Consider the following 56,344-nt stretch of genomic DNA (forward strand, 5'->3'; position numbering starts at 1 on the left):
GTAAAAGACTTACAAGAAGCTGGCGTATTAGTAGAAATCGAGCCACATATGCATTCAGTAGGTCATAGTGAGCGTAGCGGTGCGGTTGTTGAGCCTTATTTATCAACACAGTGGTTCGTAAAAATGGCTCCACTTGCTGAAAAAGCAGTAGCGCTTCAACAAAAAGAAGAAGAAAAAGTAACGTTCGTACCAGAGCGTTTTGAAAACACATATTTACGTTGGATGGAAAATATTCATGACTGGTGTATTTCTCGTCAATTATGGTGGGGACACCGTATTCCAGCTTGGTACCATAAAGAAACTGGTGAAGTATACGTAGGTACAGAAGCACCAGCAGATATTGAAAACTGGAATCAAGATAACGATGTACTTGATACATGGTTCAGTTCAGCATTATGGCCATTCTCCACACTTGGTTGGCCAAATGAAGATTCAGCAGACTTCAAACGTTACTATTCAACAGATGCACTAGTAACGGGTTATGATATCATCTTCTTCTGGGTATCTCGTATGATTTTCCAAGGTTTAGAGTTTACAGGCGAGCGTCCATTTAAAGATGTATTAATTCACGGTTTAGTTCGTGACGAGCAAGGTCGTAAAATGAGTAAATCTCTTGGTAACGGTATTGATCCAATGGATGTTATCGAGAAGTACGGTGCAGATGCAATGCGTTTCTTCTTATCAACAGGAAGTGCACCAGGTCAAGATTTACGTTTCAGCATGGAAAAAGTAGAATCTACTTGGAACTTCATTAATAAAATTTGGAACGCATCACGTTTCGTATTAATGAACATGGATGATATGAAGTATGAAGAAATCGATTTAACTGGTGAAAAATCAGTTGCGGATAAGTGGATCTTAACTCGCTTAAACGAAACAATCGAAAGCGTAACACGTAACATGGATAAATATGAGTTCGGTGAAGCTGGTCGTTCATTATACAACTTCATTTGGGACGATTTCTGTGATTGGTATATTGAAATGGCGAAACTTCCACTATACGGTGAAGATGAAGCAGCTAAGAAAACAACTCGTTCTATTTTAGCTTACGTATTAGATCAAACAATGCGTCTATTACACCCATTCATGCCATTCGTAACAGAGAAAATTTGGCAACATTTACCGCATGAAGGCGAGTCTATTACAGTAGCTGCGTGGCCAACAGTTCGCGAAGATTTACAAGATACGGAGGCTGCGGCAGAAATGCACCTTCTAGTTGATATCATTCGCTCTGTTCGTAACATCCGTGCAGAAGTAAATACGCCAATGAGCAAAAAAGTTCAAATGCAAATTAAAGCAAAAGATGAGGCTGTACTTGCTCAACTTACGAAAAATAGCTCTTACATTGAGCGTTTCTGTAACCCAAGCGAATTAACAATTCAAACGGACTTACAAGCGCCAGAAAAAGCAATGACTGCAATCGTATCAGGTGCAGAGTTATTCTTACCGTTAGCTGATCTTATCAATCTTGATGAAGAGAGAGCTCGTCTTGAGAAAGAACTTGAGAAGTTCGATAAAGAAGTAGAACGTGTACAGAAGAAACTTTCTAACCAAGGTTTCGTAGCGAAAGCTCCTGCAGCGGTTATTGAAGGAGAGCGTGCGAAAGAGCAAGATTACCTAGAAAAACGCGAAGCAGTTCGTCAACGTCTAGCAGATCTTGAAAAGTAAAAATATTTTTAGAGACTCACTATATTGGTGAGTCTCTTTTCTTTGCGTATAATAGAACTATGAAAGTTGTCTTTTGAAAGGGGAAAAGCATACGTGATACATACATACGAAGAAGCGATAGGGTGGATTCATAGCCGATTGAAATTTGGTATTAAACCAGGATTAGAAAGAATGAATTGGATGCTAGAAGAGCTCGGAAATCCAGAGCGTCATATAAAATGTGTTCATCTTGCTGGTACAAATGGAAAAGGTTCAACGTTAACATATATGCGTTACATGTTAGAAGGCGCGAAATATAAGGTAGGAACGTTTACCTCTCCTTACATCGAATCATTTAATGAACGCATTAGTGTGAATGGAACACCAATTGCAGACGAAGAGATTACTGAACTTGTAAAGCTGGTAAAACCAGTCGTGGAAAAACTAGATGAAACGGATTTAGGGGAAGCGACAGAGTTTGAAATTATTACTGTTATGGCGATTTGCTATTTCGGCAAATTCAATTTCTGTGATGTTGTTTTATTTGAAACAGGGCTTGGTGGACGTTTTGATTCTACCAATGTTATACACCCTGTTCTCACGATTATTACGAATATCGGTCACGATCATATGCATATTTTAGGAAATACACTAGGAGAAATTGCATATGAAAAGGCGGGGATTATTAAGTCTGGCGTGCCGGTAATTACTGGTGTACAAGATGAAGAAGCTTTGCAAGTCATTCAAAATGTTTCAAAGGAAAATCATGCAAACTTATACGAGATGGGCAACCATTTTACAGCATTACATAAACAGTCTAGTGAAGATGGAGAACAGTTCGATTTCACTTGTCCTTTCGCCTCTTTTGAAGATGTGCGAATCACAATGAAAGGCAGCCACCAAGTAGGAAACGCAGCACTTGCGCTTATGGCAGTCATGTATGTAAAAACATACTTATCATTTTTAATTGAGGAAGAAGAAATAAGAACTGGATTACAGGAAGCGTATTGGGTGGGGCGCTTTGAAAAACTGCAAAGTAATCCAGATATTATTATAGATGGTGCTCATAATCCAGAAGGTATCGAAAGCCTTGTGAAAACAGTAGAAGCGCATTACAAAGATAAAAATGTAATAGTGTTATTTACTGCCCTTGGTGATAAACAATTACATAACATGGTAGGCCAATTAGAAACCATTGCAGATGAAATTATTTTTACAACATTCGCCTTTGATCGTGCTATTTCTGCTGATAAGCTTGCATCATATTCACAGAAAGAATCAAAATTAGTTTTTGAAAATTGGAAAGAGGCAATTGATACAAAAGTTGAAATGATAGCAGAAAATGATGTTTTTATCATAACAGGTTCTCTTTATTTCATTTCTGAAGTACGAAAATATATTTGCGAGAAAAACTAGATAGTCTTTGCTATCTAGTTTTTTTGTTCTACAAATGAAGTCAAATGCATACATATAAGATAAATATATAGGGTTATTTGGCGAATTCCTCTGACAAATATCTCGTTTTTTTATGAAATGAATATGATATGATGCGGACAACGATAAGAGGTGAGGTGTGAGTGTATGGACAAGCAATCACGAACGATCTCAGTGAAAGTGAATGGAACAGAAGCGAAGTATGAGGAAAAAAAGAAAGATGAATTTGAATGGATGGTAGTAGAAAGTGAACGACCGAAAAATGTTGTTCCGTTTCAAAAAGCGAAATCAATGTCTGTGGAAAAATACCGAAAGAAGTGGAGTAATACATTAATTGTAATCGTTGCAACTGCAATCATTATCGGTACGGCGTTTGGAATGGGGATGCTTCATTTACTTACTGGACAAGGAACGACAGGAGGAAGTGAAGTGACAGCTTCAAGGCCGACTGGAAATGGAGAATCAAAGGTGGGTGGAACGGCAGAACAAACACCAGCACCGAAAGAAGAAAAACAAAAAGCACAAGCAGGAACTTCATTGGATCCAATGAAATTATTTTTTGTTCAAGGGGGGCTTTATTCTTCTGAAGAAAAGGGACAGGCAGCTCTTGAAGAATGGAAAGGCAATGGGGGCATTGGTGCTTTGAGACCGAGCGGTGATAAGTATGCAATAGTTGTTGGTATTGCTAGCGATGAACAGTCTATAAATCAATTAATGACTAAGTATAAAAATGATGGTGTCTCCGTTTTAAAAAAGAACTGGGATATAACAGATAAAGCATTGCTGAAAGATGATAAAGAAGTAGGAACATTTTTAACAAAAGTGCAGCCATTATACACTCATTTAGCAAAATATGCTTCTAGCGTACAAGTTGGTGGAAAAAGCAGCGCAAAAGATATAGAAGTAATTGAAAAAGAATGGAAAAAGGTTGAAAAAGAAGGGAAAAGTATGAAACAAGAAGAAGCAAAGAAACTGTATATGTATACGTCGGTAGCTGTACAAACAGTAAAAGATGGGAAGATGGATAAGGAATCTTTGGCGAAATTAAATCAAGTTATTATTGATGGTTTACTCTCGTATGAAAAAATTGTTTCGTAGAAAGTGAAATGATAGGATAATAAAATGAGTAAGAAAGAAGTACATGTACTTCTTTCTTTTCTTTTGAATTTAGAGCAAAGTGCTTTCTCTATGACAGGAATATAATCGTATGCAATAAAGAAGTGTTATTTTAGTTAGAGAAATTAATATTTCTTTCATTTGTGGGCAAACTATTCCTTTGATACGATTAATATAAATTGTTCTGCTTCATGTGAGAAAGGAAGGAGAAAATATGAGAAAAATAATTTTAGCTTCAGGGTCACCTCGGAGGAAGGAATTGCTTGAGTTAGCTAGTGTGCCATTTGAAATCGTTGTAAGTGAAGTAGAGGAAACAATTGGTGCATATTCATCGCCTTCTGATATTGTAATGTCGCTTGCCTTGCAAAAAGCATCAGCGGTGGCAGAAAATAATAGTGATCACATTGTGTTAGGTGCAGATACAATTGTTACATATGAGTCGCGTATTCTTGGTAAGCCTTCTAATGAGGATGAGGCGAAAGAGATGTTGCAATTACTATCAGGGAAAACACATGAAGTGTATACAGGTGTTGCAATTATAGCAAAAGAAAAAACGGTTACTTTTTATGAGCGTACAGAAGTTACATTTTGGGAGTTAACAGAAGAGGAAATTGATACATACGTCGCGTCGAAAGAACCTTTTGATAAAGCCGGTAGTTATGGGATTCAAGGTAAAGGATCTATTTTCGTTCAAAATATTCAAGGGGACTACTATAGTGTAGTTGGCTTACCAATTGCACGTCTCGTTCGGGAATTAAAACAATTTGATATTGATGTAACCCATGCGTAAAATTGCATGGGGTTTTCTTTGAGAGAACAAATAAAGGGGTGGAGAGATGAACGGTATTCGTGATGTTGTAAGAGAAGAACAGCCACGGGAGCGTTTATTGTTAGAAGGTGCTGGAAGTTTATCAAATCGAGAGCTTCTCGCAGTGTTACTCAGAACAGGTTCTAAAGAAGAAACAGTTTTAAAGTTGTCAGATAAAATTTTACATCAATTTGATGGCTTACGTATGTTGAAAGATGCAACATTAGAAGAGCTAATTAGTATACATGGTATTGGGATTTCAAAGGCATCGCAACTTATGGCAGCCTTTGAACTAGGCAGAAGAATGGTACGTTTAGAATATCAAAATAGATATAGTATTCGAAGTCCAGAAGATTGTGCGAAATACATGATGGAAGAAATGCGTTTTTTACAACAAGAGCATTTTGTTTGTTTATATTTAAATACAAAAAATCAAGTTATACATAGGCAAACGATCTTTATTGGAAGTTTAAACACGTCAATTGTACACCCGAGAGAAGTTTTTAAAGAAGCCTTCCGTCGTGCAGCAGCCTCTATCATATGTCTTCATAACCATCCCTCAGGAGATCCCACGCCGAGCCGTGAAGATATTGCAGTAACAAAACGCTTAGTAGAATGCGGCCAGATTATCGGAATTGAAGTGCTTGATCATATTATAATAGGTGACCATAAATTCGTGAGTTTAAAGGAAAAAGGTCATATTTAAGACTATGCTTTTTACTTATTTTGTTTTATAATGTGATTTATGAGTTTTTTGTAGAAATTTATCTACAAAAAGGATAAAGATATAAAAAACGTACTGTTTTTATAATATAAAGTAAGAAAAAATGAGTCCGTGAAAACAAGAAAGGAAGATAAATAATATGTTTGGATTTGGTGGATTTACTCGCGATCTTGGAATAGACTTAGGAACTGCGAACACGCTTGTATATGTAAAAGGAAAAGGTGTAGTTTTACGTGAACCTTCAGTAGTTGCGTTACAAACTGATACGAAACAAATCGTTGCTGTAGGTAGCGATGCAAAACAAATGATTGGTCGTACACCAGGGAACGTTGTGGCACTTCGCCCGATGAAAGACGGTGTAATTGCTGATTATGAAACAACTGCAACAATGATGAAATATTACATTCAACAAGCTCAAAAATCAAACGGTTTCTTCTCACGTAAGCCGTATGTAATGGTATGTGTACCATCTGGTATTACAGCTGTAGAAAGACGTGCAGTAATCGATGCGACTCGTCAAGCGGGTGCTCGTGATGCTTATCCTATCGAAGAGCCATTTGCAGCAGCAATTGGTGCAAACTTACCTGTTTGGGAACCAACTGGTAGTATGGTTGTTGATATCGGTGGCGGTACAACAGAAGTTGCAATTATTTCTCTAGGTGGTATTGTAACAAGCCAGTCAGTCCGTGTTGCTGGTGATGATATGGACGATTCAATCATTCAGTACATTAAGAAAAGCTATAACTTAATGATCGGTGAAAGAACAGCTGAAGCATTAAAATTAGAAATTGGTTCTGCAGGCGAGCCAGAAGGTATCGAGCCTATGGAAATTCGCGGTCGTGATTTAGTAAGTGGTTTACCAAAAACAGTACTAATTCAGCCAGAAGAAATTGCAGATGCATTAAAAGATACAGTAGATGCGATTGTAGAATCAGTTAAAAATACGTTAGAAAAAACTCCACCTGAATTAGCGGCTGATATTATGGACCGCGGTATCGTATTAACAGGTGGCGGGGCATTACTACGTAATTTAGATAAAGTAATTAGTGAAGAAACGAAAATGCCAGTTCTTGTTGCAGAAGATCCATTAGATTGCGTAGCAATTGGAACAGGTAAAGCATTAGACAATATCGATCTTTTCAAAACTGCTGCTCGATAATATTGCAAAATAAAAATCAGTGAAATTAAGAGGGTGTGAACGTGCCACAGTTTTTCTTAAACAAAAGATTAATTGTTTTGTTGGTTAGTATTATTCTTCTCGTGGCATTGATTGGAATCTCATTGAAAGAACGGAACAGTTTAACATGGCCAGAGCAGTTTGTTAAAGATACTGTCGGTGTTGTAGAACGTGTATTCCAAAAGCCAGCGAAATACGTAGCTGGATTCTTCGAAAATGTAGAGGATGTAAAGCGCACGTATGAAGAGAATAAAGAATTAAAAGCAAAATTAGATAATTATGCAGGTCTATCAGGGAAAGTAAAACAATTAGAAGATGATAACAAGAAGTTACAAGAGCTAACTGGTAAAAAAGAGTTAAATAGCGGGTATACTGAAATTCCAGCTACTGTTGTTTCTCGTAATCCAGATAAATGGTACGATTTAATTGGAATTGATAAAGGGGCACAGCAAGGAATTAAAAAAGATATGGCTGTAGTAACTTCACAAGGGTTAGTTGGAAGAGTGAAAAGTGTATCTCAGTTTACATCATCAGTAGAATTACTAAGTTCTATGAGCCGAACAAATCGCGTTTCTGCTATTGTACAAGGGCAAGAGAAAATCTTTGGATTGATTGAAGGTTATGACAAAGAAAAGCAATTACTTCTTTTCACAAAGATTGGCTCTGATGCACCGGTAGAGAAAGATCAACTAGTTGTAACATCTGGACTGGGTGATATTTTCCCGAAAGGTCTTGTAATTGGAAAAATCGTTGAAGTTCAGCCGGATGCATATGGCTTAACAAAAACAGCTTATGTAAAACCTGCCGCTGATTTAAATGACGTAGAGCATATTACGGTTGCTAAACGTGCAACACCTTCAGCGCCATTAGAATAGGAGGAGAAGAAGAGATGATGAAGATATTAAAAAGAGCAGCTCTTCCTCTTTTGCTCCTTTTTGTGTTTCTATTTGAAAATATGTTTGCTACTGTTGTTCCAACGGATGTATTTTGGAAAGACAGCATAGCAGCACCGCATTTCTTTATAATCGTCTTATGTTTTATTACAGTGTATTATAGTCCGGTCCAAGGGATTTATTACGGACTATTATTTGGCTTCTTATTTGATACCGTATACACAGAACTTGTCGGGATATATATTTTTGCTTATCCGATTTTAGCTTATTTAGTATATAGTGTGATGAAAGTACTACAATTGAATTTATTTATTGTTGTTTCTATCATATTAGCTAGCGTTGTAGCACTAGAGTATTATGTGTATGGATTCTTAACTTTATTAGGACGTACTCATATGCCAGCGTATGTCTTTTTCACAGATCGTCTCCTTTCTACTTTATTGTTAAATGCTATTTTCTTATTGATAGTTTGTTTCCCACTGAGACGATATATAGTGCGTCTTTCAAAAGCGATGGAAGAAAAAGAAAAAAGGATTTTCTAATTTTATGTCGAATTGAATCGGTGGGGTGAACTTTAGTGGAAGAAAAAAAGCAACAAAATGTAACGATAAAAGGGACAAAAGATGGGATAACGCTTCATTTAGATGATTGTTGTTCATTCTCAGAATTATTGATGGAATTAGACGAAAAACTTTCTACACATTACTACGATGGTGATGGGCGCTCTTTAATTGAAGTGCATGTGAAAGTAGGAAATCGTTATTTAACAGAAGTCCAACAAGAAGAGATTCGTACGTTAATTCGTAATAAAAAGAATCTTGTTGTGGATTCAATTGAAAGTGATGTTATCACTAAAGCAGAAGCAATAGCTTGGAAAGAAGAAACAGAAATTGTCCCTATTTCCAAAATTGTTCGCTCTGGACAAGTTTTACATGTAAAAGGAAATTTGTTGTTAATTGGAGATGTTAATCCAGGCGGAACGGTTATCGCTGGGGGGAATATTTTTGTCGTAGGATCATTAAGAGGAATTGCACATGCTGGGTATTATGGGGATTCGGATGCTGTAATCGCTGCATCTGTTATGAACCCGATGCAACTTCGAATTAGTGATGTGGCAATGCGGGCTCCGGAAGAGAAAGAAGACGGAGCGGAGGCGGCAGAATGTGCGTATATTAATGAGAACAATCACATTGTTGTCGATCGCCTGCAACTTCTCACTCATCTTAGACCTAATTTAACAAAGTTAGAAAGGGGAATTGTATAGCTGTGGGAGAGGCAATAGTAATTACATCTGGAAAAGGCGGAGTAGGTAAAACTACTACATCTGCGAACATTGGTACGGCCCTAGCGTTATCTGGAAAGAAAGTGTGCTTAATTGACACAGATATCGGTCTTCGAAATTTAGACGTAGTAATGGGGCTGGAAAATCGTATTGTATTTGATCTTGTTGATGTCGTTGAAGGGCGTTGCCGTTTACCTCAGGCTCTTATTAAAGACAAACGTTTTGATGATCTTTATTTATTACCTGCAGCACAAACGAGTGATAAATCAGCGGTAACACCTGAACAAATGGATGAATTAATACAAGTATTACGTCAAGATTATGATTACATATTAATCGATTGTCCTGCGGGGATTGAGCAGGGATTTAAAAATGCGGTAGCTGGTGCGGATAAAGCAATCGTTGTTACGACTCCAGAAGTATCCTCAATGCGTGATGCGGATCGTATTATTGGGCTTTTAGAAAAAGAGGATATTGAACCACCCAAACTTGTTATTAACCGTGTACGTAGTCATATGCTTCATGAACAGGATATGTTAGATGTTGATGAAATTGTACGTACATTGTCAATCGAGCTTCTTGGTGTTGTCGAAGATGACGATGAAGTTATTCGAGCTACAAATACAGGTGAACCTGTGGCGTTGCAACCAAGCGGAAAAGCAGCGTTGGCTTATCGTAATATTGCAAGACGCTTGTTAGGTGAGAATGTACCATTACAAGCATTTGAACAAGAAAAGGTATCGGTATTTGCAAAGGTGAAAAACTTCTTTGGAATCCGTTAAGAGCACTTCGCACATATGCGAGGTGCTTTCTTTTTTCTTCACACGAATATCTTTCTTTCTTAGCTCATACATATGTACAAACTGTATACAACTGTTTCTAATGAAATTAGCTTAACGAAAGAAAGGAGACAGTATGAAGAATAGACGCGTAGAAGAAATTAAAAAGCGGATTGCAAAAAGGAAGGCCGAGCAAGAAAGGATGGAGGAAGAGCAGTATTTTAACGGAGGGAATTTTGATAGTGAAGCAGTATTTATTGAAGATGGAGAAAAGGAAATGCATCCTTTATTTCGAAAGGAAGTCTTTTTCTTCAAAGTTTTATTATCAGCAATATTAGTTCTTTCGGTTGCTATTTTATATAAGAATGCTCCTTCTTCATTCAATGGAGCTAAAGCTGTTACAGAAAAAGTGATGAAAGAGGAATTTCAGTTTGCTACTGTAGCGAAATGGTACGAAAAGCAATTTGGAAAACCGCTTGTATTCTATTCGCCGAACGAGAAAAAAGAAGGAAGTATTCAGCAAAAAGATTATGCAATTCCTGCTTCTGGAAAGGTAATGCAAGGGTTTCAAAAAAATGGCCAAGGTGTATTTGTCCAAACAGCTACAAATGCAAAAGTGGAGTCAGTAAATGAAGGGTTAGTTGTTTTTGCAGGCAAGAAAGAGGAACTTGGAAATACAGTTCAAATTCAACATGCAGATGGTACGGAGTCATGGTATGCAAACTTAAACGATATGTCAGTGAAATTATATGATTACGTTTCAAAGAAACAAAAAATTGGAACGGTGAGTAATGATACAAATGATAAAAATGGAAAGTTTTATTTCGCGATAAAAAAGAATGAGAAATTTATTGATCCGATCCAGGTGATATCATTTGATTAAATATAGGGACGTTTTAACGAAAATTTCCGTGCATCCATTATTTTGGGTTATTATTGTCATTGGTATTTTTACTGCGCGTTTTAAAGAGTTACTACTGTTATTTTGTATTGTTCTTATTCATGAACTTGGGCATGCTTTTGCAGCAGCACACTATAATTGGCGTATAAAAAGAATTCAGCTTTTGCCGTTTGGTGGCGTTGCCGAGCTTGAGGAACATGGTAATAAGTCATTGAAAGAGGAACTTGTTGTCGTAATTGCAGGACCGATTCAACATGTTTGGATGATGCTGGTAGGTTATATGTTGTTCAAAGCTGGTTGGCTGAATGCAGATTTATATTATTTCTTCATGTGGAATAATATAATTATTTTAGCATTCAATTTACTTCCTATTTGGCCGTTAGATGGCGGGAAAGTATTGTTTAATGTATTATCATATCGTTTCCCTTATTTACAAGCACATGAAAAGATGATGCAATTGTCATGTGTTTTTTTTAGTGTAATATTAGGATGGCAGTTACTTTGGAATAGTAACAATATTATGATGTGGGTACTACTCATATTTTTAGCAGTGTCATTATATCAAGAGTGGAAACAAAGACGGTATGCATTTATGCGTTTTTTATTAGAACGTTATTATGGAAACAAAAGAGGAATCGAAAAGATTGCACCTATTGAAGTGCAAACGGAAGATCGTTTATATACGATTTTCACAAAATTTCGTAGAGGATATAAGCATTCTATTATCGTCCGTGGAAAATATAAAGAGCATTACACATTGGATGAAAATGAATTGCTCTATGCATATTTTACTGAAAAACGAACAACTTCATCAGTTGAAGAATTAATCGGTTAGTGTTGACGATAGCACTAACCTTTTATTATTGTAAAAGCAAAGAAGATTATAAAGTGAGGAAATAATTTTGAAAACGTTATATGTGAATTACGCTGGTTCGGAAAAGCGCGTTGCAATTGAAGAGAAGAAAAAGATTGTTGAGTTTTTATGGAAACGTAATGAAGAGCAAGAGATTGTTGGGCATATTTATGTTGGACGTGTCGTAAGAACAATTGCTGGAATGAATGCAGCTTTTGTAAACATCGGTTTAGAAAAACATGCTTACCTTTCATACGATGATGTACCATCTTCTTATCGTATACATGAAGGGCAAGCGATACTCGTACAAGTTGTGAAAGAGGCAATTGATACGAAAGGGCCTAAATTGACAGCGAATATAGAATTTACCGGGAAATATGTCGTTTATATGCCGTTTGATGAGATGCGCGCTGTTTCTCGAAAAATAAAAAATAATAAAAGAAGACAACAGTTACTCCAAATTGAAATAGAGGGAACGGGGGGGTACATTTTCCGTTCTGCTTCTGAAAAAGGAGCAATTGAAGAAATACAAGCTGAAATGCAAGGATTACAACAGTTGTATGAAGAGTTAAAAAGAAAAGAGGGTCAAGGAAAGGTGCCGTTATTACTTCATCGACCGGCGACCTTTTTAGATCGTGTATTTCAAGAGAACCCAATTGAAACAATTGAAAAAGTAGTTGTAGATACAAGAAGTATAGTAAAGGAATTAGAAGACAAAGTTGGAAAAGAAAAAGTATCTTTTTATAATGAAAAGTCTTCGATGTTTAACCATTTTGGAATAGAGCGTGAGATTGAGAAAGCACTCCAAAAAATTGTTTGGCTTCCAAATGGTGCTTATTTAATTGTAGAACAAATGGAGACGATGACTGTAATTGATGTGAATACGGGCAAGTTTACGGGAAAACAAAATTTACAAGATACAGTACTTCGCACAAATGAGCTAGCCGCTGAAGAAATTGCACGCCAATTAAGACTTCGTGATATTGGTGGTATGATATTAATTGATTTTATTAATATGAAAAAAAGAGAAGATAAAGAAAAGGTAAGAGAATGTCTCATAGCTGCTATGCAAGATGACCGAACATATACAAGGGTGCTCGGCTTTACGGAGCTAGGGATTTTGGAAATGACACGTAAACGTAAAAAGCATTCTTTACGGGACGTATTATTAAAAGAGTGTGTACCTTGCAAAGCGACGGGTTATGTGATGTCGCATGAAACAATTGCGTATGAGTTAGAGAGAGAACTAATCACATATGGCAATATAGAAGATGAAGCAGTATTAATCGCTGCGCCTAAAGAACTGCAAAAACAGTTTTTGCAAAAAGGATTACAAAAAAATATTCCATTTGAAATTTATTTCAAAGATGATATTATCGAAAAGTATGCTATCGTTCGTTTTGGAAGTAAAAAAGAAATTGTAGAACGGAAAAAATAGTTAGCAGAACATTTATTGACAACCGTCTATGATTCATGATAACATCTTTATGTTATAGTTTATAGCACCTAAACGGCTATATGCTACAACCGCACAAGACAGGTTCCCTAAAGGCATTTATGTCTACCTCGTTTTTGGCGAGTCTTAGTAATTAAGAGGAGGTGCAAGTATGTACGCAATTATCGAAACAGGTGGAAAACAAATTAAAGTTGAAGCTGGTCAAGCAATCTACATTGAAAAATTAGATGTTGAAGCTGGTGAAACTGTTACTTTTGACAAAGTTCTTTTCGTTGGTGGCGAAAACGTTAAAGTTGGTAGCCCAGTTGTAGAAGGTGCAACAGTTACTGCGAAAGTTGAAAAACAAGGTCGCGCTAAGAAAATCATCGTTTTCAAATACAAAGCGAAAAAGAACAATCGTAAGAAACAAGGTCATCGTCAACCTTACACTAAGCTAGTTGTTGAAGCTATCAACGCTTAATTCTGGTTAACATGATTAAAATTACGATAAGTCGCACGAAATTAGGAAGTATCCAATCATTTAAAATGACTGGACATGCCGATTATGCGCCACATGGACAAGACCTTGTCTGTGCTGGAACTACAGCGGTTGTGTTTGGTTCTATAAATGCAGTGGAAGAACTTTGTAATGTGCAAGCAACTATTGAACTCGGAAGTGATGGCGGATTCTTAACGTATGAATTGCCTAATGATTTAGACGTTCATGCAGCAGAAAAAGCACAAACGCTTTTAGAAGGATTAGTTGTTTCGCTTAAGACGATCGAACTTGATTACGGAAAGTATATCCGTTTAATAGAAAAAGTGCAGGAGGTGTAACGTATGTTAAGATTAGATCTTCAGTTTTTCGCATCTAAGAAAGGTGTAGGTAGTACAAAGAACGGTCGTGACTCTCAGTCAAAACGTCTTGGTGCTAAACGCGCAGATGGTCAAACGGTTACAGGTGGTTCAATTCTTTACCGTCAACGCGGTACAAAAATTTATCCAGGTGTTAACGTTGGTCGTGGTGGCGATGACACTTTATACGCGAAAGTTGACGGCGTAGTACGCTTTGAGCGTCTTGGTCGTGACCGCAAACAAGTGAGCGTATATCCTGTTGCTCAAGAAGCATAAGAACTCACGGAAAACTCTAACCTGAGTGCAGGTTAGAGTTTTTCTATATTAAGGGGTATCTAAATGAATGAAAAATGGACAATTATAGATGCATTGCGCCATTCAAGACATGATTGGCTCAATCGTATGCAGATGGTGAAAGGAAACCTTTCCCTTGGAAAAGTGGAAGAAATTCATAGTCTCATCGATCGTTTTGTCCAAGAAGCGAGACAAGAATCCAATCTGATGGGGCTATCAATGCCTTTATTTTCAGAGTGGATTTTAACATATAATTGGAAACAGCAGCCGTGCTTATTGGAGTACGAAGTATTAGGGAAATTACATAACTTATCTCACTTAGATGAGACTGTATGTACATGGACGAATCAATTTTTCTCGATGCTTCAGCATAGTTTAGACGTATATGTTGAAAATTATGTTTGTATCACAATTGAATGTGACGCGGATAATGCTCGTTTCTTTTTTGATTTTCGTGGTAAGCTAACGAGTGTAGAAGAACTACAGAATTGGCTTGCGACCCAAAACAATAAATGGTATTCCATTTCTTATACAGTGCGAGACGAAGAAGTCTCAGTTATATTACAACCAATTGAAAAAAGTGTGGTGAAATAATGTTTGTAGATCAGGTCAAGATATATGTAAAAGGCGGCGACGGTGGTAATGGTATGGTTGCGTATCGTCGTGAGAAGTATGTACCAAAAGGTGGCCCAGCAGGTGGCGACGGAGGTAAAGGTGCAGATGTTGTTTTCGTAGTTGAGGAAGGCTTACGTACATTAATGGACTTCCGCTACCAACGTCATTTCAAAGCTGATCGCGGTCAGCACGGAATGAGTAAAGGTCAGCACGGACGTAAATCTGAAGATTTACTTGTAAAGGTTCCGCCAGGAACAGTAGTAAAAGATGAAAAAACTGGTCAAATTCTTGCCGATTTAGTAACGCATGGACAAACTGCTGTAATTGCAAAAGGTGGCCGTGGTGGCCGTGGTAACTCACGTTTCGCAACAGCTACGAACCCAGCGCCAGAAATCGCTGAGAACGGGGAACCAGGTCAAGAGCGTGATGTTATTCTAGAACTTAAAGTACTAGCAGACGTTGGACTTGTTGGATTCCCAAGTGTAGGTAAATCTACATTATTATCTGTTGTATCATCAGCGCGTCCGAAAATTGCAGAGTATCACTTCACAACAATCGTTCCGAATCTTGGTGTTGTTGAAACTGGTGATAACCGCAGCTTCGTTATGGCTGACCTTCCAGGACTAATTGAAGGCGCACATGCTGGCGTCGGACTTGGACACCAATTCTTACGTCATATTGAGCGTACACGTGTAATCGTGCATGTTATTGATATGTCTGGTTTAGAAGGCCGTGATCCATATGAAGATTACGTAACGATTAATAATGAATTGAAAGAATACAATCTTCGCTTAACTGAGCGTCCGCAAGTTGTTGTTGCAAACAAAATGGATATGCCAGATGCAGAAGAAAACTTACAAGCATTTAAAGAGAAAGTGGGAGACGAAGTAAAAATCTTCCCAATCTCAGCTGTAACAAGACAAGGTGTTCGTGACTTACTGTTTGAAGTAGCGAACTTAATAGAAACAACACCAGAATTCCCAATACATGAAGTTGCGGATGAGTCTGATACAAGTGTAATGTACAAATTTGATACTGAAGGTGTTAAATTTGAAATTACACGTGAAAGTAATGGCACGTTTGTTATCTCTGGTTACGATATCGAGAAAACATTCAAGATGACAGACTTCTCACGTGATGAATCTGTACGTCGTTTCGCTCGTCAAATGCGCGGAATGGGTATTGATGAAGCGCTTCGTGCACGTGGTGCAAAAGACGGAGATATTGTAAAAATTCTTGAATATGAATTTGAATTTATCGATTAAGACTGCCGAAATACGGCAGTCTTTTTTTATATCGTAAAAATCGGATTTATATAGGAAAAAATCCCCACTAATTAAATTTTCAATTTATAATAAAAAGGGAGTGGTTTTTAGAAGAATTTTTTATGGGGAGAAAACGAACATGTATAAAATATTAATTGTAGAAGATGATGAGAAAATCGCGGGAATATTAGAAGAGCATTTAGAAAGATATGGCTATCAATCATTTAGAGCAAGTGATTTACGTCAAATAAAAGATGAGTTTGTAAAAGTGAATCCTCATCTCGTGTTACTTGATATTAATTTACCGTACTTTGACGGTTTTTATTGGTGTCGTCAAATTCGTACTGTATCGAATGCGCCAATTATTTTTGTTTCTGCAAGAACAGGAGAAATGGACCAAGTAATGGCGATTGAAAATGGCGGCGATGATTATATTACGAAGCCATTCCATTTAGATATCGTAATGGCAAAGGTGAAGAGTGCGCTTCGCCGTGGTTATGGAGAGTATGCTTCTGCTGCTGAGAGTGATTGTTTAGGTGTAAATGGACTGTTGTTATTCCCGTCTCAGCATATTGTTGAGTGGCAAGGACAACAAACTGAACTGACAAAAAATGAGTTTTACTTATTAGAGTGTTTAATGAAACAGGTGAATCAATATGTAACGCGCGAAGAACTGTTAGAAGCTCTATGGGATGAAGTAGCATTTGTGGATGATAATACATTAACCGTAAATGTAAAACGTGTAAGGAAGAAACTAGAGGAGTTAGGCATTAAAAATGCAATTGTAACGAAACGTGGATATGGTTATGCGCTTCTTACGGAGTGGGGCGAAGGGCATGAAGGTTAAAATTTACCTCATGGACCGCTTTTCTTTAATTCTTTCTTATATTGTTAGCCTTTGTTTATTTGGGCTCGTTTTACAGTTGCAAAGTCTTTTAGAAAAGCGATCCATTGATTGGAGTACATGGTTATATGGACTTTTATTAGGAACAGTTGTGTTTACTGTATACCTCATTTACGATTACCGAAAACGGAGTGTGTTTTTAAAGAGGATCGAAAAGTATGTTACTGGTGGAAATACATTACATGACTCTTTACTTATTGATGAATCTTATACATCAGAGCAAGAAATGGTCGTTGAATCTTTTACGTTATTAAGACAGCAATATATGAATGAAGTTCATAAACAGCATGCGAAAGAGCAACAGCAAATGATATTTATGAACCAATGGATTCACCAAATGAAAACACCAGTATCTGTTATTGAATTATTGCTGCAAAAGTTTGGCAAAGAGCATCGTGAGGCAAGAGCAACAGTTGAAAGTATTCGTGAAGAAAATAACCGTATACTAAATGGTTTAGATTTAGCGTTACATATGGCAAGACTAGAGCAGTTTGCGAAAGATTATAAGGTAGAAGTAGTAAATGTTATAGATGTCGTGCGAGGTATTATTAATGAAAATCGGAAATCCTTCATTCAATCGTCTGTATTTCCGAAAGTGATGTTTGAAGAAGATACTTGTATGGTTGCCTCTGATAGAAAATGGCTAAGTATTGCTATAGGTCAAATTGTTGTAAACGCAATTAAGTATACAAAAATTTCAGCGGCAGAGAAAAAAGAAATTCAATTTCAAATTGAAGAGAAAGACCAAAAGGTGTTATTACATATTAAGGACAATGGAATCGGTATTCCAGAGCAAGATGTAAAGCGTATATTTGATCCATTCTTTACGGGGGTAAATGGCCGTAAAACGAGAGAAGCGACTGGAATGGGTTTATATATTACGAAGGAAATTTGCGATAATTTACATCATGGAATGTATGTTCAATCGGCTGAAGGAGAAGGGACAACATTCACGTTCCAATTTGCAAAAGATGAAGAATATCATACATTGATGAGAAAAATGACAAAACTGTAAGATAACAAAACGTTTTGTAAGGGAAATCACTCGTTTCTTTTTCTTATTTTTCTTATAGTAAATGTAAGAAGAAAACACGTAGGGGGATTAGAAATGAGTGTTCTTGAAGTAAAAGGATTAACGAAGGTGTACCAATCAAAAGGTTCAGTAGCGACGACTGCTTTAAACGATATAAATTTTAAAATAGAAGAAGGCGAATTTGTAGGGATTATGGGTCCTTCAGGAAGCGGGAAAACGACGCTTTTAAATTTATTAGCAACAATTGATAAGCAAACTTCAGGTCATGTGCTTGTAAATGGTGAAGAAATTAATCAAATGCGTGCTGCAAAATTAGCGGAGTTTCGCCGTACACATTTAGGGTTCATCTTTCAAGATTTTAATTTACTTGATACGCTATCGATTAAAGAAAATATTATTTTACCTCTTGTAATGGCGAAGAAATCTGTAAATGAAATCGATGCGAAAGTACTGGAAATTGCGAAGTTTTTAAACATCGAAGAAATTTTAAATAAAAAAGTATACGAAGTATCTGGGGGACAACAACAACGTGCAGCAGCAGCGAGAGCAATCATTCATGAACCGACGTTAATTTTAGCAGATGAGCCAACTGGAAACTTAGACTCGAAGTCAGCGAAATCGCTAATGGGCGCTCTGCAAGATTTACACGAGCAAAAGAAAGTAACGATTGCAATGGTTACGCACGATCCAGTAGCGGCTAGTTATTGTGAACGTATCCTTTTCATACGCGATGGGGAATTTTTCTCGGAAATACATAAAGGAAGAACGAAACAAGCCTTTTTCCAAGAAATTCTGGACGTACTTGCGATGCTAGGAGGAGAATATCATGAACTTTCGCCAGCTCGCGCTTAATAACGTAAAAGGAAATTGGCGTAACTATAAAGCGTTTCTTATAAGTAGTTGTTTATCGATTGTCGTATTTTTCATGTATGCTTCTTTTATTTATCATCCAGATGTCGTAAGCGGTAATATTAGTATGAGAAAGATGATCACAAAAGGATTAGAATCGATGAATTATATTGTGGTCATCTTCTCGGCACTCTTTATTTTATATGCAAATTCAACGTTTTTACGAGCAAGAAAAAAAGAGTTTGGTCTACTAACATTAATAGGCGGAACGAAATCGCAGCTCGGCCGAATGATTATATTAGAGCAACTGATGTTAGGTAGTATTGCAATTGTAATTGGTATTGGGGTTGGAATGCTTTGTTCAAAATTATTTTTCCAAGCGTTAAGCGTATTATTGAAAATAGATAAGACACTTCCACTTGTTTGGAATAGTAAAGCAGTTCTTATTACAGCTGGCGTATACTTTATCCTATTTTTAATCCTATCATTGTTTAGCGTTTGGACGGTAGGACGCTTGCAAATTATTGACTTATTAAGAGAAGCTAGAAAGCAAAAAGTAGAGCCGTTTGCATTTACATGGTTATGTGTAGTTGGTATAGGATGTATTATTGTTGCATATGTACTTAGCTTCCAAGTAACGTTTCTGAATTTCCTCATCCTCTTTTTACCGGTGGTAGGACTGACAATTGGCGGAACGTATTTATTATTTACACAAGGTAGTACAGTTGTATTAAAAGCATTACAAAAAAGAAAGCAATCTTTCTATACGTATCCAAATATGTTTGTTCTTAGCAATCTTATTTATAAAATGAAAGATAATGCTCGTTTTCTATTTGTAATTTCTATTATTACGGCGGTAGTATCTTCAGCAGTAGGTACACTGTACGTATATTTTGAAAATATGAGTGCGAAAACGGTAGAACTTACACCACATGCTATTTCATATGAGGAAAAGGGGTTAAATACGCATAATCTTATTAATGAAGAAAAGGTACAGGAGCTTGTGAAGAGACACGGGTTTGAAGATGCGCGAAAAGTAACCTACGTTAAACTACCGGCAACACAGAAAATAACGTTGTTTAATAGTGAACATGAAGTACCGATGACGATTATTTCAGAAAAAGAATATAATGCAGAAGTGCGCAAACAAAAGAGAGAGCAACCTACAGAAGTTCATAATGCACCAGGTAGTGCAACGATGGTTATGGTTGATATGTCAAATGAACTGATGAAGATAGATCGTACGAAACCGTATGAATTTACAATTAACGGGCAAAAGCAGTCTGTTCAATTAAATAATCCAACGCAGTATTCTGTTTTTAATGATAGTGAATATCTTATTGTAAATGATCAAGATTTTGAGAAATATGCAAAACTCGTACCAGATGAAGAAAAGACGAAATATTACGGTTATTATATCGAGGATTGGAAAAATACAGAAAATCTTGTATTAGATTTGAAAAATGAAATTGCACCAGAAAAGCAAGGAGAATTGAGAAATTCAGTGTTTGCGTATAAGGATATAAGAGAAGGTGGAGCAATTACAATGTTCATCGGTTTCTTCGTAGCGGTACTGTTCTTCTTCTTCGCTTGTAGTATGACATACTTTAAATGGTTTAACGATAAAGAACAAGATCGTATTCAATTTAAATCGTTAAAGAGAATCGGTATGACAGATAAAGAAATTCGCAAAATTGCGATTCGACAAATGGGAGTTATCTTCTTTATCCCAATTTTAATCGGTTCCATTCATAGTGGAGTTGCTCTTCATACGTTAGGGAAAATGCTTTATATTGATTTATGGAAATCAGGTGCGCTTGTAATTGGAGCATACATTTTAGCTTCTGCCATTTACTTTATGATCGCGCAAAGAGGATATTTAAAACACGTAAAAAGCTAGGGGAACCTCTAGCTTTTTGCCTATGTAGTAAGTTACAGGAGGACGATAGATGAACATTTGGCAACTAGCGCTGCAAAATATAAAAGGAAATTGGCGTAATTATAAAGTGTTTTTCTTAAGTAGTTGTTTTGCAATATTTGCTTCTTACGCATATATGTCTGTCATTGTGCATCCGTATATGCAAGAGACGATGTGGTATCAAAACGTACGTTGGGGACTTATCATATGTAATGTTATAATCATTTCTTTTTTCGTCATATTTATTTTGTACTCTACTTCTATTTTCATAGAAGCACGCAAGAAAGAATTAGGGTTATATATGTTAATGGGAGCAACGAAATCTAACGTAATAGGAATGATTATGACCGAACAAATTTTAATCGGGGTCTTCGCGAATATTTTCGGTATTGTGCTCGGTATGATATTTTTAAAACTCTTTTTTATGGTATTTAGTATGTTACTGGGGCTTCCGAAAGAACTCCCTGTGATATTTGACGTAAGGGCGATTGGTGTAACATTTATTACATATATGGTCGTTTTTATTTTGTTATCTTTTATAAGTGCTTTACGTATATGGAATATAAAAATCATTCGGTTATTGAAAGAATTTCGAACAGATAAAAAAGAGAAGAAAACATCAAAGTGGCTTTGTTTATTCGGTTTTGCTTGTTTAGTGGGCGGGTATGCGTTGGCGCTACAAGTGACGATGACTACGATAGCAATATACTTTTTCCCTGTGTCTATACTTGTCTTTTTTGGAACGTACTTTTCTTTTACACATGGAGCTACCCAAGTGTTAGAAATGATAAAGCGAAATAAAAAGATTATGTATACATATCCGTATTTATTTATAGTGAATCAATTGTCACATCGAATGAAGGAAAATAGTCGCTTTTTCTTTCTGATGTCTATGGCAACGACGTTTGTAGTTACAGCAACAGGTACGGTGTTCTTATATTTTTCTAGCATGCAAGATATGTGGCGAACTGGAGGGGTACACTCGTTTTCGTACATAGAAAAAGGTATTTCTACTCATGAAGTCTTTGAGGAAGGTGCGGTTGAAAAATTACTGCATCACTATGAGTATGATGATTTTCAATATATGAGTTTTGTTGGAGTTTATGCATCCTTTCAGTCTAATAAGGGAGAAACAACAATAGTACCGCTTATAAAAGAAAGTGAATATAACCAAGAAGCAAGGAAACAAAGACAGAAAACGTATCGTCCTAAAAAAGGTACAGTGACACTCGTTTATTATAATAAATACAATAATTCGAATGTATATAATCAAAAAGAGATTCAATTGCAAGTAATGAATCAACCATATCAATTCGTATTTAACGGTCAGAAAGAAGGGGTTCAATTTAACCATCACCCTTCGTACATTAATGGTCTGTTCTTCGTTATGAATGATGAAGATTTTGACAGTATAGCAAATCAGGTTCCTGATTCTGAAAAAATGATATATAGAGGCTACACATTATCAAATATCGAAAAGACGAAGAAATTAAATGAAGATTTACGGAGACATATAAAACAAGATAATAATAATGCATTTCGAAGCAATATGGAGTTGTATGTAAATATGAAAGAAGTCGGCGATATTACTCTATTTGTAGGCTCATTTATTAGTATATTATTCTTTCTCACTTCATGTAGTATCGTGTATTTTAAATGGTTCCATAATATTGCATCGGACCGAAAGCAGTATGGTGCACTCTCTAAACTTGGAATGACGAAGGAAGAAGTATGGAAAATTTCTCGTTGGCAATTATGTATGCTATTTTTTGCGCCAATTATAGTAGGGAGTATGCATAGTGCAGTTGCATTATATACGTTTCATAATACGCTTTTTATGGATGGATCATTAAGAAAAGTAGGTTTGTTCATTCTGTTTTATATCGCAGCATGTATCATTTATTTCTTCTTCGCTCAAAGAGAGTATAAGAAACATTTAGACTAGCGAATGCTAGTCTTTTTTAAATATTCGAAATTTACATAGAAGAATATAAAAAAGTATGGTATAACAGTAAGAAAACGAAAAAGAGGGGAAAAGACGATGATTCGAGTAGGATATTTAGGACCAGAAGCAACATTTACAAATATGGCGGTGAGTCGTTTTTTTCCGGAAGCAGAGCATGTACCGTATCGAACGATTCCAGATTGTATAGATGCAGCTGCAAATGAAAATGTAGACTTCGCAGTTGTACCGTTAGAAAATGCAATAGAAGGTTCAGTGAATATAACGGTTGATTACCTTGTACATGAGCAGCCGCTTTCCATTGTAGGAGAAATTACAGTACCAATTCAGCAGCATTTACTTGTACATCCGCAGTATGCAGAAGTGTGGGAAGAAGTATATGCAGTGCATTCTCATCCGCATGCCATTGCACAGTGCCATAAATTTTTAAATGAAGAATTAAAAGGAGTAACTGTTCGAGATATGACATCTACAAGTGCTGCTGCACAATATGTGAAAGAACATCCTGAAGAGAAAATTGCCGCTATTGCAAATGAAGCGGCTGCAGAAAAATACGGATTAACAATTGTGAGACGTAGTATTCATACGCATAAAAATAATCATACACGTTTCTTAGTACTCCATAAGAAAAAGAAAGCAGTACTCCCGAATAACGGAGAGAACCGCGGAGAGAAAACGACGCTTATGATAACGTTACCTGCAGATTATGCAGGTGCCCTATATCAAGTGTTATCAGCTTTCGCATGGAGAAAATTAAACTTATCAAAAATCGAATCGCGTCCGATGAAAACAGGTCTTGGAAATTACTTTTTCTTAATCGATGTCGATAAAGCATACGATGACGTATTATTGCCAGGCGTAACGATGGAACTTGAAGCACTCGGTTTTTCTGTTACTGTGCTGGGGAGTTATTCTTCTTATTGGTTGTAAGATGTAGATGGAATGTTGGTGTTTGTCTAATCGTCAATATCATTTCATTGCCTAATATATTTTTTAATAGATTAATAAAATCCCACCTGCAGAAGGTGGGATTCTTTATTTTAACTTCGCAAGACGATCTTCTAATTGACCACGCCAAATATCAGCTAGTTCTGGAACAGCAAGAATCTTCTCGATGCCATCTTTATCTTTTCTATTATGAAAATAAATTTCGTTAGAGAATAAAACAGAAACATTGCTTGATGGACGTTCTAGTAATGTAATTTTTGAATCTTTACGTACAGTACCTTCTTGAAGAACGCGGCATAGGTAGCCAGTAAATCCAGTTGCTACAATACGCGGCAGTATGCCAGGGATGCCAAGACGTTTTGAAATTGTGCTACAAGGTACGCGAGCTTGCGTTACTTGAATGATTGCTTCGCCTAGTTGATATGTATCTCCGATGCATACGTCATGCTCTAACATATTTGTTACGGTAATGTTTTCACCAAATGTGGAAGCGGGAAGCGTAGTTTGAAATTCCTCTTCCCATAGTGCGTAATGCTCGTGTGGGTACACACAAACAGCGCGATCAGGTCCGCCGTGATGTTTTAAATCCGCTACGTCATCACCACGAAATCCGTCTTTTGAGAGAAAGGCCTCTTCTGTAGGATCTTTACATATACCTGTTATCATTTCTTTATCTTCGCCATATTTCATTTGTTTCGGTTTGCCAATGCTAAAGTGAACGAGTTCAATTCCCATATTTGATCTCCTTTACGATTGATTACAATATTATAGCATTAAAAAAGCACAGAGAATGATAAAAACTCTGTGCTTTACATTAATAAACGAGAAATCCTGCTTTATCTAACGCCTCACAAGCAGCATCTAATTTTTCTTTAGAATCTGCCTCGATTGTATGTAAGTGAATACCATCTGTTAGTTGTGAAAGATAGGAAGCATTTGTGTTTTCGATTTTTTGTAAATATTGCTCTACATCAAAGCGATTGCTTACCATAATGGAGGCTGTTAAGTCACCGTATACAGGATGCTCAACTTTTACGTCTTTAATCGTAACGCCATGGTCAACAAGCATTGTAAGTTCCTGACGTACTTCTGCTGGTTTATGTTGGCATACGATTACGCGTTCAAAAGTTTGTTGCTTCTCTTGTGGCTTTAAATATAAATAACCTTGAGCAGTCGCAATAATTGGTTCGTTTCGTGCTTTAAGCAAGGAAATATCTTGCACGATAACTTGTCTACTTACGTTCGTCTTTTTCGATAGTTCATTCCCCGATAACGGTTCATTTGCAGCAAGAAGCCACTGGAGGATAAGTTGTCGTCTTTCTTCACCTAAAATCTTTTTTTGTTCATTTTGTTTCATTATGATTTAACACCTCTATAAAATTGATTTCCAATTGTGTGTAGTGCATGAATAGTAGTATCAATTTGATCTTTCGTTGTTTGTTGTCCGAAAGAGAAGCGGACATATTGTTTTGCCTCTTCATACGTTTTTCCAATTGCAAGCATAGTTTTCGAAGGTTCTTGTTTACCGACTTGGCAAGCACTTCCGGTGGAAATGGCGATACCATGGCGATTACATTCTAGCATAGTATATTGACCTTCTATTCCTTTTATTGTAACCCCAACAATATGTGGTAAACAAGAAGTAGAATGACCTTCTACTTCAATTTCTAGCGGAAGTGTTTGTATTTGCTCTAAAAAGTAGGATCGTAACTCTTTAAAACGTAAACTTTCTTCCCATTGAGTTTTTAATATATTTTCAGCAGCTGTTAAAAAAGATGCGATGCCGGGAACGTTCACTGTACCTGGGCGAAATCCTTTTTCGTGAGAAGTTCCTGGAAATACTTGTTCCCAGCGAGTTTGCGGATTTATGTAGCAAGCGCCGACACCTTTTGGTCCGTATATTTTATGTGCTGAAACAGAAAGACTATCAATCCCCATCTCAAAAACATGGATAGGCAGTTTACCAAACGTTTGCACACAATCCGTATGAAATAAAACATTATATTTTTTTAAAAGTGCCCCGATTTCTGTAATGTTTTGAACGGTTCCGATTTCAGAGTTTCCATGCTGTATACTTGCTAGCACAGTATCTTCCGTAATAGCTGCCTCTAAATCTACTAAACAAATGAGTCCATTTTTATCAACAGGAATTTCAGTGATCGTATAGCCTTTTGATTTTAGAGATTGAAAATAACTTCGAATGGATGCATGTTCCATAGGTGTCGTAATAATATGCTTCTTATTTCGGGCATTTAGAAGTGATTGAATCGCAAGATAGTTCGATTCCGATCCACCGCTTGTGAAAAATACTCCTTGTTCTTTGCCTCCAATCATTTCCGCAAATGTTTTTCGGCAAACTTGTAATAAAGAAGAAGCCGTTCCTCCAATATCATGTAAACTTTGTTCATTTCCGAAGTATTGTGAAGCTGCTTTCATATATGTTTGTAACGCTTCCTCGCTCATAGGTGTAGTAGCTGCATAGTCAAGATATATCATCATGTAAGTTCCTCTCTCTAGTAAGAGTTACATTTCTTTTACTTTTTAAATGGTAGTGAAAATAAGAATTAAAAAAAAACTCTTGTCATTATTTTAAAACTATGTAAATATAGGTGTCAAGACAGTTGAAAAGTGTAAAGTAGGAGGCAACAATTATGCCAAGCGCAGATGTCTTAATTATTGGAAGTGGCGTTGCGGCACTTCGTGTTGCAAAAGAGATTTGTCACGAAAAGAATGTGATTATTATCACAAAGGAGACGAAACGTAATAATAATACACATTTAGCTCAAGGTGGAATTGCCGCAGCGGTAGCTACATACGACAATCCTAATGATCATTTTGAAGATACGCTAGTAGCAGGGTGTCATTATAACAATGAAGAAGTGGTCCGTTATTTAGTCGAGGAAGGACCGAAAGAGATTAATAACCTTATTGAAAATGGAATGAAATTTGATGGAGATGAAACAGGTCCTCATCTTGGAAAAGAAGGAGCGCATCGAAAACGTCGTATTTTACATGCAGGTGGCGATGCAACAGGAAAGAATTTATTAGAGCATCTTATTCAAGAAGTAGCTCCATACGTTACTGTAGTGGAACAGGAAATGGTGCTCGATTTTATTATAGAAAAAGATAAATGTGTTGGGGCTTTAACTCGCAACAATAAAGGAGAATTGAAACGTTACAATGCAGATTATACGGTGTTAGCTTCAGGCGGTATTGGCGGTTTATACGCCTTTACTTCTAATGATGAGACGATTACAGGCGATGGACTTGCAATGGTGTACCGTGCAGGCGGAGAGCTTGTAGATTTAGAGTTTATACAATTTCATCCGACGATGTTATACGCGGGTGGGCGTTGTTCTGGTCTTGTGTCCGAAGCTGTTCGCGGAGAAGGAGCTGTCCTTATAAATGGAAAAGGGCAGCGTTTTATGATGGATATACATTCCGAACAGGATTTAGCGCCTCGTGATGTAGTCGCAAGGGCTATTCATGAACAGCTACTTGCGGGTGAAAAAGTGTACTTAAACATCGAAATGATTCAAAACTTTGAACAACGCTTTCCGACCGTGTCATCGATATGTAAAACAAATGGAGTCGATATAAATAAAAAACTTATTCCAGTCGTGCCTGGTACTCATTTTCACATGGGCGGCGTGAAAACGAACTGTGATGGAGAGACGTCTATTCCGAACTTATACGCAGTCGGTGAAGTAGCTTGTAACGGGGTTCATGGTGCAAATAGATTAGCGAGTAATTCATTATTAGAAGGTCTTGTGTTTGGAAAAAGAATCGGACGACACATTTTATCTAGAGAGACAAAAGAAAAGGTGAACATGCTAGCCGAAAAGGAAGCAAAGTTTATCGTTCTGAATCATTTACCGACGAAAGAAGAAATACAAAAATGCATGATGAAATATGTTGGGATTGTGCGAACAGAGCAAAGTTTATCTTATGCGAAGAGATGGCTTAGTAAGTATGGTGTTCGAAATATGATATTACAACATGATGTTCTTACGAATGAAGAGATAACGCTTATTAATATGTTAACGGTTTGTGAGCTTATAGTTGTGTCAGCCTTGCAAAGAGAAGAAAGTATTGGCGGGCATTACCGGAGTGATTATCCAGATAGAAATATAGGAAAGAAAGAGATTGTTCGAGTAAAGAGAAAACGACAACTTGTGTAATGAGGGGAAGAGGGGCTTTATGAACACGATAAAAGTTAAAGAAGCATTAAATCGATTTTTTTTAGAAGATATAGGGGAAAGAGATGTAACATCTCAGCTTATTTTTCCAGATAACTTGCTTTCGAAAGGAACGTTTCTTGCGAAGGATACAGGGGTCTTTGCAGGACGTTTAGTAATTGAATCAGGATTTAAATTAATTGATGAGAGAATTGAAGTAGAGCTTCATAAAAAAGATGGGGACCTTGTAGAAAAAGGCGAAATCATTGCAACTGTGCAAGGTCCAATTGCATCGTTATTAACAGCAGAGCGCGTTATATTAAATGTTATTCAGCGTATGAGCGGAATAGCGACGATGACGCGTAAAGCGGTTCTTGCTTTAGATAGCAGTCATACTCGCATTTGTGATACGCGAAAAACGATGCCAGGACTACGTATGTTTGATAAGCATGCAGTCGTGTGCGGCGGTGGATTTAATCATCGCTTCGGTTTATATGATGGTGTCATGATTAAAGACAATCATATTGCGTTTGCTGGTTCTATTACAAAAGCTGTTACATCAGTGAAAGAGAAGTTAGGACATATGGTGAAAGTAGAAGTAGAAACAGAAACTGAGGAACAGGTGAGAGAGGCTGTTGCTGCTGGTGCTGATATTATTATGTTCGATAATCGTACGCCAGATGAAATCCGGGAGTTTTCAAAAATTGTACCAAGTGCTATCGTTACAGAAGCTTCAGGGGGCATCACAATTGAAGATTTACCGAAATACGGAAAAACAGGGGTAGATTATATTTCACTTGGAGCGTTAACACATTCAGTGAAAGCACTTGATATTAGTTTCAATATTGAAGGATAAGGAAAGTGGCTTAGAGGGGAGAAACGTATATGAGTATTTTAGAACAAGTACAGCCAATTGAAACGATGTTACCAGAGCGTTATTACACGATGTCAACGGAAGATATGGAAAAGCGTGTTCGTGAAATTAAAGAGAAAATGGGGAAAATGTTATTCATTCCAGGGCATCATTATCAAAAAGATGAAGTGGTACAATTTTCAGATGCAGCAGGGGATTCACTTCAGCTTGCACAAGTTGCAGCGAGCAATAAAGACGCAAAATATATTGTGTTTTGCGGGGTGCACTTTATGGCGGAAACAGCAGATATGTTAACGACAGATGATCAAGTTGTCATCTTACCAGATATGCGTGCAGGTTGTTCGATGGCGGATATGGCAGATATTGAACAAACAGAAAGAGCATGGAAAGAGCTCACGAAATTATTTGGAGATACGATGATTCCGTTAACATATGTGAACTCTACAGCTGCAATTAAAGCGTTTTGTGGTCGTAACGGAGGAGCAACAGTAACATCTTCTAATGCAAAGCAAATGGTATCTTGGGCGTTTACTCAAAAAGAACGTCTCGTCTTTTTACCAGACCAACATTTAGGGAGAAATACAGCGTACGATTTAGGTATCCCGTTAGATAAAATGGCAGTATGGGACCCACACACAGATTCATTAGAGTACGATGGGGATATAGAAGAAATTCAAGTAATTTTATGGAAAGGGCATTGTTCTGTTCATCAAAATTTTACAGTGAAGAACATTGAGAGCGTACGAAAAAATCATTCTGATATGAATATTATTGTACATCCAGAATGTTGTTATGAAGTTGTAGCTGCTTCAGATTATGCAGGCTCAACGAAATATATTATTGATATGATTGAATCAGCGCCATCTGGTAGCAAATGGGCGATTGGTACAGAAATGAATTTAGTGAACCGAATTATTCAGCAACATCCAGATAAAGAAATTGTTTCACTTAATCCATTTATGTGTCCGTGCTTAACGATGAACCGAATTGATCTGCCTCACTTATTATGGACACTTGAAACGATAGAAAGAGGAGAAGAAATTAACGTTATTAGCGTAGAGAAACAAGTAACGGCAGAAGCGGTTCTTGCATTAAATCGTATGTTAGAGCGTGTGTAAAGCAACGGTATTCCTGTTGCTTTTTTTCATACATATAATCATAACGAGAACGAAATGGGCATACATTGTTTTGAAGAAATCATTGTGGTTCTTTATGCTTATTCCGCTTCGAATGATATTGAAAATCGAAGAAGTGATAAAAGTGAAAAGAAGTTAATGTTATTTAGAAAGAGTTACTTCATGAGATTTGTTACTTATAGATAAGTTATACAGGAGGGGGAAAATTTGAAAATTCATATCGTGCAAAAAGGGGATACCCTTTGGAAAATTGCGAAAAAGTACGGAGTGGATTTTGACACGTTGAAAAAAACAAATACACAACTTAGTAATCCAGATTTAATTATGCCAGGTATGAAAATTAAAGTGCCATCCAAGAGTGTTCACATGAAACAACAGGCTGGAGCAGGTTCAGCGCCTCCAAAGCAATACGTAAAAGAAGTGCAGCAAAAAGAATTTGCAGCAACACCAACTCCGCTTGGAATAGAAGATGAAGAAGAAGTTACGTATCAATCAGCACCAATTACACAGCAGCCAGCTATGCAACAAACACAAAAAGAAGTGCAAGTAAAACCGCAAAAGGAGATGCAGGTAAAGCCGCAAAAAGAAGTACAGGTAAAGCCGCAAAAAGAGGTACAGGTGAAACCGCAAAAAGAACAGCCAATTCAAAAAGAAAAACCAGTTGAAAAACCGTCTGTTATTCAAAAACCACCTGTGATAGAAAAACAAAAACCGGCGGAAAAAGAAAACACGAAGTTTTCGGTAAATGTATTACCGCAGCCGCCACAACCACCAATAAAACCGAAAAAAGAATATAAAATTTCAGATGTAATAAAAAAAGGAAGCGAGTTAATTGCTCCTCAAATTAGTAAAATGAAACCTAACAATATCATTTCTCCGCAAACGAAAAAAAACAATATAGTATCGCCGCAAGTGAAGAAAGAAAATGTAGGAAATATAGTATCGCCGCAAGTGAAGAAAGAAAATGTAGGAAATATAGTATCGCCACAAGTGAAGAAAGAAAATGTAGGAAATATAGTATCGCCGCAAGTGAAAAAAGAAAATGTAGGGAATATAGTGTCACCGCAAGTGAAAAAAGAAAATGTAGGGAATATAGTGTCACCGCAAGTGAAAAAAGAAAACGTAGGGAATATAGTATCGCCAAATGTATCGAAAGAAAATGTAGTTATTCCACAAGTCATACCGCCAAATATTCAAATGCCAATCATGGATAACAACCAACCACCGAATATAATGCCAATCATGGATAACAACCAGCCACCGAATATAATGCCAATCATGGATAACAGCCAGCCACCGAATATAATGCCAATTATGGATAACAACCAGCCACCGAATATAATGCCAATTATGGATAACAACCAGCCGCCGAATATAATGCCGATTATGGATAACAATCAAATGCCGAATATGATGCCGATTATGGATAACAATCAAATGCCGAATATGATGCCGATTATGGATAACAATCAAATGCCGAATATGATGCCAATCATGGATAACAATCAACCACCCAATATGATGCCGATTATGGATAACAATCAACCACCCAATATGATGCCCTATCAAATGCCGTATCAACAGCCCATGATGCCGCCGAATCCGTATTATCAACAACCAAATCCATATCAAATGCCATATCAGCAAGGAGCGCCGTTTGGACCGCAATATACGTCTATGCCAAACCCGAATATGATGCCAATGGATAATAATATGCCGCCGCTTGTGCAGGGTGAGGAAGATTGTGGATGCGGAGGAGAAAGTAGACTATATAGTCCACAACCAGGCGGTCCGCAATATGCGAATCCTTTATATTACCAACCAACTCAGTCTGCATATGCACCACAGCCAGGAACGATGTATTATCAACCAGATCCACCGAATGTATTTGGAGAGCCCGTTTCAGAAGAAGAGGACGAAGAAGAAGTTTAAAAAGGCGGGAGTATTCCCGCCTTTTTTACATTCCTGTTAATTAAGAAAATGAAGTTTTTTTATGAAGTGCTAGAAAATTCCCAGTGAAATATTAACAGTGTAAAAACCTTCTCGGTTACTCATCATAAGAGGGAGCTTTTCAGTAGAGAAGCTCATTCTAACAGAGGGGGTTTTTGTATTGAATACGAAAGTAAAAGTGATTGCTGCTTCTTTGTTAGTTACCAGTGCATTAGCTGCATGTGGTACACCGAAAGATAACAATGCAATGGATGGACGTAACTACAATTACGAGCGTACATCTTATAATGATACACACCAGTATCGTGATAATGTGACACGTAATGATCGTTATACAGATTATGTAACATATAGAAATGGTCGTAACGATACAGGATACAATTATTATCGAGATGTAAATTACAATGGACAAATTGCTAATCCGCATCCAACTCGTAATATTACAATGAACAATTCATACATTAACAATGATGGTAAAACAGCTGAAAGAATAACAAATCGTGTGAAACGTATGAATAACGTAGACCGTGTGTCTACAGTTGTATATGGAAACGATGTAGCGATTGCGGTAAAACCACGTAACACAGTGACAAATGAAACGGCGATGGCTAACGAAATTCGTCAAGCTGTTGCAAATGAAGTTGGAAACAGAAACGTATATGTTTCTGTAAGAAATGATATGTTTACTCGTGTCGATGCAATGAGTACGCGTCTACGTAACGGTACAGTTACAAACGATTTTAATCGTGACATAGTGAATATGTTCCGAGACATTCGTTACGGTTTAACTGGTACAGTGCGATAACAAAACAAAAGAGGAAGGGATAGCCCTTCCTCTTTATTCATCGTTGTCTTGTAAGCGACGTTTTTTAATAAAATAACTAACGGAATAAGAAACTAAAAAGCATATGAAAAGAATACTACCTGTTGAAATAGCTTCAAATAGAGGTCTTTCTGGACTGAAAATAATATAAATAATAGCCGTAACGATTCCTACAATAAGGGAGTGGAAGACAAGTTTGTAATAAGGAGTTAACTGTATTTCCTTTTCGCCTTCTTCTACATCGATTGAAACACTTAACTGTAAATAAGCAAGTAAAATACTTGTAAACATAAATAATAGCCACAATGGAGATTTCGTAATTTGATCAATGCCTTCAGTGAATCCGATATAGCCTAAAATTCCAACTACGCCAATGTATTGAAAAAGAAAGACAATACGTATGTTTTTTAACATTTGAAGAATGAGGCGTTCATCCTTTATTTTTTTCATAATATTCATCCCCTGCTTATTATGATTTCGCTGTCACATTAATTGTAACATATATATTGCAATTATCAATTTATAATTTACATAAAATAATTTGGATGAAAGAGGAAATAAAATATTTTTATAAACATGTTGCACTTATACTTTATTAATGTTATATTAGCAAAGCGATGAGCTAATTTACGTAAGACGAGAGATATGCTTAAGTGCTAAACACGCGAATGTGGTCGCCTGGTCTCTCGCCGTAAACGCATCAAGACGCCTGCTTTGCAGGCGTCTTTCATTTTATATAAAAGTAAATGATACATGCAGATGAGGTAAACCCTTATCTGCATTTTTTATTTTTCGAAAGAAATGTAATATGGATAAAACCCCCATTTCCGGAAAAACTACTAATGAAAGTATGATCTTGCCTAAAAGAGGTGAACGGAAATGAAATGGATACTGATTGCGATGCAAGCTTTCGTTATGATGTTTTGTTTCGTTTATGGAACGAATGTGAAGGCGGAAGGGCCAGTACCAGAAGTAACGAAAAAAGAACCTGAGGTTACAATTTTATTAGAGCGTATGTATGTTGATGGCGAAGTAAGCGAAGAAATACTTACAGAAAAAGTGACGGATTTAGAAAAGTTTTTACAGCAGTATAAAGAATGGCAGCTCGTTGATCGTGATGATGTACAAATTGTATTGCAAAAGAAAGTTGATGATATTTCTCCGTTATTGAAAACGAGCGGGTATTTTGGTGTTTCAGAGGAAGGGATATTACAAATTTTCAAAGGTGTACCGAAAAGTGATAATGCGATCCATTCTTTCTTTCAAATTGATATGAAAAAGCTTGAGAGCTATGAACGTGCGAAATTGAAACGTGGCATTCGTATTAAATCAAAAGAAGGTTTTGTGAAGACGATTGAAAAAATGAAGCAATACGCAGTTCAAAGTAAGAAAAAAAGCAGCTCATGGTGAGCTGCTTTTTTTCTTATTTGTTTTTAGCTAAAATTTCTTTTGCGATTTCATCAATTAGCATATCTTTTCCGATTGGATTGAATGCTTTCGTATTGAAGACTTCATTTGATACTTCATATACGTGATTATTTTTAACTGCTTTATTGTCTTTCCAAACGGCACTGTTTTTGTAGTCTTCGTAAACTTTATCAGCTTCGCCGCCGAAGTTTACAATAAACATTTGGTCAGGCTGGAATGCAACTAGACCTTCTAGTGATACTTGCGCCATCGTTTGTTTTAAATCCGTACCTTTTGTTGCTGGAAGTTTTAAGTCATTAAAGATGATGTCACCGTATCCGAAGCTACCGTATACACGGAAGTTTTGTGGTGTAACTGCAACGAACATAAAGTTCTCATCTTTTGTTTTCTCTTTAATTTTTTTAGATAAAGAGTCTGCTTTCTTATCGTAGTCTGCAATCCATTGGTCTGCTTTCTTCTCTTCGTCAAATAGCTTACCTACTTCTTTAAACTTACCACGCCAGTCTTCTAAGTTTGTTTCTAGAACAACTGTAGGTGCAACCTTTTCTAGTTGATCATAAATTTTTAATTGACGGTTGTTTAAAATAATTAAGTCTGGTTTTAAAGCAGTAACAGCTTCTAAATCAACTTTAGGTGCCCAGTACCAACCTACTGCTTTTACTCCATCTAACTTGTCTGTTAAGTGATTTTGGATTTTATCTTTATATGTATTTGCTGTACCAACAGGTTTGTGTCCAAGAAGTAATAGTTCTTCTGTTGATCCAGATAAGTCAACAATTCTCTTTGGATTTACTGGAATTGTAGCTTCACCTTTAGCATGTTTTACAACTTTTGTTTTCGGTTGTTCTTTTGCCTTCGATTCTTCTTTTTGAGAAGAACAGCCAACGATAGAAAGAACAACGAGCATAATAGTAAATAAAATAAATAGCTTACGTTTCATCCTGATGTAACCCCTTTAATTAGTATTGATAATCATTATCGACTTCTGTATATTAAGGTGCTTTAACCTTTCTGTCAATGGAAAATAACAGAAGTTTCAAGTGGAGAACATTTGTTGGGGCAGTCTCGCTTTTCTATCATTAAATATGTTAAAATGGAATACATGATTTAAGAGGGAGAGATCGTATTTTGTTTGAATATGTTACAGGTTACGTGGAGTATGTAGGGCCGGAATATGTCGTAATTGATCATAATGGAATTGGTTATCAAATTTTCACACCAAATCCGTATGTATTTCAAAGAAGTAAGCAAGAAATCCGTGTCTATACATATCATTATGTGAGAGAAGATATTATGGCACTTTACGGGTTTAAAACACGTGAAGAGCGTTTATTATTTACAAAGTTGTTAGGCGTGTCTGGCATTGGGCCAAAAGGAGCTCTTGCAATTTTAGCTTCTGGTCAAACAGGACAGGTCGTTCAAGCGATTGAGCATGAAGATGAGAAGTTTTTAGTGAAATTCCCAGGCGTCGGAAAGAAAACAGCACGCCAAATGATTTTAGATTTAAAAGGAAAACTAGCAGATGTCGTACCAGATGCATTTGTTGATTTATTCTCAGACACAGAACGTTTTGATGAGAAGAAAGGTTCATCAGCTGAGCTTGATGAGGCACTGGAAGCTCTCCGCGCACTTGGATACGCAGAACGCGAAGTTTCTCGTGTTGTACCAGAGTTATTAAAAGAATCATTAACGACGGATCAGTATATTAAAAAGGCACTTAGTCTTTTACTAAATGGTAAGAGGTGAGTATAATGGACGAACGTCTCCTTTCAGGGGAATCTGCATATGAAGATGCGGATTTAGAATATTCATTACGGCCACAGACGCTCCGTCAGTATATTGGCCAAGATAAAGCAAAACATAATTTAGAAGTATTTATTGAAGCGGCGAAAATGCGTGAAGAAACGTTAGATCACGTGCTTTTATATGGACCACCAGGTCTTGGTAAAACGACGCTTGCGAATATTATTGCCAATGAGATGGGCGTTAATGTTAGAACAACTTCAGGTCCCGCAATTGAAAGACCAGGAGATTTAGCTGCTGTATTAACAGCGCTTCAGCCAGGGGATGTATTATTTATTGATGAAATTCATCGTTTGCATAGATCAATTGAAGAAGTATTGTATCCTGCGATGGAAGACTTTTGCCTTGATATTGTAATTGGAAAAGGGCCTTCAGCACGTTCTGTACGCCTAGATTTACCGCCATTTACATTAGTTGGAGCAACAACACGTGCTGGAGCATTATCGGCACCGCTTCGTGACCGCTTCGGTGTACTTTCAAGGTTAGAGTACTACACAGTAGATCAGCTTTCTGCGATTGTTGAACGTACAGCAGAAGTATTTGAAGTTGAAATCGATTCGTTAGCTGCATTAGAAATTGCAAGACGTGCTCGTGGTACACCTCGTATTGCGAATCGTCTTTTAAGACGTGTACGTGATTTCGCGCAAGTTCGTGGTAACGGAACGGTTACGATGGAAATTACACAAATGGCATTAGAGCTACTGCAAGTAGATAAATTAGGTCTAGATCATATTGATCATAAATTACTGCTTGGTATTATTGAGAAATTCCGTGGCGGTCCAGTTGGATTAGAAACGGTTTCAGCAACAATTGGAGAAGAATCTCATACGATTGAAGATGTGTATGAGCCGTATTTATTACAAATTGGCTTTTTACAACGAACGCCAAGGGGCCGAATTGTAACGCCGCTTGCGTATGAACATTTCGGAATGGAGATACCAAAAGTATGACGGAGATGCCAAAGCTGCTTATTACAGCCGGGATCTTACTCATCGTTGTTGGATTAGCTTGGAAGTTCATTGGAAGGCTTCCAGGCGATATTTTTGTGAAAAAAGGAAACGTTACCTTTTATTTTCCTATCATTACATGTATTGTGTTAAGTATTGTATTATCTTTTATTATGTATATAATAAATCGATTTAAATAAGAAATAGGTGGATATAGCTATGGATATAAATCTGTTTGATTTTCATTTACCAGAAGAACTTATTGCACAAGTCCCGTTAGAAGATCGTGAAACATCAAGATTAATGGTGTTAGACCGTGAAACAGGTGATATTGAGCATAAACATTTTACGGATATTCTTTCTTACTTACATGAGGGGGATTGCTTAGTTTTAAATGAAACGAAAGTTATGCCTGCTCGTTTGCACGGTGTGAAAGAAGATACAGGCGCGCACATTGAAGTACTTCTTTTAAAACAAGAAGAAGGTGATAAGTGGGAAACGCTTGTAAAGCCAGCGAAACGTGTAAAAGAAGGAACTGTTATTTCTTTTGGCGAAGGGAAATTAAAAGCAACTTGCACAGGAACTGCAGATCAAGGTGGACGCCAGCTTGAATTTTCATATGATGGCATCTTCTATGAAATTTTAGATGAACTTGGGGAAATGCCGCTTCCTCCATATATTAAAGAGACGCTGGAAGATCGCGATCGCTATCAAACAGTATATGCGAAAGAAATCGGTTCAGCAGCAGCGCCGACTGCGGGACTTCACTTTACAGAAGAGTTACTTGAGAAGTTAAAGCAAAAAGGCGTTCAGTTAGCATTCATTACACTTCACGTAGGACTTGGAACATTTAGACCAGTTTCTGCAGACACGATTGAAGAACACCATATGCACGCAGAATATTATCATATGTCTGAAGAGACAGCGGCATTATTAAATCGTGTGAAAGAGAATGGTGGACGTATTATTACTGTAGGTACGACATCAACTCGTACGTTAGAAACAATTGCAACAGATCATGACGGTAAGCTCTGCGCCGCTTCTGGATGGACAGATATTTTCATGTATCCGGGATATGAATTTAAAGCAATTGATGGTTTAATTACAAACTTCCATTTACCGAAATCAACATTAATTATGCTTGTAAGTGCATTTGCAAATAGAGATAATGTACTTCATGCTTATAATGAAGCAGTAAAAGAAAAATATCGTTTCTTTAGCTTCGGTGATGCAATGTTCGTTGCATCTCACGCTAAAATGAGAAACAAATAAAAGGAGTAAGTTATGACAGCAATTCGTTATGAATTTATTAAGACATGTAAACAAACGGGTGCCCGTTTAGGTCGTGTGCATACGCCGCACGGTTCATTTGATACACCAACATTTATGCCAGTTGGTACACTTGCAACAGTTAAGACAATGTCACCAGAAGAATTAAAAGCAATGGATTCTGGCATTATTTTAAGTAATACGTATCATTTATGGCTACGTCCAGGTCATGAAATTATTCGTGAAGCAGGCGGCTTGCATAAATTTATGAACTGGGATCGTGCAATCTTAACAGACTCTGGTGGTTTCCAAGTATTCAGTTTAAGTGACTTCCGTCGTATTGAAGAGGAAGGCGTTCACTTCCGTAATCACTTAAATGGAGATAAATTATTCTTATCACCAGAAAAAGCGATGGAAATCCAAAATGCATTAGGTTCAGATATTATGATGGCATTTGATGAGTGTCCACCATTCCCAGCTACTTTTGAATATATGAAGAAATCTGTAGAGCGTACGAGCCGCTGGGCAGAACGTTGCTTAAAAGCGCATGAACGTCCGCAAGATCAAGGTTTATTCGGTATTGTACAGGGCGGGGAGTACGAAGAGCTTCGTCGTCAAAGTGCGAAAGATCTTGTTTCAATGGACTTCCCTGGTTACGCTGTAGGTGGTTTATCTGTTGGTGAACCGAAAGATATTATGAACCGTGTTCTTGAGTTTACAACACCACTTCTTCCAGATAATAAGCCTCGTTACTTAATGGGTGTAGGTTCTCCTGACTCGTTAATCGATGGCGCAATTCGTGGTATTGATATGTTTGACTGTGTACTTCCAACTCGTATCGCTCGAAATGGTACATGTATGACAAGTGAAGGTCGCCTTGTTGTAAAAAATGCGAAATTCGCAAGAGACTTCGGTCCGCTTGATCCAAACTGTGATTGCTACACATGTAAAAACTACTCACGTGCGTACATTCGTCACTTAATGAAATGTGATGAAACGTTCGGAATTCGTTTAACGTCTTATCACAACCTTCATTTTCTGTTAAACTTAATGGAGCAGGTGAGACAAGCTATTCGTGAAGACCGTCTTGGCGATTTCCGCGAAGAGTTCTTTGAACAGTATGGCTTTAATAAACCGAATGCTAAAAACTTCTAATACATAATTTAAAAGGAGGAACAAAAGATGAATGCAGGTATGATGAATATCGTTATGATCGTTGCGATGTTTGCGATTTTCTATTTCTTATTAATTCGCCCGCAACAAAAACGTCAAAAAGCAGTTGCTCAAATGCAAAGTGAGTTAGCAAAAGGTGATGCTATCGTAACAATCGGTGGTTTACACGGTACAATCGAATCAGTAGATGAGACAAAAATCGTTATTAAATCTGGTGGTTCACACTTAACTTTCGATCGCAATGCGATTCGTGAAGTTGTGAAAAACTAATGTGGAAGGCCCTGCATGAAATGTGCAGGGCCTTTTTTAGTTACTTTGCTTTGACATATTTACACCGAAAATACCACCGAGTGTACTCGCCCCCATTAATGCTAATTGATATAGTAATTGTGAGTTCGATAAGGTTTGAGAAAAGCCTAAATAGTTAACTAGAAAGACGAGTATAGTGAACGTGAGCCCTGTTGTGAAACCTACTAGCCAACCTTTTCCTTGAGCCTTTTTGCCGGCAGTAAATCCAGACATAAGCATAGATAAAAGAGCGAGTATAAAAATAGTAACGGTTAATGTCCCTTCATTTATATTCGTAAACTTTAATAAAAGAGCCATAATCATACTAGTAATAGATGCGAGAATTAGTAGCGTAACAATACCGAAGCCAATTGCAGTTGATAATTTTTTCGTTCCATCCATTTATGCATTCCCCCTTTTTAATACAAGCATATTTTCCTTTTGCTCAAGTTAGACTAGTTTCTTTTTTATAGGGGAGTCTATACGTAAAAAAGGAGATGTAGAAATGGAATGGATATCGGTAATTGGACGGACAATGCTTTTGTATATCATCATCTTAATTATTTTTCGTCTTATGGGTAAACGTGAGATAGGAGAGCTAAGTGTATTAGATTTAGTCGTATTTATTATGCTTGGAGAAATGGCTGTAGTAGCAATTGAAAATACCGATAAATCACTTTTGCATCAATTAGTTCCGATGACTTTTCTTATGTGCATACAAATCATTTTGTCAGTCATTTCATTAAAGTTTCAACGATTTCGGCATTTAATAGAAGGTGAACCAGCAATTATTATTAATGCGGGAAAGATTGATGAAAAAAAGATGAGAAACCAACGATATAATATTGATGATTTAATGATGCAATTAAGGGAACAAGGAGTTGGAGATATTCGGGATGTAGAATATGCTATTTTGGAACCGTCTGGGAAGTTATCTGTCTTTCAAAAACAAAAAAATAAACAAGATACATTGCAGTTTACGCTTCCTCTTATTATTGATGGAGAAATTCAATCTAGTCATTTACAAATGATTGAGCATACAGATGAATGGCTTATTGAGAAATTAAAAAACTTAGGTTATAACGATATAACACAAATTTTATACTGTAGTTTTCAAAATGGACAATTTTTTGTTGATGTAAAAGAAAATTAGAGACTTATCCTTTGGAAGAGTAAGGATGATTAGTATAACTAATAATCAGTGGAGATTACCCCACTGATTAAAGTTTCACCTTATTTCAAAAATGAAAGCTTACGAATGATAGGGAGACGACTTAACTCTTCTTTTCGAATGAGTTTGAAAGTGAAGAGAAGTACGATATAAACAATTGTTGTTAAAGTGATTTCCCATAATGTTTGTATGCCAAGGGAATGAGAGAAAATAATATATTTATGAAGATAAAAACCGAAGGCGCCTGCGATACCGATGGCAAGTCCGCCGAAAATATAGTCTTTTGCGTAAATGGTAAATGTAATCTTTTTTAAAACAGTAGCGTAGTGAAGAAATGTTACTGTTACAATATTTGCAGCAATAGCAAGTGCAACCCCCATCATTTGAAACTCTGGCCTTGATGCTAGTACAAAAATAACGATTAATTTCACGATGGCACCAATAAATGTATTCATCATTGCGGCTCTTGCTAAGTTTAAAGCTTGCAAAACAGAGGTAAGTGGACTTTGGAAATAATGAAATAAAAAGCAAGGCGCAAGAAGTTGAATGAATGCTGTTGCGCTGTCTGATCCATACATAAGAGTTAAAACAGGAGAAGCGAATACGTATAATATAACGACAGACCATCCGCCGGTAATTAATGAAATTCGAAGTGCTTGTTGTAAACGGTGCTCTACTAATTTATGTTGTCTTTTTGCCATTGCTTCACTAATAGAAGGAACGAGCGCTGTAGAGAGAGCGTATGTAATAAAGGCAGGTAGTGATAGGAGCGGGAATGCATAACCGTTTAATATACCGTATTGCTGGGTTGCAACAGAAGCAGCGACACCAGCGATTGCTAAGCTTTGCATAACGACAATAGGTTCAAAAAAATATGAAACGGAGCCGATTAAACGACTTCCTGTAGTTGGAAGGGCAATATCCATCAGAGAATAAAATGTCCCTTTGCTTTCCTTTACAGTAGTGAAAAATCCAGAGCGTATTGATAAATGTTTTTCTCGCTGAAATAACGTGAGTAAAAATAATAAGGATGCAACTTCACCGAGAACAGCTGATAACATAGCGCCGGCTGCAGCATATTCTATGCCGTAAGGTAAAAATAATTGAATGCATATAGCGATAATGGTAATGCGGACGACTTGTTCTAGAACTTGCGCATAAGCGCTAGGTTTCATATTTTGTTTCCCTTGAAAGTAACCACGCAACACAGAAGAAACAGCAATAACAGGAACAACGGGCAAAATGGCCATTAATGGATAGTAGGTTCTTTCGTCGGTTAATAATGTTTTTGCTAAAATAGGTGTGAGGAACATAATTCCGATTGTTAAAATGATACTAATAACGGATGTAACAGCTAGTGATACGGTTAATATTTTTTTAACTCTTTGTTTATCGTTCACAGCTTCCGCTTCTGCTACAAATTTTGCGATTGCGACAGGAAGACCAATTTGTGTCAATGTAATTGCTAAAATGAATGTAGGAACGGCCATCATATAAAGACCAACGCCTTCTTCTCCTAAAATACGTGCCATTACTATGCGGTTGATAAAGCCGAGTATTTTTGTAATAAAGCCGGCTATCATTAAAATAAATGCGCCTTTTAAAAAGCTTTGTCTCGTCATGTTCTTCTCCTACCTTCTCAAAATCAATGGAATGATTTACAATAATTTATATGCACGTACGAGACAAGAATGACAAGCATTTAAGAGAGTGAAGTATGATAGTGCTCTTGAAAGTAGTTATTGCTGTCCATTAGAGCGGGATTAAAGCGACTTTTTCGTGCTGAAATAAGAAGGAGATGTTTATAGATGTTAGATAGAGAGGCTTTGGTAGAATCATACCGCGGACAGTTACAAGTCGTTTTAGAAAGTAAAGTAGAAGAGTTTCAAATGTTCGGTTACGACCGAGTGACAGATGATGACATTTGGAAGTTTCTTAAAGTGAAAAAGTGGAAGAAGATAGACAGCGATGTTAGATTGTATGAATTAGTTAATGACGTATTAACAGTAACAGCTAATGAATATATGACATATTTAACTGTTGAAGCTTACCAAGCGCCACTTTGGTCATTTGATGAGTACGAAAATAAATAACCGACTGCAATTGGTTTGTTCTTCCTTTTGCAGTATAATGATATGTATTGATAAAGAGGAAATAATTATGTCTAAGATTATATATAAAGGAGGTAGTGAAGAGGAAAATAAATGATGGAAGTGTAGGTAGTGTAAAAGCTTACCTATAGAGCTAGTGATGAACTAGCAAAAATTATAGAAAGGAAGTCTACTAACTAGGCGTATGCACACGTATAGCAGTGAATCGTAAGAGATTTATTGAAAGTGTTAGTAGCAGAAAGAGGGTACATATGGCAAAGCGTGGTACGAGAATTGCCGCCTTTTTCCTCATCGTCTTATTAATCGGTGGAGTAATTGGTGCGGCAGGAAAAGACATAGCAAAAGGAATTAGTCTAGGACTAGACCTTCGCGGTGGTTTTGAAATTCTGTATGAAGTAAAACCAGCCAAAAAAGGTGATAAAATCGATCGAGATGTACTTGTAAGTACAGTAGGTGCTCTTGAAAATCGTGTCAATGTTCTCGGTGTAAGTGAGCCGAACATTCAAATCGAAGGGCAAGATCGAATTCGTGTACAGCTTGCTGGTGTACAAGATCAGCAAAAAGCACGTGAAATGTTATCAACACAAGCGAAATTAACATTCCGTGATGTGGATGATAACCTTCTTATGGATGGAACGGATTTAAAAGGCGGCGGAGCGAAGCAAACATTTGATGAGCAAGGCCGTGCGAGCGTAGGTCTTACACTAAAAAGTGCTGAAAAATTCCGTGAAGTAACTGAAAAAATTTCTAAAATGCCACCACCAACGAATTTAATGGTAATTTGGCTTGACTTTGAAGAAGGAAAAGATTCGTATAAAGCAGAATCTGCAAAACCGAATCCGAAATTCTTATCAGCAGCAACAGTAAACCAAGTATTTAACCAAGCTGAAGTATCTATCGTAGGTGGAAACTTCACAGTTGAAAGTGCGAAACAACTTTCATCTTTATTAAATGCAGGTGCACTTCCTGTTGATTTAAAAGAAATGTATTCAACATCTGTTGGAGCGAAATTTGGTCAACAAGCGTTAGAGCAAACGATTTTCGCTAGTGCGATTGGTATCGCTCTTATTTTCTTATTTATGCTTGTATTCTACCGTTTACCAGGACTTGTAGCGGTTATTATGTTAGGGTTATACATTTTCGTTACATTACTTGTCTTTAACTGGATGCATGCAGTTCTTACGTTGCCAGGTATTGCAGCGTTAGTGCTCGGGGTAGGTATCGCAGTTGATGCAAATATTATTACGTACGAGAGACTGAAAGAAGAGCTGAAAATTGGTAAGTCAATGATGTCGGCATTCCGTGCTGGTAACCATCGTTCATTAGCAACAATTCTAGATGCAAACGTTACGACTCTTGCAGCAGCTGGTGTGTTATTCGTTTATGGTAATAGCTCTGTAAAAGGATTTGCAACAAGTTTAATCGTAAGTATTTTAGTTGGTTTTATTACGAACGTATTCGGTACTCGTTTCTTACTAGGTCTACTTGTAAAGAGCCGTTACTTTGATAAAAAACCAGGATATTTTGGTGTGAAACAAAAGGATATTATTCCATTAACAAAAGGTGTAGTACATCCGCCAACAAGATTTGATCGTATTAATTTCGTAAATATCGGTCATAAATTCCTTATCTTCTCGATTGTAGTTGTAATTGCGGGTGCAATTATCTTACCAATTTTCAAATTGAATCTTGGTATTGACTTTGCGAGTGGTACACGTATCGACTTGCAATCAAAACAAGCCGTTACTGTGTCTGATGTTCATAAAGATTTTAAAGAATTGAACATTGATGTGAAGGAAGAAAATATTGTACCGACTGGAGATGACAATAAAGGTTTCGCAGTTCGTACATTAGGTGTTTTATCAAAAGATGAAATTGCGAAAACAAAAACATTCTTCCACGATAAATATGGTACAGATCCAAACGTAAGTACAGTTTCACCGACAATCGGTAAAGAAATTGCACGAAATGCATTTATCGCAGTACTGATTGCTTCTGCGGTTATCATTTTATACGTAAGTATTCGTTTCCGATTTACGTATGCGTTATCTGCAGTACTTGCATTATTACATGACGCATTCGTTATGATTGTTATGTTTAGTATTTTCCAACTAGAGGTAGACTTAACGTTTATTGCTGCAGTACTAACAATCATCGGTTATTCTATTAATGACTCGATTGTTACATTTGATAGAAACCGTGAATTATACAAACAGAAAAAACGAGTGCGCGATATAAAAGATCTAGAAGAAATCGTAAATGCAAGTATTCGCCAAACGCTTGGTCGCTCGATTAACACCGTATTAACAGTGTTATTCCCAGTAATTGCACTGCTTATCTTCGGTAGTGAGTCACTACGTAACTTCTCGTTTGCGCTACTTGTTGGATTAATTGTAGGTACGTACTCTTCTGTTTTCGTTGCCTCTCAAATTTGGTTAATGCTTGAAAACCGTCGTTTGAAAAAGGGAAGAAACAAGAAGAAGGTTGAGAAAGTAGAATCTGAACCGCAAGTATAGAAAAGATGATGTCTCTTTATGAGGCATCTCTTTTTTCGTTTGTGGATACAATAAGATAGCAACTTTTTAACAGAAAGAAGATGGAAGAAAGTGGTGGTGTTATCGCTGTTTTTGTTAAAATAAAAAGATAGGTTAAGAAAAGAAGGGATTTTAATTATGGAAAAAGATGAACGTTTTAAACAGGCCGAGTTTGGTGCTATTGTCGGGATCGTTGGTAATATTATATTAGCGATTGTAAAGGCGGTAATTGGTTATATTGGGAACAGTAAAGCGCTATTAGCGGATGCCGTGCATTCTGCATCAGATGTAATAGGTTCGCTAGCTGTACTTTTTGGATTGCGAGCGGCAAAGCAGCCACCTGATGAGGATCATCCGTATGGTCATGGTAAAGCGGAATCGATTTCAGCGATTATTGTTGCGGTATTATTATTTATTGTGGGACTTGAAATCGCGATTTCGTCTATAAAAGCTTTTTCGCAAGAACTAGAACCGCCGAAAGGAATTACGATATTTGCTGTTGTTCTTTCAATCGTCGTGAAAGAAGGAATGTTTCAATATAAATTCCGATTAGGGAAAAGAGTAAACAGTGATGCAATTATTGCAAATGCATATGAGCACCGTTCGGATGTATTTTCTTCAATTGCAGCTTTAATCGGTATTTGTGCAGCTATAATAGGTGGTAAGCTTGGTATAGACTGGCTTGTATACGCTGATCCAATTGCGGGATTAGTTGTTTCACTTCTTGTTGTAAAAATGGCATGGAGCATTGGAGCGGAAGCAATTCATGCAACGCTTGACCATGTTCTTCATGAGGAGGATGTTATTCCGCTTAGAGAAGCAGTTCTTCAAGTAGATGGTGTGAAAAAAATTGGTTCTTTATATGCACGGGAGCATGGTCATTATGTTATTGTCGATATTAAAGTGTCCGTAGATCCATACATTACTGTAGAAGAAGGACACCGTATTGGAAAACATGTGAAAGAAATACTTATGAAACAAGATAATGTACAAAATGTATTCGTACATATAAATCCGTATTCTCCAAATTAAACATCATTAACATTTTAGTATATAGATATTGCATCGTAGTTTGCATTATATTGTCACCCCTTAATCTGTCTTGTATAATGAACAGGTTAAGGGGTGATTTCGTGTTACAACCGAAGACGCGTTGGAAAGAAAAAGAATATAATGACGAGCGAGTGAGTGAATTAGCAAGTAAATTACAGTTATCGCCACTTGTCGTTTCGTTATTCCTCGGTAGAGGACTCGATACAGAAGATAAGATTTTAGATTTTTTAAATACAGAAAATCAAGAATTTCATGATCCATTTTTATTAGAAGGAATGGATAGAACGGTAGAACGTGTAAATAAGGCGATTCAAAATGGAGAGCAAATATTAATATTTGGTGATTACGATGCGGACGGAGTAAGTAGTACGACAGTTTTATATCTTGCTCTTCAAGAATTAGGTGCAGAAGTAGAATTTTACATTCCAAATCGTTTTACAGAAGGGTATGGACCGAACGAAGAAGCATTTCGTTGGGCGCATAGCGCAGGGTTCTCGCTAATTATTACTGTCGATACTGGTATTGCAGCGGTACATGAAGCGAATGTAGCGAAAGAGCTTGGAATAGATCTAATTATTACAGATCACCATGAGCCACCGCCAGAATTGCCAGAAGCACTTGCGATTATACATCCGAAATTAGATGGCGGTGTATATCCGTTTCACTATTTAGCTGGTGTAGGTGTTGCGTTTAAAGTTGCGCATGCACTATTAGGCCGTGTACCAGAACATTTATTAGAGATCGCAGTAATTGGTACAGTAGCCGATTTAGTATCACTTCATGGTGAAAATAGGTTGCTAGTGAAACGCGGTTTAAAACATATGCGTATGACGAGAAATATTGGTTTGAAGGCATTGTTTAAAGTTGCTAACGTTTCGCAAAGTGAAATTACCGAAGAGAGTATTGGTTTCTCAATTGCACCTCGTATTAATGCGGTTGGGCGTTTAGAAGATGCTGCGCCGGCTGTACACCTTTTATTATCAGATGATCCAGAGGAAGCGAAAGAGCTAGCTGAAGAAATTGATGAGCTGAACAAACTGCGAAAAGATATTGTAAAGCAAATTACAGAAGAGGCTATCGCTGAAGTGGAAAATAACTTCCCACCAGAAGAAAATAAAGTATTAGTACTTGCGAAAGAAGGCTGGAACCCAGGGGTAATTGGAATTGTTGCTTCGAAATTAGTTGAACGTTTTTATCGTCCGACGATTGTATTAAGCATTGATCCTATAAAAGAAACAGCAAAAGGCTCAGCACGTAGTATTGCAGGATTTGATTTGTTTGCAAATTTATCAGATTGTAGAGAGTTATTACCACACTTCGGAGGGCATCCGATGGCAGCGGGAATGACGCTACATATGAATGATGTAGATGAATTACGTCGCTGCTTAAATGAACAAGCAGATGCAATTTTAACAGAAGAAGATTTTATTCCAATTACAGCAGTTGATGTTTTTTGTAAAGTAGAGGATGTAACGCTAGCGGCAATTGAAGATATGCAAAAACTAGCCCCGTTTGGTGTTGGAAATCCGAAACCACGTATTGCAGTAAAAGATGCAGAGTTAGAAAGCATTCGCGCAATCGGATCAGATGGCTCTCATTTAAAAATGGCTCTTCGTGATGGACAAGCAACACTGGATACAATTGGATTTGGCTTTGGTGCATATGCGAAAGAAATCTCTCCAGTTGCAAAAGTATCTGTAATAGGAGAAGCGTCTATTAATGAATGGAATAACTTTAAGAAGCCACAACTAATGGTACAAGATATTGCTGTAGAGGCGTGGCAATTATTTGATTGGCGTAGTATGCGTAATGCAGAAGCAAATTTAGCAGAACTTCCGAAAGAAAAAATAACAATGGTGTATTTTTCTGAAGAGGTATTGAATAAATTTTCTTTAGAGAGCTATAAAGAAAAGCTCATGCATGCTTCAGAAGTAACGCATTTAGATGATCAATATATCGTGTTACTTGATTTACCAAAAGGAACAGATGAATTACGTGAGCTATTTAAGGTAGGATTCCCAGCGCGAATTTATACGCTATTTTATCAAGAGAATAACCACTTATTTAGTACAGTTCCGACCAGAGAACACTTTAAATGGTACTATTCTTTCTTAAGCCAAAAAACACCATTTTCTTTAAGACAATATGGAGAACAACTATGTCGTCATAAAGGTTGGTCAAAAGATACAGTAAATTTCATGACACAGGTGTTTTTTGAGTTAGAATTTGTTACAATAAAAGATGGCGTCATTTTTATGGCAGACAAAAAACAAAAGCGTGATTTAATTGAATCGAACACATATCGTGAGAAAATGAACCACTTACAATTAGAAAAAGAATTGGTTTATAGCACATATCAGCAACTATATACATGGTTTGAAACGATTCGTAATCATAAAGAAGTAGAACAGTTAGGGTAAAGGATTTGTATTTACAAACCTTTTAGATCTGAGGAGGATTCAGAAATATGGATTTCAAGCAACATATCGCAATTGTACCGGATTATCCGAAAGAAGGTATTGTGTTTAAAGACATTACACCTTTAATGAATGACGGTAAAGCATACAAAGCAGCAACAGACGCAATCGTTGAGTACGCAAAAGAAAGAGATATCGATGTTGTAGTAGGACCAGAAGCTCGTGGTTTCATTATCGGTTGCCCAGTTTCTTATGCGTTAGAAGTAGGATTTGCGCCAGTTCGTAAATTAGGAAAATTACCACGTGAAGTAATTACAGTTGACTACGGTAAAGAATATGGTAAAGACGTTTTAACAATCCATAAAGATGCAATTAAGCCAGGTCAACGCGTATTAATTACAGATGATCTATTAGCTACAGGTGGAACAATCGAAGCGACAATTAAGTTAGTTGAAGAGCTAGGCGGAGTTGTAGCAGGAATTGCATTCTTAGTAGAACTTACTTACTTAGATGGTCGTAAAATGTTAGATGGTTACGATGTATTAGTATTAGAAAAATACTAATCACTATATAGGTAAAACTACGGTGATAAAAAGTACCCGTGAATCTCTTGGAGAGGAGCGGGTACTTTTGTATAATTGAACAAAAAATTATGGTGAAATGTCAGTAAAATCTTTTCCTTTTCACAATTCACAATCATTGGGTTATAATGATAGAATATAATTTATTCTATTAAATAAAGATAAAGTCAATTTTCAATAAAAGGTGATTCGATGGCAAATGAGCAGGTACTAACAGCTGAACAGGTACTCGAGAAAGCAAGTCAATATTTAGCGGATGAAGATATTGAGCTAGTGGCACGTGCCTATGAATATGCACGTGATGCGCATAGCGAACAATATAGAAAATCGGGTGAACCGTATATTATTCATCCGATTCAAGTTGCAGGTATTTTAGTTGATTTACACATGGATCCAGCTACGGTATCAGCAGGTTTCTTACATGATGTAGTGGAAGATACAGAGATTACATTAGAAGATATTGAACGGGAATTTAACAAAGAAATTGCTATGCTTGTTGATGGCGTTACAAAGCTTGGGAAGATCAAATATAAATCTCACGAACAACAACAAGCAGAAAACCATCGCAAAATGTTTATTGCAATGGCTCAAGATATTCGAGTTATTTTAATTAAACTAGCTGATCGTCTTCATAACATGCGTACATTGAAACATTTGCCTCAAGAGAAGCAGCGTCGCATAGCGAATGAAACGTTAGAAATCTTTGCACCTTTGGCACATAGACTCGGAATTAGTACTATTAAATGGGAGCTAGAGGATACGTCACTTCGCTATTTAAATCCACAACAATATTATCGTATTGTAAATTTAATGAAGCGTAAACGTGCAGAACGTGAAGAATATTTAGACGAAGTAATGACTGGTATTCGTGAGAAATTAAAAGAAGTTGCAATTCAACCTGAGATTTCTGGAAGACCGAAACATATTTACAGTATTTATCGTAAAATGGCACTGCAAAATAAGCAGTTCAATGAAATTTACGATTTATTAGCTGTACGTGTCGTTGTAAATAGTATTAAAGATTGTTATGCAGTGCTTGGAATTATTCATACGTGCTGGAAGCCGATGCCAGGTCGTTTTAAAGATTATATTGCAATGCCAAAAGCAAATCTATATCAATCTCTTCATACGACTGTAATTGGACCGAAAGGTGATCCACTTGAAGTGCAAATTCGTACGAAAGAAATGCACGAAATTGCAGAATTTGGGATCGCGGCACACTGGGCATACAAAGAAGGAAAAACAGCAGAAACAACAGGTACATTAGAGAAGAAACTCACATGGTTCCGTCAAATATTAGAATGGCAAAATGAAGCTTCTAATGCAGAAGAATTTATGGAGTCATTAAAAATTGATTTATTCTCTGACATGGTATTCGTCTTTACACCGAAAGGCGATGTAATGGAATTACCACTTGGATCTGTTCCAATTGATTTCGCGTATCGTGTCCATTCGGAAATTGGGAATAAAACAATTGGTGCAAAAGTAAACGGGAAAATGGTGACGCTGGATTATAAATTAAAAACAGGCGACATCATTGAAATTTTAACGTCGAAACATTCATATGGCCCAAGCCAGGATTGGGTAAAACTTGCTCAAACATCTCATGCGAAAAATAAAATTCGTCAATTCTTTAAGAAACAACGTAGAGACGAAAATATTGAAAAAGGCCGTGAACTTGTTGAAAAGGAAGTACGTGGTCTAGAGTATGAGATGAAAGAAGTATTGGCGCCGGATAACTTAAAACGCGTCGCTGAGAAATTTAACTTTGCAAATGAAGAAGATATGTTTGCAGCAGTTGGATATAGCGGAATTACAGCTTCGCAAATTGTTACGCGACTAACGGACAAGTTCCGCAAACAACGCGAAGAAGAAGAAATTGTTGAAGTTAAAGAAGTCCGTAAACCGATGAAAATTCGAAAATGGGATTCTGGTGTAAAGGTAAGCGGTGCTGATAATTTATTAATCCGTTTATCGAAATGCTGTAACCCAGTTCCGGGCGATGATATCGTTGGGTATATTACGAAAGGCCGAGGTGTATCAATTCACCGCCGTGATTGTGTAAATGTTCATACAGAAGAAGCTGTAGAACGATTATTAGAGGTAGAGTGGGAAGGTAGCCCTGAAAAAGAAATTGAGTATAACGTTGATATTGAAATTTCAGGTTACGATCGCCGCGGTTTATTAAATGAAGTACTGCAAGCTGTTACAGAGACGAAAACATACATTTCAGCTGTTTCTGGTAGAAGTGACCGTAATAAGATGGCAACAATTAATATGTCAATCTCGATTCGTAACTTACAACACTTGAAAAAAGTAGTAGAACGCATTAAACGCGTTCCAGAAATTTATGCAGTACGACGCATGATGCATTAATAGGGAGTGTAGAAAGATGAGAGTTGTTTTACAACGATCAAAGAAAGCGTCTGTCACAGTAGACGGTGAGATCGTAGGACAAATTCCGTTCGGTTTAACATTACTAGTTGGCATTACGCACGAAGATACAGAAAAAGATGCAACTTACATTGCGGAAAAAATTGCAAACTTACGTATTTTTGAAGATGAGAGCGGAAAGATGAATCATTCTGTACTTGATGTAGAAGGACAAGTTCTATCTATTTCGCAATTCACATTATACGGAGATTGCCGCAAGGGCAGACGTCCAAACTTTATGGATGCTGCGAAACCTGATTATGCAGAGCGTTTATACGATTTCTTTAATGAAGAAGTTCGTAAACAAGGATTACATGTGGAAACAGGGAAGTTTGGAGCAATGATGGACGTTTCTTTAATCAATGATGGTCCGGTGACCTTAATTGTAGAAAGTAAATAGTGTTCATAAAAAAGAGAGGGTTATATAATCCTCTCTTTTTTATACATTGTTGTATGTTTTGTTCATTTATTTGGAATCAATAGCAGTTTCGGTTATGTATAACTCTCGCATCAATATGGAACAATAAAAAGTAAAACATCCATATTGAATGTGAGGGATATACGTATGCGTATGAATGAAAAAGGGCATTCTGTTACAAATGGTGCAAATCAACTGTTTAACGTGAATTTTCATGATTTTATTTCAAAAGAGCAAAACAATACTTCAATGGAGCTTGCTTCGGAGTTTGGGATTTCTCTTCAAGATGTAAAGCGTTTAAAGAAGCAGATTGAACGTTCTTAGAGCACTTGACAATCCTACTTAACAAACGTATAGTAATTTTATATTTACATATGAATATAACCGTTGATAGAGAAGAGTAAATGAGACACACATGGAAAGAGAAGGAATGTCTTAGGCTGAAAACATTTCTGCATGATGACTGATTGAATGACACTCTAGAGGTTTCAACTTGAACGGCATATATGCTTAGTAGGGATGAACGCATATTTAAGCGTTATTAAAAAAGTGGAAGCATACGTGCTTCAATTAGGGTGGCACCACGGGTATAATACTCTCGTCCCTACTGTTTAAACAGTAGAGGCGGGAGTTTTTTTATTTTTATTAAGATTAAAACAATTTGAGGAGGAACTGAATATGTCTATTCAAATCCCACGCGGAACGCAAGATATTCTTCCAGGCACTGTTGAGTTATGGCAGTATATCGAAGGGCAAGCACGCGAAATTTGCCGTCGTTACAATTATAAAGAAATTCGTACACCAATTTTTGAACACACTGAGCTATTTTTACGCGGTGTTGGTGATACGACAGATATCGTACAAAAAGAAATGTACTCATTCCAAGATCGTGGAGAGCGTAGCTTAACATTACGTCCAGAAGGTACTGCACCTGTTGTACGTTCTTACGTTGAAAATAAAATGTTTGGTGATGCGACACAACCAACGAAATTATACTATATCGGTCAAATGTTCCGTTATGAAAGACCACAAGCAGGTCGCTATCGTCAATTCGTACAATTCGGTATCGAAGCAATCGGCAGTAATGACCCTGCAATTGATGCAGAAGTAATTGCACTTGCTGTTGAATTTTACCGCGGCATGGGCTTAAAAAATATTAAAGTTGTATTAAACAGTTTAGGTGACGCAGCGAGCCGTCAAGCACACCGTGATGCATTAATCGCACACTTTGAGCCACGTATCGGCGAATTCTGTTCTGACTGTCAATCTCGCTTAGAAAAGAACCCACTTCGAATTTTAGACTGTAAGAAAGACCGTAACCATGAATTAATGGGAACAGCACCATCTATTACAGAATACTTAAACGAAGATTCAGCAGTATACTATGACAAAGTTCAAGAACTATTAACGATGATGGATGTTCCATTTGAAAAAGATCCGAACTTAGTGCGTGGTTTAGACTACTATCAACACACTGTTTTTGAAATTATGAGTGAGGCAGAAGGTTTCGGTGCGATCACTACATTAAGCGGTGGTGGCCGTTATAACGGACTTGTACAAGAAATCGGTGGACCAGAAATGCCAGGTATCGGTTTTGCAATGAGTATTGAACGTTTAATTATGGCGCTAAAAGCTGAAAACATTGAATTACCACTTGAACATAGCATTGATTGTTACGTTGTAGCGCTTGGCGAAAAAGCGAAAGACCATGCTGCAAAAGTTGCGTTCGATCTTCGTAAAGCTGGATTGTCAGTTGAAAAAGATTATTTAGATCGCAAAATGAAAGCACAATTTAAATCAGCAGATCGTCTAAAGGCGAAATTTGTAGCTGTATTAGGAGAAGATGAGCTAGATAAAGGCATCATTAACTTAAAAGATATGGCAACAGGTGAACAAGAAGAAGTAGCGTTAGATGTATTTGCTTCATACGTAGCAGAGAAATTAATATAGGGGGAACTTACAGTGGCTGAAAGAACACATGCATGTGGAAAAGTAACAGTAGAAGCTGTTGGACAAACAGTTCAATTAAAAGGTTGGGTACAAAAACGCCGTGACTTAGGTGGATTAATCTTTATCGATTTACGTGACCGTACAGGTATCGTACAAGTTGTATTTAACCCAGAAACATCAAAAGAAGCGTTAGAAGTAGCAGAAACAATTCGTAGCGAATACGTATTACACGTAGAAGGTACAGTTGTTGAACGTGGTGAAGGCGCAATTAATGACAATATGGCAACTGGTCGTATTGAAGTACAAGCAACAAAAGTAAATGTACTAAATGCAGCGAAAACAACGCCAATTATCATTGCTGATGATACAGATGCATCAGAAGATGTGCGTTTAAAATATCGTTATTTAGACTTACGTCGTCCTGTAATGTTCAACACATTCAAAATGCGTCACGATGTAACAAAAACAATTCGTAACTTCTTAGATACAGAAGAGTTCTTAGAAGTAGAAACACCAATTTTAACGAAAAGCACGCCAGAAGGAGCTCGTGACTATTTAGTGCCAAGTCGTGTACATGATGGTGAATTCTATGCATTACCACAGTCACCACAGTTATTTAAACAGCTTCTTATGGTCGGCGGATTTGAGCGTTACTATCAAGTAGCACGTTGTTTCCGTGATGAAGATTTACGTGCGGATCGTCAACCAGAATTCACGCAAATCGATATCGAAGCTTCATTCTTAACACAAGATGAAATTTTAGATATGATGGAGCGTATGATGACGAAAGTTATGAAGGATGCAAAAGGTGTAGAAGTGAGTGCACCATTCCCTCGTATGAAATATGCTGATGCAATGGCTCGCTACGGTTCTGATAAGCCAGATACACGCTTTGAAATGGAACTAACAGACTTATCTGAGTTTGCAGCAGATTGTGGCTTTAAAGTGTTTACAAGTGCTGTAGAAAGCGGCGGACAAGTAAAAGCAATTAATGCAAAAGGTGCTGCAAGTAAATATTCTCGTAAAGACATCGATGCATTAACTGAATTCGTGAAAGTATACGGTGCAAAAGGTCTAGCTTGGCTTAAAGTTGAAGAAGACGGCCTAAAAGGACCGATTGCGAAATTCTTCGGTGAAGAAGATGCAAATGTGTTAATGAGCACATTAGAAGCTACTGCTGGCGACTTATTACTATTCGTAGCAGATAAGAAGAGCGTTGTTGCAGATAGCTTAGGCGCACTTCGTTTACGTCTAGGTAAAGAGCTTGAGTTAATTGATGAAAGTAAATTTAACTTCCTATGGGTAACTGATTGGCCACTACTTGAGTACGATGAAGATGCAGAGCGTTACTTCGCAGCTCACCACCCATTCACAATGCCATTCCGTGAAGACGTTGAGTTACTAGAAACAGCACCAGAAAAAGCACGTGCACAAGCATATGACCTTGTATTAAACGGTTATGAGCTTGGTGGTGGATCACTTCGTATTTACGAGCGTGACGTACAAGAAAAAATGTTCAAAGCACTTGGATTCTCACAAGAAGAAGCGCAAGAGCAATTCGGATTCTTATTAGAAGCATTCGAATACGGTACACCACCACACGGCGGAATCGCATTAGGTTTAGATCGTCTTGTTATGTTACTTGCAGGCCGTACGAACCTTCGTGATACAATTGCATTCCCGAAAACAGCAAGCGCAAGCTGCTTATTAACAGAAGCTCCAAGCCCAGTTGCAGAATCGCAGCTTGAAGAACTGAACTTAAAATTAAGCTTGAAAGAAGAGAAGTAAGAATAGGGTCTAGATGGTTATACTATAACCGTCTAGACTTTTTTTGAGAGGTTGTTTAAAAAGTCTGGTTTAGATAACTGTCGCATCTCATCGTTGCTTCGCCAGTCCGGTGCTCGAGTAGTGTTTCTACACTGCGCTCCTCCTGGCTTCAGCGCCTCGATCTGCTCGGTTCTCTAAATCCTCCTTTTTAAACCTGTATTGAAAGGAAGTTTAAAAAGTCTGGTTTAGATAACTGTCGCATCTCATCGTTGCTTCGCCAGTCCGGTGCTCGAGTAGTGTTTCTACACTGCGCTCCTCCTGGCTTCAGCGCCTCGATCTGCTCGGTT

General features: G+C 37.2%; 53 protein-coding genes, 1 pseudogene and 2 other annotated features (1 of these 56 only partly in view). Of the genes and pseudogenes, 47 read left to right on the forward strand and 7 right to left on the reverse strand.

Translation table 11 applies throughout. The features are described from left to right. The 24 genes from ACTFR3_RS19505 to pheA form a co-directional block, all read left to right on the forward strand. On the forward strand, nucleotides 1-1,668 hold the 3' portion of the coding sequence (locus ACTFR3_RS19505) for a valine--tRNA ligase (protein ID WP_000072244.1). Its footprint begins 978 nt before the window's first position; 1,668 of the gene's 2,646 nt are visible here — the last part of the coding sequence; its start codon lies beyond the left edge, outside the window; it ends in the stop codon at nucleotides 1,666-1,668. A gap of 93 nt (nucleotides 1,669-1,761) precedes the next feature. Beyond that, on the forward strand, nucleotides 1,762-3,063 hold the full coding sequence (locus tag ACTFR3_RS19510; RefSeq protein ID WP_048538143.1) for a bifunctional folylpolyglutamate synthase/dihydrofolate synthase: 1,302 nt from the start codon (nucleotides 1,762-1,764) through the stop codon (nucleotides 3,061-3,063). Between the two features lie 165 nt (nucleotides 3,064-3,228). Beyond that, entirely contained in the window at nucleotides 3,229-4,179 is a 951-nt protein-coding gene (locus tag ACTFR3_RS19515) for a stage II sporulation protein B (protein WP_000361009.1), read from the forward strand. Nucleotides 4,180-4,411: 232 nt separating this feature from the next. After that, complete coding sequence (locus ACTFR3_RS19520) at nucleotides 4,412-4,987, forward strand: Maf family protein (RefSeq protein WP_001226290.1); 576 nt, start codon at nucleotides 4,412-4,414, stop codon at nucleotides 4,985-4,987. Between the two features lie 46 nt (nucleotides 4,988-5,033). Then, the gene (gene radC, locus ACTFR3_RS19525) at nucleotides 5,034-5,711 is read left to right on the forward strand and encodes a RadC family protein (RefSeq protein ID WP_001013390.1); all 678 of its coding nucleotides are present in this window, start codon (nucleotides 5,034-5,036) and stop codon (nucleotides 5,709-5,711) included. A gap of 157 nt (nucleotides 5,712-5,868) precedes the next feature. After that, nucleotides 5,869-6,888 carry a cell shape-determining protein MreB gene (mreB, locus tag ACTFR3_RS19530; RefSeq protein ID WP_000466736.1) on the forward strand — a complete coding sequence of 340 codons (1,020 nt, stop codon included), beginning with the start codon at nucleotides 5,869-5,871 and terminating at the stop codon, nucleotides 6,886-6,888. Between the two features lie 41 nt (nucleotides 6,889-6,929). Continuing rightward, complete coding sequence (gene mreC, locus ACTFR3_RS19535) at nucleotides 6,930-7,781, forward strand: rod shape-determining protein MreC (RefSeq protein ID WP_001135488.1); 852 nt, start codon at nucleotides 6,930-6,932, stop codon at nucleotides 7,779-7,781. A gap of 14 nt (nucleotides 7,782-7,795) precedes the next feature. Beyond that, a complete protein-coding gene (mreD, locus tag ACTFR3_RS19540) occupies nucleotides 7,796-8,341 on the forward strand; it encodes a rod shape-determining protein MreD (protein WP_000975766.1) in 546 nt (181 codons plus the stop codon). A 35-nt stretch (nucleotides 8,342-8,376) separates the two neighbouring features. Next, nucleotides 8,377-9,063 (forward strand): septum site-determining protein MinC, encoded by a 687-nt coding sequence (minC, locus tag ACTFR3_RS19545; protein ID WP_000391521.1) that lies wholly within the window; start codon nucleotides 8,377-8,379, stop codon nucleotides 9,061-9,063. A 2-nt stretch (nucleotides 9,064-9,065) separates the two neighbouring features. Beyond that, on the forward strand, nucleotides 9,066-9,863 hold the full coding sequence (gene minD, locus ACTFR3_RS19550) for a septum site-determining protein MinD (RefSeq protein ID WP_000503309.1): 798 nt from the start codon (nucleotides 9,066-9,068) through the stop codon (nucleotides 9,861-9,863). 133 nt (nucleotides 9,864-9,996) lie between these two features. Then, nucleotides 9,997-10,743, forward strand: a complete 747-nt coding sequence (spoIVFA, locus tag ACTFR3_RS19555; RefSeq protein ID WP_000797471.1) for a stage IV sporulation protein SpoIVFA — start codon at nucleotides 9,997-9,999, stop codon at nucleotides 10,741-10,743. Further along, on the forward strand, nucleotides 10,736-11,596 hold the full coding sequence (gene spoIVFB / locus ACTFR3_RS19560) for a stage IV sporulation intramembrane metalloprotease SpoIVFB (protein ID WP_000599058.1): 861 nt from the start codon (nucleotides 10,736-10,738) through the stop codon (nucleotides 11,594-11,596). Before spoIVFA ends, spoIVFB begins: the two co-directional genes overlap by 8 nt. 67 nt (nucleotides 11,597-11,663) lie before the next feature. Next, the gene (locus ACTFR3_RS19565; RefSeq protein ID WP_000855491.1) at nucleotides 11,664-13,052 is read left to right on the forward strand and encodes an Rne/Rng family ribonuclease; all 1,389 of its coding nucleotides are present in this window, start codon (nucleotides 11,664-11,666) and stop codon (nucleotides 13,050-13,052) included. Between the two features lie 77 nt (nucleotides 13,053-13,129). Then, nucleotides 13,130-13,207, forward strand: a sequence feature (ribosomal protein L21 leader region). 14 nt (nucleotides 13,208-13,221) lie between these two features. Then, on the forward strand, nucleotides 13,222-13,530 hold the full coding sequence (gene rplU, locus ACTFR3_RS19570) for a 50S ribosomal protein L21 (RefSeq protein WP_000270907.1): 309 nt from the start codon (nucleotides 13,222-13,224) through the stop codon (nucleotides 13,528-13,530). An 11-nt stretch (nucleotides 13,531-13,541) separates the two neighbouring features. Continuing rightward, nucleotides 13,542-13,886: a ribosomal-processing cysteine protease Prp gene (locus ACTFR3_RS19575; protein WP_001973720.1), complete on the forward strand. Its 345-nt coding sequence runs from the start codon at nucleotides 13,542-13,544 to the stop codon at nucleotides 13,884-13,886. A gap of 3 nt (nucleotides 13,887-13,889) precedes the next feature. Beyond that, nucleotides 13,890-14,180 carry a 50S ribosomal protein L27 gene (gene rpmA, locus ACTFR3_RS19580; RefSeq protein ID WP_000944958.1) on the forward strand — a complete coding sequence of 97 codons (291 nt, stop codon included), beginning with the start codon at nucleotides 13,890-13,892 and terminating at the stop codon, nucleotides 14,178-14,180. Nucleotides 14,181-14,243: 63 nt separating this feature from the next. Next, on the forward strand, nucleotides 14,244-14,792 hold the full coding sequence (locus ACTFR3_RS19585) for a sporulation initiation phosphotransferase B (RefSeq protein ID WP_001003584.1): 549 nt from the start codon (nucleotides 14,244-14,246) through the stop codon (nucleotides 14,790-14,792). Continuing rightward, complete coding sequence (gene obgE / locus ACTFR3_RS19590; protein ID WP_440044696.1) at nucleotides 14,792-16,078, forward strand: GTPase ObgE; 1,287 nt, start codon at nucleotides 14,792-14,794, stop codon at nucleotides 16,076-16,078. The genes ACTFR3_RS19585 and obgE overlap by 1 nt, the downstream gene beginning before the upstream one ends. A gap of 139 nt (nucleotides 16,079-16,217) precedes the next feature. Further along, nucleotides 16,218-16,925, forward strand: a complete 708-nt coding sequence (locus ACTFR3_RS19595; protein ID WP_000276723.1) for a response regulator transcription factor — start codon at nucleotides 16,218-16,220, stop codon at nucleotides 16,923-16,925. Beyond that, on the forward strand, nucleotides 16,915-17,997 hold the full coding sequence (locus tag ACTFR3_RS19600) for a HAMP domain-containing histidine kinase (protein WP_000865181.1): 1,083 nt from the start codon (nucleotides 16,915-16,917) through the stop codon (nucleotides 17,995-17,997). Before ACTFR3_RS19595 ends, ACTFR3_RS19600 begins: the two co-directional genes overlap by 11 nt. Nucleotides 17,998-18,090: 93 nt before the next feature. Then, nucleotides 18,091-18,867, forward strand: coding sequence for an ABC transporter ATP-binding protein (locus tag ACTFR3_RS19605; protein ID WP_000114527.1), 777 nt, complete (start codon nucleotides 18,091-18,093; stop codon nucleotides 18,865-18,867). Beyond that, on the forward strand, nucleotides 18,842-20,764 hold the full coding sequence (locus ACTFR3_RS19610; RefSeq protein ID WP_001011413.1) for an ABC transporter permease: 1,923 nt from the start codon (nucleotides 18,842-18,844) through the stop codon (nucleotides 20,762-20,764). The genes ACTFR3_RS19605 and ACTFR3_RS19610 overlap by 26 nt, the downstream gene beginning before the upstream one ends. Nucleotides 20,765-20,813: 49 nt before the next feature. Then, the gene (locus tag ACTFR3_RS19615) at nucleotides 20,814-22,727 is read left to right on the forward strand and encodes an ABC transporter permease (protein WP_001028679.1); all 1,914 of its coding nucleotides are present in this window, start codon (nucleotides 20,814-20,816) and stop codon (nucleotides 22,725-22,727) included. Between the two features lie 96 nt (nucleotides 22,728-22,823). Next, nucleotides 22,824-23,675, forward strand: coding sequence for a prephenate dehydratase (pheA, locus tag ACTFR3_RS19620; RefSeq protein WP_000621705.1), 852 nt, complete (start codon nucleotides 22,824-22,826; stop codon nucleotides 23,673-23,675). 105 nt (nucleotides 23,676-23,780) lie between these two features. Here pheA and ACTFR3_RS19625 read toward each other — a convergent pair whose 3' ends face one another. The 3 genes from ACTFR3_RS19625 to ACTFR3_RS19635 all read right to left on the reverse strand — a co-directional run bounded on the left by ACTFR3_RS19625 (nucleotide 23,781) and on the right by ACTFR3_RS19635 (nucleotide 26,192). Then, a complete protein-coding gene (locus ACTFR3_RS19625) occupies nucleotides 23,781-24,428 on the reverse strand; it encodes an MOSC domain-containing protein (RefSeq protein ID WP_000510666.1) in 648 nt (215 codons plus the stop codon). Nucleotides 24,429-24,507: 79 nt separating this feature from the next. Further along, on the reverse strand, nucleotides 24,508-25,050 hold the full coding sequence (locus ACTFR3_RS19630) for a transcription repressor NadR (protein ID WP_000812275.1): 543 nt from the start codon (nucleotides 25,048-25,050) through the stop codon (nucleotides 24,508-24,510). Next, complete coding sequence (locus tag ACTFR3_RS19635; RefSeq protein ID WP_000973777.1) at nucleotides 25,050-26,192, reverse strand: IscS subfamily cysteine desulfurase; 1,143 nt, start codon at nucleotides 26,190-26,192, stop codon at nucleotides 25,050-25,052. Before ACTFR3_RS19635 ends, ACTFR3_RS19630 begins: the two co-directional genes overlap by 1 nt. Nucleotides 26,193-26,344: 152 nt before the next feature. On the opposite strand from ACTFR3_RS19635, the gene nadB reads away from it, so the two are divergent. From nadB to ACTFR3_RS19660, 5 genes and pseudogenes are all read left to right on the forward strand, one after another. Then, nucleotides 26,345-27,874, forward strand: coding sequence for an L-aspartate oxidase (nadB, locus tag ACTFR3_RS19640; protein ID WP_001138531.1), 1,530 nt, complete (start codon nucleotides 26,345-26,347; stop codon nucleotides 27,872-27,874). 19 nt (nucleotides 27,875-27,893) lie between these two features. After that, complete coding sequence (gene nadC / locus ACTFR3_RS19645) at nucleotides 27,894-28,727, forward strand: carboxylating nicotinate-nucleotide diphosphorylase (protein WP_001092227.1); 834 nt, start codon at nucleotides 27,894-27,896, stop codon at nucleotides 28,725-28,727. A gap of 29 nt (nucleotides 28,728-28,756) precedes the next feature. Further along, nucleotides 28,757-29,863 (forward strand): quinolinate synthase NadA, encoded by a 1,107-nt coding sequence (gene nadA / locus ACTFR3_RS19650; protein WP_322372370.1) that lies wholly within the window; start codon nucleotides 28,757-28,759, stop codon nucleotides 29,861-29,863. Between the two features lie 225 nt (nucleotides 29,864-30,088). Beyond that, nucleotides 30,089-30,245 (forward strand): annotated as a pseudogene (safA, locus tag ACTFR3_RS19655) (SafA/ExsA family spore coat assembly protein); the annotation flags it as partial. A gap of 1,746 nt (nucleotides 30,246-31,991) precedes the next feature. Continuing rightward, the gene (locus tag ACTFR3_RS19660; RefSeq protein ID WP_001093536.1) at nucleotides 31,992-32,636 is read left to right on the forward strand and encodes a YhcN/YlaJ family sporulation lipoprotein; all 645 of its coding nucleotides are present in this window, start codon (nucleotides 31,992-31,994) and stop codon (nucleotides 32,634-32,636) included. A 33-nt stretch (nucleotides 32,637-32,669) separates the two neighbouring features. Here the strand turns inward: ACTFR3_RS19660 and ACTFR3_RS19665 are convergent, their stop codons facing one another. Then, nucleotides 32,670-33,104, reverse strand: a complete 435-nt coding sequence (locus ACTFR3_RS19665) for a hypothetical protein (RefSeq protein WP_000721223.1) — start codon at nucleotides 33,102-33,104, stop codon at nucleotides 32,670-32,672. Nucleotides 33,105-33,533: 429 nt separating this feature from the next. Between ACTFR3_RS19665 and ACTFR3_RS19670 the strand changes: the two genes are divergently transcribed. Next, entirely contained in the window at nucleotides 33,534-34,064 is a 531-nt protein-coding gene (locus tag ACTFR3_RS19670; RefSeq protein ID WP_000871192.1) for a BofC C-terminal domain-containing protein, read from the forward strand. Between the two features lie 13 nt (nucleotides 34,065-34,077). On the opposite strand, the gene ACTFR3_RS19675 is transcribed toward ACTFR3_RS19670, so the two are convergent. Then, nucleotides 34,078-35,022 (reverse strand): iron-hydroxamate ABC transporter substrate-binding protein, encoded by a 945-nt coding sequence (locus tag ACTFR3_RS19675; protein ID WP_440044697.1) that lies wholly within the window; start codon nucleotides 35,020-35,022, stop codon nucleotides 34,078-34,080. Between the two features lie 188 nt (nucleotides 35,023-35,210). On the opposite strand from ACTFR3_RS19675, the gene ruvA reads away from it, so the two are divergent. From ruvA to yajC, 6 genes are read left to right on the forward strand one after another with little or no spacing between them, the layout of a single operon-like run. Beyond that, a complete protein-coding gene (gene ruvA / locus ACTFR3_RS19680) occupies nucleotides 35,211-35,828 on the forward strand; it encodes a Holliday junction DNA helicase RuvA (RefSeq protein ID WP_000464511.1) in 618 nt (205 codons plus the stop codon). A 5-nt stretch (nucleotides 35,829-35,833) separates the two neighbouring features. After that, nucleotides 35,834-36,835 carry a Holliday junction branch migration DNA helicase RuvB gene (ruvB, locus tag ACTFR3_RS19685; protein ID WP_000344449.1) on the forward strand — a complete coding sequence of 334 codons (1,002 nt, stop codon included), beginning with the start codon at nucleotides 35,834-35,836 and terminating at the stop codon, nucleotides 36,833-36,835. Further along, the gene (locus ACTFR3_RS19690) at nucleotides 36,832-37,032 is read left to right on the forward strand and encodes a DUF2905 domain-containing protein (protein WP_000138162.1); all 201 of its coding nucleotides are present in this window, start codon (nucleotides 36,832-36,834) and stop codon (nucleotides 37,030-37,032) included. The genes ruvB and ACTFR3_RS19690 overlap by 4 nt, the downstream gene beginning before the upstream one ends. A gap of 19 nt (nucleotides 37,033-37,051) precedes the next feature. Continuing rightward, on the forward strand, nucleotides 37,052-38,104 hold the full coding sequence (gene queA, locus ACTFR3_RS19695) for a tRNA preQ1(34) S-adenosylmethionine ribosyltransferase-isomerase QueA (RefSeq protein ID WP_000354014.1): 1,053 nt from the start codon (nucleotides 37,052-37,054) through the stop codon (nucleotides 38,102-38,104). 12 nt (nucleotides 38,105-38,116) lie between these two features. After that, on the forward strand, nucleotides 38,117-39,256 hold the full coding sequence (tgt, locus tag ACTFR3_RS19700; RefSeq protein WP_000125365.1) for a tRNA guanosine(34) transglycosylase Tgt: 1,140 nt from the start codon (nucleotides 38,117-38,119) through the stop codon (nucleotides 39,254-39,256). Nucleotides 39,257-39,283: 27 nt separating this feature from the next. Then, nucleotides 39,284-39,544 carry a preprotein translocase subunit YajC gene (gene yajC, locus ACTFR3_RS19705; protein ID WP_000991115.1) on the forward strand — a complete coding sequence of 87 codons (261 nt, stop codon included), beginning with the start codon at nucleotides 39,284-39,286 and terminating at the stop codon, nucleotides 39,542-39,544. Between the two features lie 36 nt (nucleotides 39,545-39,580). Here the strand turns inward: yajC and ACTFR3_RS19710 are convergent, their stop codons facing one another. Continuing rightward, nucleotides 39,581-39,964, reverse strand: coding sequence for a TIGR04086 family membrane protein (locus tag ACTFR3_RS19710; RefSeq protein WP_000349148.1), 384 nt, complete (start codon nucleotides 39,962-39,964; stop codon nucleotides 39,581-39,583). Between the two features lie 103 nt (nucleotides 39,965-40,067). Between ACTFR3_RS19710 and ACTFR3_RS19715 the strand changes: the two genes are divergently transcribed. Then, nucleotides 40,068-40,715: a DUF421 domain-containing protein gene (locus ACTFR3_RS19715; protein ID WP_000454833.1), complete on the forward strand. Its 648-nt coding sequence runs from the start codon at nucleotides 40,068-40,070 to the stop codon at nucleotides 40,713-40,715. Nucleotides 40,716-40,795: 80 nt separating this feature from the next. Here the strand turns inward: ACTFR3_RS19715 and spoVB are convergent, their stop codons facing one another. Next, nucleotides 40,796-42,355, reverse strand: a complete 1,560-nt coding sequence (gene spoVB, locus ACTFR3_RS19720) for a stage V sporulation protein B (protein ID WP_000198301.1) — start codon at nucleotides 42,353-42,355, stop codon at nucleotides 40,796-40,798. A 186-nt stretch (nucleotides 42,356-42,541) separates the two neighbouring features. Between spoVB and ACTFR3_RS19725 the strand changes: the two genes are divergently transcribed. The 10 genes from ACTFR3_RS19725 (at nucleotide 42,542) to aspS (ending at nucleotide 56,018) form a co-directional block, all read left to right on the forward strand. Beyond that, a complete protein-coding gene (locus ACTFR3_RS19725; RefSeq protein ID WP_000886980.1) occupies nucleotides 42,542-42,826 on the forward strand; it encodes a post-transcriptional regulator in 285 nt (94 codons plus the stop codon). Nucleotides 42,827-43,095: 269 nt separating this feature from the next. Next, nucleotides 43,096-45,360 carry a protein translocase subunit SecDF gene (gene secDF, locus ACTFR3_RS19730; protein ID WP_001119067.1) on the forward strand — a complete coding sequence of 755 codons (2,265 nt, stop codon included), beginning with the start codon at nucleotides 43,096-43,098 and terminating at the stop codon, nucleotides 45,358-45,360. A 156-nt stretch (nucleotides 45,361-45,516) separates the two neighbouring features. After that, nucleotides 45,517-46,410, forward strand: coding sequence for a cation diffusion facilitator family transporter (locus tag ACTFR3_RS19735; RefSeq protein ID WP_000409743.1), 894 nt, complete (start codon nucleotides 45,517-45,519; stop codon nucleotides 46,408-46,410). 101 nt (nucleotides 46,411-46,511) lie between these two features. Further along, nucleotides 46,512-48,851 carry a single-stranded-DNA-specific exonuclease RecJ gene (recJ, locus tag ACTFR3_RS19740; protein ID WP_078186719.1) on the forward strand — a complete coding sequence of 780 codons (2,340 nt, stop codon included), beginning with the start codon at nucleotides 46,512-46,514 and terminating at the stop codon, nucleotides 48,849-48,851. Nucleotides 48,852-48,898: 47 nt separating this feature from the next. Further along, entirely contained in the window at nucleotides 48,899-49,411 is a 513-nt protein-coding gene (locus ACTFR3_RS19745; protein ID WP_000346215.1) for an adenine phosphoribosyltransferase, read from the forward strand. A gap of 210 nt (nucleotides 49,412-49,621) precedes the next feature. Beyond that, nucleotides 49,622-51,805: a GTP diphosphokinase gene (relA, locus tag ACTFR3_RS19750; RefSeq protein WP_001262795.1), complete on the forward strand. Its 2,184-nt coding sequence runs from the start codon at nucleotides 49,622-49,624 to the stop codon at nucleotides 51,803-51,805. Between the two features lie 16 nt (nucleotides 51,806-51,821). Then, nucleotides 51,822-52,262: a D-tyrosyl-tRNA(Tyr) deacylase gene (locus tag ACTFR3_RS19755; RefSeq protein ID WP_001266965.1), complete on the forward strand. Its 441-nt coding sequence runs from the start codon at nucleotides 51,822-51,824 to the stop codon at nucleotides 52,260-52,262. A gap of 165 nt (nucleotides 52,263-52,427) precedes the next feature. Beyond that, complete coding sequence (locus tag ACTFR3_RS19760) at nucleotides 52,428-52,604, forward strand: hypothetical protein (protein WP_001242605.1); 177 nt, start codon at nucleotides 52,428-52,430, stop codon at nucleotides 52,602-52,604. A gap of 54 nt (nucleotides 52,605-52,658) precedes the next feature. Further along, nucleotides 52,659-52,889: a binding site (T-box leader), on the forward strand. A 69-nt stretch (nucleotides 52,890-52,958) separates the two neighbouring features. After that, on the forward strand, nucleotides 52,959-54,230 hold the full coding sequence (hisS, locus tag ACTFR3_RS19765) for a histidine--tRNA ligase (protein ID WP_000027084.1): 1,272 nt from the start codon (nucleotides 52,959-52,961) through the stop codon (nucleotides 54,228-54,230). 12 nt (nucleotides 54,231-54,242) lie between these two features. After that, nucleotides 54,243-56,018, forward strand: coding sequence for an aspartate--tRNA ligase (gene aspS, locus ACTFR3_RS19770; RefSeq protein WP_060851699.1), 1,776 nt, complete (start codon nucleotides 54,243-54,245; stop codon nucleotides 56,016-56,018). The last annotated feature ends 326 nt before the right edge of the window (nucleotides 56,019-56,344 follow it).

The organism is Bacillus cereus group sp. MYBK14-1 (assembly GCF_051916885.1).
GTDB classification, from domain to species: domain Bacteria; phylum Bacillota; class Bacilli; order Bacillales; family Bacillaceae_G; genus Bacillus_A; species Bacillus_A cereus.

Coding starts and splice junctions, on each gene's coding strand:
- ACTFR3_RS19515 (WP_000361009.1), top strand. CDS start 3,229: ATGGACAAGCAATCACGAACGATCTCAGTGAAAGTGAATGGAACAGAA.
- ACTFR3_RS19520 (WP_001226290.1), top strand. CDS start 4,412: ATGAGAAAAATAATTTTAGCTTCAGGGTCACCTCGGAGGAAGGAATTG.
- radC (WP_001013390.1), top strand. CDS start 5,034: ATGAACGGTATTCGTGATGTTGTAAGAGAAGAACAGCCACGGGAGCGT.
- mreB (WP_000466736.1), top strand. CDS start 5,869: ATGTTTGGATTTGGTGGATTTACTCGCGATCTTGGAATAGACTTAGGA.
- mreD (WP_000975766.1), top strand. CDS start 7,796: ATGATGAAGATATTAAAAAGAGCAGCTCTTCCTCTTTTGCTCCTTTTT.
- spoIVFA (WP_000797471.1), top strand. CDS start 9,997: ATGAAGAATAGACGCGTAGAAGAAATTAAAAAGCGGATTGCAAAAAGG.
- rplU (WP_000270907.1), top strand. CDS start 13,222: ATGTACGCAATTATCGAAACAGGTGGAAAACAAATTAAAGTTGAAGCT.
- ACTFR3_RS19575 (WP_001973720.1), top strand. CDS start 13,542: ATGATTAAAATTACGATAAGTCGCACGAAATTAGGAAGTATCCAATCA.
- rpmA (WP_000944958.1), top strand. CDS start 13,890: ATGTTAAGATTAGATCTTCAGTTTTTCGCATCTAAGAAAGGTGTAGGT.
- ACTFR3_RS19585 (WP_001003584.1), top strand. CDS start 14,244: ATGAATGAAAAATGGACAATTATAGATGCATTGCGCCATTCAAGACAT.
- obgE (WP_440044696.1), top strand. CDS start 14,792: ATGTTTGTAGATCAGGTCAAGATATATGTAAAAGGCGGCGACGGTGGT.
- ACTFR3_RS19595 (WP_000276723.1), top strand. CDS start 16,218: ATGTATAAAATATTAATTGTAGAAGATGATGAGAAAATCGCGGGAATA.
- ACTFR3_RS19600 (WP_000865181.1), top strand. CDS start 16,915: ATGAAGGTTAAAATTTACCTCATGGACCGCTTTTCTTTAATTCTTTCT.
- ACTFR3_RS19605 (WP_000114527.1), top strand. CDS start 18,091: ATGAGTGTTCTTGAAGTAAAAGGATTAACGAAGGTGTACCAATCAAAA.
- ACTFR3_RS19610 (WP_001011413.1), top strand. CDS start 18,842: ATGAACTTTCGCCAGCTCGCGCTTAATAACGTAAAAGGAAATTGGCGT.
- ACTFR3_RS19615 (WP_001028679.1), top strand. CDS start 20,814: ATGAACATTTGGCAACTAGCGCTGCAAAATATAAAAGGAAATTGGCGT.
- pheA (WP_000621705.1), top strand. CDS start 22,824: ATGATTCGAGTAGGATATTTAGGACCAGAAGCAACATTTACAAATATG.
- ACTFR3_RS19625 (WP_000510666.1), bottom strand. CDS start 24,428: ATGGGAATTGAACTCGTTCACTTTAGCATTGGCAAACCGAAACAAATG.
- ACTFR3_RS19630 (WP_000812275.1), bottom strand. CDS start 25,050: ATGAAACAAAATGAACAAAAAAAGATTTTAGGTGAAGAAAGACGACAA.
- ACTFR3_RS19635 (WP_000973777.1), bottom strand. CDS start 26,192: ATGATGATATATCTTGACTATGCAGCTACTACACCTATGAGCGAGGAA.
- nadB (WP_001138531.1), top strand. CDS start 26,345: ATGCCAAGCGCAGATGTCTTAATTATTGGAAGTGGCGTTGCGGCACTT.
- nadC (WP_001092227.1), top strand. CDS start 27,894: ATGAACACGATAAAAGTTAAAGAAGCATTAAATCGATTTTTTTTAGAA.
- nadA (WP_322372370.1), top strand. CDS start 28,757: ATGAGTATTTTAGAACAAGTACAGCCAATTGAAACGATGTTACCAGAG.
- ACTFR3_RS19665 (WP_000721223.1), bottom strand. CDS start 33,104: ATGAAAAAAATAAAGGATGAACGCCTCATTCTTCAAATGTTAAAAAAC.
- ACTFR3_RS19670 (WP_000871192.1), top strand. CDS start 33,534: ATGAAATGGATACTGATTGCGATGCAAGCTTTCGTTATGATGTTTTGT.
- ACTFR3_RS19675 (WP_440044697.1), bottom strand. CDS start 35,022: ATGAAACGTAAGCTATTTATTTTATTTACTATTATGCTCGTTGTTCTT.
- ruvB (WP_000344449.1), top strand. CDS start 35,834: ATGGACGAACGTCTCCTTTCAGGGGAATCTGCATATGAAGATGCGGAT.
- ACTFR3_RS19690 (WP_000138162.1), top strand. CDS start 36,832: ATGACGGAGATGCCAAAGCTGCTTATTACAGCCGGGATCTTACTCATC.
- queA (WP_000354014.1), top strand. CDS start 37,052: ATGGATATAAATCTGTTTGATTTTCATTTACCAGAAGAACTTATTGCA.
- tgt (WP_000125365.1), top strand. CDS start 38,117: ATGACAGCAATTCGTTATGAATTTATTAAGACATGTAAACAAACGGGT.
- yajC (WP_000991115.1), top strand. CDS start 39,284: ATGAATGCAGGTATGATGAATATCGTTATGATCGTTGCGATGTTTGCG.
- ACTFR3_RS19710 (WP_000349148.1), bottom strand. CDS start 39,964: ATGGATGGAACGAAAAAATTATCAACTGCAATTGGCTTCGGTATTGTT.
- ACTFR3_RS19715 (WP_000454833.1), top strand. CDS start 40,068: ATGGAATGGATATCGGTAATTGGACGGACAATGCTTTTGTATATCATC.
- spoVB (WP_000198301.1), bottom strand. CDS start 42,355: ATGACGAGACAAAGCTTTTTAAAAGGCGCATTTATTTTAATGATAGCC.
- ACTFR3_RS19725 (WP_000886980.1), top strand. CDS start 42,542: ATGTTAGATAGAGAGGCTTTGGTAGAATCATACCGCGGACAGTTACAA.
- secDF (WP_001119067.1), top strand. CDS start 43,096: ATGGCAAAGCGTGGTACGAGAATTGCCGCCTTTTTCCTCATCGTCTTA.
- ACTFR3_RS19735 (WP_000409743.1), top strand. CDS start 45,517: ATGGAAAAAGATGAACGTTTTAAACAGGCCGAGTTTGGTGCTATTGTC.
- ACTFR3_RS19745 (WP_000346215.1), top strand. CDS start 48,899: ATGGATTTCAAGCAACATATCGCAATTGTACCGGATTATCCGAAAGAA.
- relA (WP_001262795.1), top strand. CDS start 49,622: ATGGCAAATGAGCAGGTACTAACAGCTGAACAGGTACTCGAGAAAGCA.
- ACTFR3_RS19755 (WP_001266965.1), top strand. CDS start 51,822: ATGAGAGTTGTTTTACAACGATCAAAGAAAGCGTCTGTCACAGTAGAC.
- ACTFR3_RS19760 (WP_001242605.1), top strand. CDS start 52,428: ATGCGTATGAATGAAAAAGGGCATTCTGTTACAAATGGTGCAAATCAA.
- hisS (WP_000027084.1), top strand. CDS start 52,959: ATGTCTATTCAAATCCCACGCGGAACGCAAGATATTCTTCCAGGCACT.